We start from the raw sequence: 57,671 nt of genomic DNA, 5'->3' as shown, positions 1-57,671 counted from the left end.
CTGGTTGCCCGATGCCATACTCTATGTATCTTTTGGACTGTATAGGAATGCAGTGTAGCCCACCCGCCAAGCGCTTAAGCGAATTAGTTAATCCCTAGATTCTATATGGCACAGCAGTCAGCCAGAAAGACGTCTTCAGCGGCTGCCGGAGTTTGAGCCAGTTTCTTGATGGCCTGCAAGTTAGAGTTCAAGACGCTCAGCATAAACAGTTGCAATTTTAGGAAGTTGCTTTTCAGAAACGAAATCCAGCTAGAGCAGATCCGGGCAGGAGGTGATAGGCGTCTAGAGCGCTGTATCGTCATGCATCCCAGTGTATAGCTAGTAGTTTTCGAATAATAATCAGCACATAGGTTATGTGGGCCCGCAATATGAACTTGCACCCGGCAGTCTGTTAGCATCGGCTGTGATGTGGGGATGGAAAATAGTAATTAGTAACAGACTCAGTCTTAGGCAGAGGCAGGACAATAATGATCAAGGCGACAGACAGAAAGTTGGTAGTAGGACTAGAGATCGGCACGGCCAAGGTGGCCTCGCTAGTAGGGGAGGTGCTGCCAGATGGTATGGTGAATATCCTCGGTGTCGGCAGTTGCCCTGCACACGGCATGGGAAAAGGTGAGGTTAATGATTTGTCAGCGGTAGTCAAATGTGTGCAGCGCGCTATTGATCAGGCGGAGTTGATGGCGGAATGCCAGATCTCGTCAGTATATCTTGCCCTGTCTGGAAAACACATTAGCTGCCAGAACGAAGTCGGGATGGTGCTCATTGCTAAAGAAGAGGTAACACAGGCAGACGTAGAGAATGTTGTTCGCACGGCCAAGTCGGTAAAGGTGCATAATGAGCATCGGATTCTACACGTACTTCCTCAGGAATATGCGATTGATTATCAAAAAGAAATAAAAAACCCCATTGGGCTCTCCGGCGTGCGAATGCAGGCCAAAGTTCATTTGATTACTTGTCATAATGACATGGCAAAGAACATTGTTAAAGTGGTTGAATGTTGCGGATTAAAAGTTGATCAACTAATTTTTGCTGGCCTAGCATCAAGCTATGCGGTATTGACAGAAGATGAACGTCATCTAGGCGTGTGTGTCGTAGATATCGGCGATGGCACTATGGACATGGCGGTCTATACTGGGGGGGCGCTGCGGCACACTAAGGTCATTCCCTATGCTGGCAACGTAGTAACTAACGACATTGCCTATGCTTTTGGTACGGCGCCTGCCAACGCCGAAGAGCTCAAGGTTTACCATGGTTGCACCCTGGGATCAGTAGTTAGCAAGGAGGAGAGCGTAGAAGTGCCAAGCGTTGGGGGTAGGCGGCCACGCAGTTTCCAGCGCAAAACCTTAGCGCAGGTAATAGAGCTGCGTTATACCGAACTGCTTAATTTAGTCAACGATGAAATCTTGCAGCTTCAGGCACAGCTGAAGGCGCAGGGGGTCAAGCACTATTTAGCCGCCGGTGTTGTGCTTACCGGCGGCGCGGCGAAAATCGACGGTTTAGCAGCCTGCGCAAAGCGGGTTTTCCATACTCAGGTGCGCATTGGCCGGCCTCGTAATATCACCGGTCTAACGGATGATGCGCAGGAGCCTTATTATTCAACTGCTGCTGGGTTGCTGGTATACGGTGGTCAACAGTCACATTTAAGTAGCGCAGTAGATTTAGAAAGACGAATGGCTATCAGTGTATGGTTTAAACGGTTCAGAGTCTGGCTACGAAAAGAATTTTAATTATTTGTAAGACGCAATTTGTCCCTGCAAGAGACCAATGCGGAAGCAACAGGTAAAAAACGGAGAGAAATTATGTTTGAACCCATAGAATTAACCAACGATGCGGTTATTAAAGTCATTGGCATCGGCGGCGGTGGTGGGAACGCAGTTGAACATATGGTACACGAGCGAATCGAAGGCGTAGACTTCTTCGCGGTGAATACCGATGCGCAGGCATTGCGGAAGACGACGGTAGGCCAAACTATCCAGATCGGTGGCGGTATTACCAAAGGTCTGGGAGCTGGCGCCAATCCGGAAGTAGGTCGCCATGCCGCTGAGGAGGATCGTGATGCGCTCCGAGCTGCGCTTGAGGGCGCTGATATGGTGTTTGTCGCCGCAGGGATGGGGGGGGGGACTGGGACGGGCTCTGCGCCGGTTGTCGCGGAAGTCGCCAGGGATCTTGGTATCTTAACTGTCGCCGTAGTTACCAAGCCATTCAACTTTGAAGGAAAAAAACGCATGGCATTTGCTGAACAAGGTATTGCTGAGCTCTCTAAATATGTCGACTCGCTGATCACTATTCCCAATGATAAGCTACTAAAAGTCTTAGGCCGAGGCATTTCTCTTCTGGATGCATTCAGCGCCGCCAATGACATACTGAAAGGCGCGGTACAGGGTATCGCTGAGCTGATCACCCGTCCTGGCCTGATGAACGTCGATTTTGCTGACGTGCGCACGGTGATGTCGGAGATGGGTGACGCCATGATGGGTTCCGGTATTGCATACGGCGAGGCTCGCGCAAAAGAAGCAGCAGAAATGGCGATTTCTAGCCCGCTGCTGGAAGATATCGATCTGTCTGGCGCACGAGGGGTGCTGGTCAATATTACTGCCGGCTTCGACCTACGTTTGGATGAATTTGAAACCGTAGGTAACAGCATCCGAGCTTTCGCCTCTGATGACGCCACTGTAGTCATTGGTACCTCCCTGGATCCTGAGATGAACGATGAGCTACGCGTTACTGTGGTGGCGACCGGGATCGGAATAAATCATCACCCCGAGAGTAATGTGATCACTAGAAAGCAAAATAGCCAGGTGCTTATTAATAGCCGCTATCGAGATCACTCCGAAGGCCTTTTTTCGCTCACTGGGGAGCAGAACACAGCAGTCAAGGTAGCTAATGAGCAAAACGCTCAGGGGCGACAGGAACCAGATTATTTGGATATTCCGGCTTTTTTACGGAAGCAATCGGATTAAACAGTGCCTCTTTGGGGAATACTACTCTTTGTGCTAGAGTAACCCGTCAACGATACTCTAATACTGCGCATAGCAAGCGGCATAGTTAAACATTGCGAGAGAAACAGATGTTCAAACAGCGGACATTAAAACGTATCGTGCAGGCCAATGGTGTAGGGTTACATACTGGGGAAAAGGTCGCGATGACACTACGCCCTGCGCCGGAAAACACCGGGATCATCTATCGTCGAATTGATTTAAATCCGCCAGTAGATTTTCCTGCCGACGCCTGTTCTGTGCTCGACACTGTGCTATGTACTTGTTTAGTAAACGAGCATGATATACAGATTTCTACTGTCGAGCACCTGAACGCCGCGATGGCGGGGTTGGGTATCGACAATATTTTCGTGGAAGTAGATGCGCCTGAAATCCCAATCATGGACGGTAGCGCTAGCCCATTTGTTTACCTACTGTTAGATGCGGGCATTGAGGAGTTGAATAGCGCTAAAAAATTTTTGCGTCTCAAACATATGGTGCGCGTTGAGGCTGGGGATAAATGGGCCGAACTAGCTCCGTATAACGGATTTACGCTTGATTTTACCATCGACTTCAAACATCCTGCAATTTCTACCAGCTCACAACGTTATTTTCTGAACTTCTCTGCTGAGTCGTTTGTGCGACAGATAAGCCGCGCGCGCACTTTTGGGTTCATGCGCGATATCGAGTACCTTCAATCTCACGGGCTTGCCCTAGGTGGCAGCTTCGATTGCGCTATCGTGGTCGATGACTACCGGGTGCTAAACGAAGACGGCCTGCGTTTTGAGGATGAGTTTGTTCGTCACAAAATGCTTGATGCTATCGGTGACCTCTTCATGTGCGGCCATAACATTATAGGTGCCTTTACCGCTTTCAAATCTGGGCATGCGATGAACAATAAATTATTGCAGACGGTGCTAGCGCGTCAGGAGGCTTGGGAGTTTGTGACTTTTGAGGACGATGCGGAACTACCTCTTACGTTCAAGGCGCCCTCCTGCTCTTGATGGCATGAGAGCGTTCGGCGGCAGGTCACAGCGCCCCTAACATGCAGCCGGACCGCTGACTGATGCTAAGAAGGTATATCTGTTATTACTTTGATAAATTCCGTCCGAGTCTTTATTGAATAAGGCGCAATTCCAGGTAAGCATTGGCACAGACTCCCTGCATTAATGTCAAAATAATTTCTTTTATAAAAAATATCCTCAAGTGATTAGCGTGCTCATTGAGCATAAGACTGTAAAATAAGAAAATAATCTCAAAAAATCAATATGTGCTTCTGCTGGTTATTTAGATGAGAAAAACATGTACCACCGTGCTGCTTGAAGAATCACTGACAAATTCAGATAAATCGACCATCAGTGTGCAGATAAGTAAATCAGCAGGAAGCCTTCAAGTCGCTTCAATAAACCGTTGAGTTATTCATAGTATCCGCTGAACAGTGTTTAGTGAAAGAGCCAGGAAACGCAGGCAGCATGATGTTCAAAAGCGCAGCATAGCGCGTCAGCGCTATCTAGAAACGAACAGCGCGAGGTATGACATGTGGCTTTTTACATGCAGCATCGTCTTGAGTTACCAGTGCAACACAAACTTGATAAAATATGCTGATCGGAAAAATCAGGTAAGCGTTCGCTGAAGCTGAAAACTCTTAGTCACCTTTCTATTTTATGCAAGTAACCGTGTGTATGGAGGCGCTCTTTTTGTTGAAAATCAGGCATTGCGAAGCAGTAAGCATACCTAGAAATAGCCACAGTATGACCAGTCTTACTCACTGGCGGTAAGAGGCCTCTTTTATCTTAAGAGCACCGCTAAATCAAATGATAGAGGGTGATATGGCAATAGGGGCAATTTCGCCGCTAATAGTTCAATAGCTTCACCAAATGACGCGCTGAAAAATGTTGAACGCTGTCCCTGCCCCGTAAAACAGCCCCCCTGGGAGATAACGACTCCAGATGTTAGGTGACGTAAGAAGATCGATTAATCCGCAGAATAAATATGTCACACTCTTTTCTGATCAATGATATTGATGTCATAAGTCTGGTGAGGCCTCGATTTTCGGAGATGGCATATGTTCAGGACTATCCTCAGCCAGTTTTGCCAAACGTTCTAGTACGTTCTTTAATTTCCCTTCGCTTTGGGCCGCCACATGACGAATCGATGCAGCACTTCGCAAACTCAGATGTCGGGACTGTCCTCCGAGCAGACAGAGACAGTGCCGGTCACTATCGTCGTCTTGCGTATGCAATGCCTGTTTTTTTGCTAAAACAGGGTTAATCCTGATGTCGATAGACGATAATGATGGTAGAATCTGGATCCTGACAGTAGATAATAACTTCGCTTCTTCATATCGCAACCGCATTTGCCAGCTGGCATTAGCGGTTTCTAGCACCATCAGTCCCTGGCGAAAGTTGGCAACACGGCACCAGGGTCGCAGTATTTCTGGAAGTAGCATATTGACTGCGTGATTCAGTTGCACCAGTGCGATGGCTTGGTGCTGAATTTTTGAGAGAGACTCTTGACTCGTTTCGATAGGGTTGCTAAATAGGCTATCGATAAGATGTGGGCGACTATCGCGCATACCAATACTCCGGCGGAAAACATTATTAGGGAATGGGCATTTTAAATAGTTGGCGGAAATTTGGGAGATGTTATTGCTTTCTTCACCCACTATTTAGTGCTCTCCCCACTAACTGGTTCCAGTCTTTATTTTCGGGCGACGCTCATAAGATGCAAAGAAAGGTTAGCGTCTACGCGTGGCGCAGACGAAACATCCGTTTCCAGGCCGGTGTCAGGCAACTACTAGCAAAGCTAAAGGATCTCTTGCATCGTTTTTTTGAAGCTGTTGAAACTTATCACCAACGCGCCATAGGCACGGTCGCGCTCACTCTTTCCGGTCAAAAAAGGATCGCAGGTGAGTGCCTTCTTGCCCTGAAGTGTCCAGGTTTGTTCTTTTCCTTTAGGCTATTCTCTTCTGATGAAGCAAGGCAACTAATTCTAGTGCTGAGATTACGTCAAACCTCTAGTGGCCGCGCTTTTTTTCAACTACTGACACGGAATACATCTGGCGTCATGACAGCAGGTATGAGGCCCACTTCCATTCCGCATCTGCACACCCCCTACAAGCCCTCACTATCCCAAGCACTAGCTTTGGACATCCGATGGACTAAGCCGTGATGAAATTTGACTGCCTATGCTAGCTAAATTACTTACCAAAATTTTTGGCAACCGTAATGATCGTACTCTGCGCCGTATGATCAGGGAGGTAGACGTTATCAATAAGTTAGAGCAGGTAATGGAGTTATTGAGCAACGAGCAGCTCGCGGGGAAAACCGTCGAATTCCGGGCACGTATTGCGCAAGGGGAGAGCATCAATAGCCTGCTACCGGAAGCGTTTGCTGTGGTGCGGGAGGCCAGTAAGCGTGTTTTTGGTATGCGCCATTTTGATGTGCAGTTAATCGGGGGTATTGTGCTTAACGATCGCTGCATCGCTGAGATGCGAACCGGTGAAGGGAAAACCCTCACCGCCACGCTTCCAGCGTACCTGAACGCGTTAAGTAGCAGAGGCGTGCATGTGGTGACGGTGAACGATTATTTAGCGCAGCGCGATGCGGAAAATAATCGTCCACTATTTGAGTTTCTGGGATTGAGTGTAGGCATAAACCTCACCGGGATGCCCGCGCCGGCCAAGCGTGCTGCTTACGCCGCTGATATAACTTACGGAACTAACAACGAGTACGGTTTTGACTATTTACGCGACAATATGACATTTATCCCGACAGAGCGAGTGCAGCGAACGTTGCATTACGCTCTAGTAGATGAGGTGGACTCTATACTGATTGATGAAGCCCGCACTCCTCTCATTATTTCCGGGCAGGCTGAAGACAGCTCTGATCTTTATCGCCGCGTAGATACACTCATACCACATTTAATGCAGCAGGATAAAGAAGACTCTGAGAGCTTCAAGGGCGAAGGCCACTTCTCGGTGGATGAGAAGTCACGTCAGGTTAACCTGACCGAACGAGGGCTTGTGCTGCTTGAAGAGCTACTGGTGCAAGCCAAGATTCTGAAACAAGGAGAATCACTTTACTCGCCGACTAATATTATGCTCATACATCATTTGACCGCAGCTCTACGCGCTCACGTGCTATTTATCCGTGATGTGGACTATATCGTTAAAGATGGTGAAGTCATTATTGTCGACGAACATACAGGTCGCACCATGCCTGCTCGCCGCTGGTCTGATGGATTGCACCAGGCGGTGGAGGCCAAGGAAAACGTGACAATCCAGAATGAAAACCAGACGCTGGGTTCCATAACTTTTCAGAACTATTTTCGTTTATATCAGAAGCTAGCCGGTATGACTGGTACTGCTGATACAGAAGCATTTGAGTTCAGCACGATCTATGAACTCGAGACTGTCGTGATACCTCCTAACCGTCCAATGATCCGTAATGATTTTGCCGATCTTATCTATATGACGGAAAAAGAAAAAATCAATGCTATTATTGAGGATATTAAATCCTGCAAAAAACGCAGCCAGCCGGTTTTAGTAGGCACAATCTCTATTGAAAAATCAGAGCTCGTCTCTAACGAGCTAGAAAAAGCTGGTATTACCCATAAAGTACTTAATGCTAAATTTCACGCCATGGAGGCAGAGATTGTCGCGCAGGCGGGCCAACCCGGGGCAGTGACCATCGCCACCAACATGGCTGGACGAGGTACCGACATCGTGTTAGGCGGCAGTTGGCAGGCTGAAATCGTATCGCTTGGAGCAGCAGCGGATGAGAGGAAGAAGGCCGCCATTAAGAATGCCTGGAAATTGCGCCATGAGCTAGTGTTAGCGGCTGGCGGCTTGCATATTATTGGCACCGAGCGTCATGAATCACGTCGTATCGACAATCAGCTTCGCGGTCGCTCCGGTCGTCAGGGCGACGCCGGTTCATCCCGGTTCTACCTATCTATGGAAGATGCTTTGATGCGCATTTTCGCGTCAGAGCGCATTTCTGGTATGATGCGTAAACTGGGTATGAAGCCAGGTGAAGCTATCGAGCACCCTTGGGTCACAAAGGCGATTGCTAATGCCCAGCGTAAGGTGGAAAACCGCAACTTTGATATTCGTAAGCAGCTGTTGGAATACGACGACGTCGCCAATGATCAGCGATGCGCGATTTATATACAGCGCAACGAGCTACTCGATCTTGAGGATATTAGTGAGATTATAAAGCGGATCCGCGCAGATGTACTGAAGACGATCTTTGATAGGCATATTCCACCTGAATCACTAGAAGATCTTTGGGATTTACCGGGGCTAGAGAAGCGCTTGCAGGATGTCTTTGATCTACATACATCTCTTGCGCAATTTTTAGATGACGATCCAAGCCTGCAGGAAGAGACACTGCGTGATAGCTTACTGGAGCAGATACTGCTGCAATATGAGCGGAAGGAAGAGATGATCGGTAGCGATATGATGCGTAAAGTCGAGAAAAGTGTTATGCTGCAAACACTAGATTCCCTGTGGAAAGAGCATTTGTCGGCGATGGATTATTTGCGTCAGGGGATCCATTTGCGTGGCTATGCGCAAAAAGATCCTAAGCAGGAATACAAGCGCGAGTCCTTCATGATGTTTGCAATCATGCTGGACTCGCTAAAATATGAAGTGATAAGCACGCTCAGTAAGATGCAGAAGCGCATATTGGGAGACTTAGAGGCCATCGACCCGAAAAACCGTGAAGAGCTCGTACTTCTAGGTAGACAGTATCTCGAGCATCATCGGAAGAGGGAAGTAAACTCTCCCAAAGAGAGCGCCTCTGCGGTACAAGTCAGCCGTAAAGTTAAGCGAAACGATCCCTGCCCATGCGGTTTTGGGAAAAAATTTAAGCACTGCCATGGAAAATTACAGTAAGCTTAATGCCAAGCTTCCGGGGTGTATTGGGTATTTTATTTCTTTCTTTTGGAAAGAAGAAGCACCCTCTTCCGCTCTTAGTAGGAGCTATATGCTCATACATTTCAGCCAGCTACTGCAGCTATTATATCTCAAAAGACGCCCTATAAATACACCGTGCGCAATTCATCAGCAGGTAGCAAGCCAAGCCAAATGCTAGGCGGTTATGCGCTTTACGTACACGCTCTGCCATCAAAGGGAGGCGAAGTTATATTTTACTGTACGCATTCGTCTGCTTGGAAGATGAAGATTAATCGTTGGCTGTTTGATGGAAATAGAACACTACTAGAATAGTACTTGCGTGCAGCCTTTAGCCCTAAGATATGCTGCCTATGAAAGTGAAAAGATGCCAAGCATGAGGATGCTGACTACTTTTCATGATGCATGTTATTATTGTAAATACTGCTAGCGGTTATTGCGGTAGTGAGTCATCATTACTGATGATAAGAGACGACCTTAAGAGCACGCTATAGTAAAGATTACACTATCTTTGCTTGGTCTGTGGTGCTAGCGTTATCCGATCTAAACGCACATGAGATCAAATGTATTTAACGTTACAGCTATATCCTGTGAGTGAAGCTTCTTTAGCTTTTATTCGCGCTATCAAGCTTTTTTGCTGTCAATCATGACTTAAATTTGATCATGGTGATCTATGGCCATATGTATCATTAACTAAACATTGTATGTTTCAGCGGCTAGCGGATTTTACACATCCTGCGCAAGAGCGGATATTAGTTAGTGCACACCTAAATAGATCGCGATGGTGGTTGTGTAGTTGCATTTGCCGGAGAATTCATGACAAAAAGGGCTGGTTATGTCATGCTGATTGATAAAAAATGTTCTACAGTACTTTTATCGAAAAAGTCCTTCTACCGTTTTTATAGGCTCCGCTAAATGATCATTTTTCTCTATAGAGAATGCTGCGCACTATCTTCCTTATCTTCTAGGTAAGTCGGAAGGGGATCAAAAAAATTGATATTAAGACTATTGCCACTATTCGAATCCTGAAATACCGTACTGCCGATGTTTTTCAGATTCGGAACCACTATGGATTCAAAGTCAGGAGGTCATCATATCTGCGCTACATTGTTTTAGGGAACAACAAACTGCGTATGATTAAATACCAGACAGGTTATTGATGTGCTCATGTCTAAAAAGTGATCGAGAACACTGTTAAAGATTCAGGTCTGCGATTTTATCGAACAAGAGGGCACGTGACACGTGAACCGTTAGTAGCGTTATTGTAAACGCGCAATGCAAATAATATTTAGTAAAACCAGTAGTTAAGCGATTTAGTGCTTAACATTGCCTTTCCTCCCTGCAGCGTTATGAACATGTAAATTAAGATGACTCATTGGGGTATGTTGAACTAGAAAATGACTTTTTTAGCTAGTTATGAAAGAGGAGGTTTTTACGTGAATTTGACTGTTGATTAAATGCGCATTTATACCAGCATGGTTGCATGCATGGTACGATAGGGTCAAAACTGTGCCTCTTGCGTCTGTGGAATGAGAGGGGCGTTCATTTTTTTCTTAAAATTGATGAGCATAGAGACTCGCATGTATCGTGCCCTACGCGACAAAATGGCTCTTGCTCCATACTCTGAGTTTTTGACCCTCCCTTGAAGGGCTTCATATGCTACTGCAATGAAAACTGCAATCCTGCTGCTATCAATAAGACAATACTTGGTTTTACGGCGTGCTCTGAAATGTGTATGCTGATATTATCTATTAAAATTTTTCAAAAGTGAAGCTCTAATGTTGTAGAAAAAGAGATTCGTGATAATACGTTTATGCACACACCCTTGTAGGTAGGGCATCGACGCTGATAAACCTGTGAAAGAACACAGCCAGCTAGCAGGTCAGGATTGTTAATCGAAAAACAATACAACAACAGGTAAGTAAATATTACCGCGTAGTGCGTGGTAGCTGAAAGGCACAGAAGAAAGATTCCCCTGAAAGTATATTATCTGCACACCGAGTCGATAGCGTCCGCTGTCGGAGGGCTGCGGATGGCTAAACACAAGGTTCTCTTGTTCAGAAAGTCGAATAAAAGTGTTTCGTTTTGCCAACTCCCTTAAGTGGGTCTCCTCAAGATAGGTATAGGTAGCACGAAGACTGCCGAGAAGATCGTCCATCTAGCATAGACTACCAGCCAATTCAGGGGTAGTCTTCGGGCTCCTCCCCCTTCGTGCGCTAATCGGTCCCCTCCACCGCTGCCGAGAATGCTTTCGTTAAATCTCCTGATAACAATGTAACCACCCGGACCGCGTGCTTTGTCAGCATATTCCATGAATGCTGATACTTGAGGACAGTCGACGCCGGTTTTGACCCGCATAGCGCAGACCGAACTAGGAGGAATACCAACTTTAACTATATTGTTGCCTAAGGAGAGAATTCGCGCCCCTAGCATCTGTCCTGTGACTATATTCTCAGCGCAAATGACCTTATTCTGACAGGATTTCAAGCTGTTTCAATACAGGTCAAAAAATGCCCTGAACAGCCGTTAGCTCTATATCAATGCAGATAAAATTCAGCTATAGCGAGAAAGTCGGTATTTTCTTCATTTTCTCGGAGTTGGAAACAGAAGTTCCGGAATATATCATCAGATGACCTAGGGCCGATGCCGGGACTTTAGCTACAAAATTACGCCACTAATCGACCTGATAATGTTTGTGTACTTGCAGTTAGGATATCGAAGTAGACGCGTTCCTCGGGTATGTTAAGCGTGCCTACTATATCCATGTTTACAGAGATTGCCGGCACGCCGGACCAGCAAATATCAGGATGCTTGAAGGTAAGATGGCGTTGAAGTGCAAAAGCAGAGCGGTTTTTCAGCTCGGAGCGTTTTGGCTGGATCGGGGTATTTTTGAAGCCTAACTTAACATATTTTCTATACGTATAGGATTTCCTGGTACAAGACAACGAGTCACTCATCAATATCGGATACAACGTGCTTATTTTAGTATTGCTATCATACGCGCGATTAAAGTTAGAGCAAGACTCTGAACGCTGTTCATTGTACGATACAACGGTACTAAATGTGCTTGTGCAAGAGGAGTTTTGCAGGGTGAGGCAGTGAACGTGACGAAATATATTGTTGCTCTGACCGGCGGTATTGGCAGTGGTAAAACTACGGTGGCCAATGCTTTTTCCGCCCTCGGTGTGCCCCTGGTAGATGCTGATGTGATCGCACGAGAAGTGGTTGAACCGGATAGCTCAGCTTTGCGTTTTATCCAGAAACGTTTTGGTCCAGCGATGCTGAATGGGGATGGATCCCTTGACCGTTCAGCACTCAGAGCGCGTATTTTTAGCAATCAGAAAGATAAAGCTTGGCTTAACAATTTGCTCCATCCGCTGATTAAACAGCAAACTGAAGAGCAGTTATGCTTCGTGCCTGCGCCTTATGTGTTATGGGTAGTTCCTTTGCTTGTTGATCATAAACTGTACACGCGGGCTAATCGCGTCCTGGTGGTGGATGTGGACCGCGAGGTCCAGATCCGGCGTACGATCACCCGGGACGGCGTTAGCCGCGATCAGGTGGAAAACATTGTGGACGCGCAGGTCCCGCACCAGCGGCGTTTAGCCTATGCGGACGATATTATTGATAATGGTGGGCGCCCGGATGAGCTAACGGAGCAGGTTGCTACTTTTCATCGACGCTATCTTGTGCTTGCGGCATTAGCAAGACAACAGGACATATCACTATGACTGACGTTTGCTCGACAACGGTATTGTTTGAACATCCATTAAACGAAAATATGCGGACTTGGTTGCGGTTAGAGTTCCTTCTGCAGCAGCTCTATCAGCATCTGACATTAAGCGAAATTGCTAACGCGCAGACGTTTTTTCGTACTTTAGCCGATCTGTTAGAAGTTCTCGAGCGCGGAGCCATTCGCGGTGAAATGTTCAAGGAATTAGATCGACAGCAGCAAAAATTGCTGAAATGGGAAGGCATGCCCGGTGTCGACAGCGACCGAGTTAGTGCCCTGCGTAGCGATTTTAAGCGCCGTGCCACTATGCTGATGGCAGCCCCGCGCTTAGGTCAAGCATTGCGTGAGGACCGACTGATTGGCGCAGTACGCCAGCGTCTCTCTATACCTGGCGGTTGCTGTAGTTTTGACTTGCCTGCCCTTCATATTTGGCTACATCTCCCGCAGCGTGACGCACATGTAGATGGTTGGTTACAAACACTATATCCGCTTAAGGCAGCTCTAAGCTGCATCCTTGATATCGTTCGCCATTCAGGACCTTTTAAACATCAAATTAGTTTAAATGGCTTCTTCCAGAATAACACCGAAGAGGGGGATTTGCTCCGGGTACGCATCCCTGTTGAGTATCAACTCTACCCGCAAGTGTCCGGACATAAAACCCGTTACTCTATTCATTTTTTATCCCTAGATAGTGAGCGCGGTTTAGTTCCGAACCGCTTGCCGTTTGAACTAGCCTGTTGTTAAAAGCTCTTTATCATTAGCGATGTATATCCTTAACGGCATTTATCCCTAGCTGTGAAAGCAGGTAGCTAGCTACTAGCATTAGGCGTATTTTAAATAGATTAAAGTGTAGAGGACTATCATCCTAGAATACTATATTCATTTTAAAAGCCAGTATTTATGCCAAAGACATAGTTGCATACCACCAAGCAGTCTACTCATGAAAGTTCTTCAATCAGCGAGATTTTTTGAAAGTAAAGATGTGTTATTGAATAAACGAGAGTCTTTTGTATAGGAAGCTAAAGCGATTATATCTTACTCAAGATGAACGGTATGTCGTATCTTTAACATCATCATCTGTTTTTCATCATTTTGACCATCGCCATCACCTCGCCTACCCATGCATCATAACCATGCAGACTTCAATGACCCACAAGAAGTGTTTTTAATCGGAATATACTTGATTCAGATAGTAATCTGCTGGTGGAGATAAGCCTTTCGTATTTTTTAAATGTTATAAAAAACTAAAGTGCTGCTTTTAAAATCTATTTTTTTATATTTTATGGCCTATTCTACATAACAGGAAGTGTCCTTGATGACGATTAATGTTTATCTTTATTTTCTATCTTAAAAGCGCATTCTGCAACGTAGGTATCGTGTTCAGGGGTTGCAGCCGAGATACTCCGAATGAGATGACAGAGTAGCGTTACTTTCTTACATCTAGCAGTGTCAGCGCGTTCGTAGTGCTGTTGTGAGCACATTGACAGAAATGGATTTTATGTATCGTGTTAGTTACAACTAGTTGGGGGCTTGCGTAAACTCTTCGTTTTGCCATCTTACCGGATCCCTGCGACTCCCTCCTGTACTAAAAACTTTCAGTCTAGTGCTACTATGAACGTTATATAGAATATTACCGCATTGTGATGTTTGAGGCGATATTCATAAGAACTATCGTTACATTATTACTGTGGTTAATGTCTCTTTGAGTTGAAACCGGGCACACCGTTTAAAATCAGTAATATACTTAGATAAACATCACTGATGCATGGATTGATACTGCGAGCGCATGGAGCCACGTAAAAAACGCATGACTAGCGAGCGACAGCGTAATTTTAAGCCTGATGCTTTCATTAAAGATTATTTGTTGAAATGAATATTTCAAGCTGAGCTAGCTGCCGCTTCAACTGTTCTTTTCTTTAAGATCATATTGATTCAGAAACTCTCACGCGGTGTGGAACTGCTAATGATATGCAGAATTATCAACTTCGGCTCTCATAAGAGGTCGACGGAGAAACGACTTGCATCAAACGCAGACACGCTGGCGTATAGCTGAAGCGAATTATTTCCAGAAGTCGTCAAAGACCGTTACCGGAAGATGACGCTTGTGCTTGGTGCGATGATACCAGTTTTCAATCACGTGCGCTGCGGCGGTATCGATGATTTTTCCCTCCAAGTAATCATCGATCATGTCGTAGCTGATCCCGAGCGCAGCTTCATCAGTTACTGCTGGGAGATCTTCTTCCAGACCGGCGATGGGCTCTTTAAGATACAGATGCGCCGGGCAGACGAGGTGCTGCAATATTGCGCGTCCTTGTCGTTTATTTAAACGGGAAAGGGGATTGATATCGGTACCACCGTCGCCGTATTTAGTGAAAAAACCAGTGACCGCCTCCGCTGCATGATCCGTTCCCACCACCAGTCCGGCTGTCATAGCGGCGATACTGTACTGGACCTGCATACGTTCGCGTGCTTTTTCATTTCCTTTAGCGTAATCGCTCAACATGATACCAGCCCTACGCAAGGTTGTCTCTCTCGCCTGAATTGAGGCTTTAATATTGATAGTAACCACTTGGTCAGGCTGGATAAATGCGATTGCATCCTGGCAATCTGCTTCATCTTTCTGCTCCCCGTAGGGAAGGCGGATGGCAATAAATCGGTAGCCAACTTCCCCGGTTTCCTGGCGAATCTCACGGATGGTTCTCTGGCACATTTTTCCGGTCAGTGATGAATCCTGTCCCCCGCTAATGCCGAGAACGAGTGTGCGTAAGAAGATATGTTTTTTCAGATAAGCTTTGAGAAATTCTACACTAATTCGAAATTCGGCCACCGGGTTAATTGTCGGCTTTACGCCTAGCGCCGCTATAATGTCTTGCTGTAGTGACATCTATTTTTCCTGAAATATAAATATTTTATAATCACAAATGTAATAATAAAAGTAAGCAAAAAAGTATAAGTCTAACTCTTAGCCGAGTTGGGACGATGCGACTCAAATTCAATCATCGTACTTGATATCCATATTTCCAATGTATCGAATCACTCTTATGATGCCTTGATGATTGATTCATTACATTATATTTGTTTTAATGCATACTATCTGCTTTGAAATGATATGTTTTATACTATTAGTATAGTGTACTGATTAATTGCTATTAAAGTAATATTATGAAGTTCGATTTCATCAACAATATAGTGAATCCAAGGTGACAAGCGTTTTGTACTAAAACTTTACAGAAGCACAAGATGATTCGCGATCATGCTAAAACCGGTTGCTAGGGTTTGTTGAAGATACTAGAGCCAAGGATGCTGTAGCCTATTAGGATAGTTATTGTTGTATGATTCAGAAAGCTTTGGGAGGCCGCTCATAGCATTATGCAGTCAAGCGATTGTATTACTGGTCGTTTAGTGCTACTTGCTTATGACGGTCACGTAAATTTCGAAGAGCAGATCAACATCTGTTAAGTAGAGCATGGCAATTGTAGTTATTGTGAGAATCGCAGATCAACCCACTTTGCCCTCGTCATGATTACAGCCGCTTCATTGAGCGCCATGCCGTTACGATATTAGTACGGCTAGCAAATATTATACCCGGTGATGCATTGGCAGAAGCGGCTGTATTGTCTGCCTCAATAGCAATAGTATAACGGTAATCTATAATTTTTAGCCTGTGCTATGCGGATCTTGTAGCACCTTACTTTATCAACTCTGTTAGAGCGGGAGCGTTAACAGCGCCACTGTATGCGATAAATCGGCAAAGAGATCATTGCATGGCATGTATTACACTCCTCCCCGCTGCAAGATGAGGCGTACGCTACAGTGTATGCTTGTAGAGCCGATACTACCAACGTTTATATAGTCCTCAGTAAAAGCTTAGACTCGATTACTGTTAATGACTCAATGGGTAAGTTGACTACATATGGGCGTTTTGATACTGATAGCAAAGGTCTTTGTGGACTCGCTGAGAAAAGTATAGTCGAGGTATTGTCACAGAAGATTGATAAGTTTGAACATTAGGTTAATACAGGTTAAGAACGCTTTGATTGAAAGTATAAACACCCAGCGCATCCGCTGTAGGTGTAGTAGCGGGTTACTATCTGAGTAGACAGGTTAAATATAAAGCTTAGGTAATCGCTGCTTGAGCGCATTACATGCATGCACATGCGTAGTGTCGCTGGCAAAGAAAGAGTATAAAATTACCTGCTGTTTATTTACGACAATGCCGTTAAGTACCATTATTCTTTGACGGTATGGTTGGATTAGTTAGCGATTGCTGAATGGAACGGAGAAAACTGTTTTTAGAGCTCGCCGTCTACTACTTTTTATTCGAATAGGCTAGATGACCACGCTGGCACCCAATGCAGGGGCGTTGAGATTCTGGTTAAGTAGTATCATTAATGCTAAGATTATACTTATAGCATTACCGCCAAAATAGTGCGATTAGGCTTTTCTGAACCAGAAAAAACAATTATTTTCATGAATAACAACACCAAGATACCATGCAATGACTCATTGAGTTGTGTATAGCAATAAATTGATCATTTTTGATGAATGAGAATGAGCCGTGCGTCAGGCACATCTATTGAGAAATCTACAGCATAGCATTAACAGACAGTAGTGTTGGGCAGCGAGAGGTGCGAAATTATCTTTTTCAGCTTATTTCGGAGCAGCACTAATGATTCAGTGGCTCTGCTAACTTTAATACAGAACATAACTAGAAAATCTAGAAGTATTAGCTAACGGTGATTAACGATACACGTTATTGTTACCTCGTGCTCGCGCTTGATGGAGCAGAGCAAGCGGTTTACCCTACTACTCTAGAGCACGTAATATTAGTTAGATCATCTTATGAGCATAATCATATACTTAATAATTAGCATCTAAGCGTCGGAAATAATAGCAGTAACGAGAAAGCAGAGTCTTTTGCCGGAATTGATTTTCTGAAATACTCATATTTTTATTTAAGGCAATACTTGTCGATCACTGAAGTCGGTATGACTTTAATCTCTCGTAAGTCTATGATGCCATGGCGATGGTTAGAACACGTAACTGCATTATATATTTAGTTAGAACCGCTTAAGAGTGTTTTTTACGTTTACAACAGGATCGCTCGGGTTTTAGACCTTACAAACTTTTATGTGTATAATAAGAAACGTCTTGCCTAAAATCTTATCGCAATCTTGTTGATAGCGTTATAGGAGGTATGCTAAGCGGCGGTAATGCTAAATAGTGCTATTTACTAGCGCGTGAGCAAGACGATCAATTGAGGGCACCTCCATAGATCAATTGCAAGGCTCAGGCCTCTGTTGTTACCGTACGGCATCTGATGCTCAGGCTTTGCAAAGATGGCGGAGAAGAGGATGCATGTCTTTTTCCTTATAGACGCTGACGGAGGCAGCTAGACTAAAAATACTTTCAAAATTTTTCTGCCTACCGGCAGGCTTACGGCAAAATGCCACTCTTGTGGGACTTCACTGACATGCTTACTAGCCAATATTTGCTATCCACCCTAAAGGAGAACCAAGCTGATGCGGAAGCAGCGAGTCATCAGCTGATGCTACGTGCTGGAATGGTTCGTCAGCTAGCATCCGGTTTGTATGTCTGGCTGCCCACCGGTTTGCGCGTGCTGCGAAAAGTAGAAAATATTGTTCGAGAAGAAATGAACAAGGTTGGTGCAATTGAGATAATCATGCCGATAGTACAGCCGGCGAATCTTTGGCAGGAAAGCGGACGATGGGAGCAGTACGGGTCTGAACTGCTTCGGTTTACCGATCGCAGCGCTCGCCCATTCGTACTAGGCCCCACGCATGAAGAGGTGATCACCGATCTTATGCGTAACGAGGTTAGCTCATACAAGCAGCTACCGTTAAAATTTTATCAAATTCAAACCAAATTTCGTGACGAAACGCGCCCGCGCTTTGGTATCATGCGTTCTAGAGAGTTTGTAATGAAAGACGCTTATTCCTTCCACACTAGCCAGGAATCGCTCCAGGTTACTTATGAAGCCATGCATCAAGCCTATAGCGCAATTTTTATCCGTCTGGGACTAGATGTGCGTGTGGTTCAGGCTGATGCCGGCGCTATCGGAGGTAGCGTATCCCACGAATTTCAGGCGCTAACCGACAGCGGTGAGGACGAGATTGTATTCTCAACCGTATCAGACTATGCTGCCAATATTGCCTTAGCGGAGGCGGTTGTCCCTATCGCTCAGCGCGCTATCCCAAGTGAAACAATGCGGCTTGTGGACACGACCGACACCCTCAGCATTGCTAAACTGGTGTCGAAATACTCTCTTCCGGTCGAAAAAACCGTTCAAATGCTCTTGGTCCGCGCTTGCGAAGACACTGGTCATTCGTTCGTGGCGTTAATGATACGCGGCGATCATGAGCTGAACGATACCAAGGCCACACAATTGCTACAGGTTGCCATCCCGCTGAAGTTCGCCAGCGACGAAGAAATCCGTTTGGTGGCTGGCGCGCATCCTCTCTCACTTGGTCCGGTCAATTTACCGCTACCGCTGATCATCGACCGCAGCGTGGCGGTTATGAGTGACTTCGTCGCTGGCGCCAATGCCGAGGGAAAGTACTTCTTCGGCATTAACTGGGAACGGGATTTGCCGTTGCCTGAGGTGGCTGACCTACGCAAGGTCATTGACGGAGACCGCAGTCCAGACGGCAAAGGCTTGTTGAAAATCAAGCGCGGAATCGAAGTCGGGCATATTTTTCAGCTAGGCAATAAATATTCAGAGGCGATGAACGCTTCTATTCAGAATAAATGCGGTCGTAACCAAGCGCTAAAAATGGGCTGCTATGGTATCGGCATCAGCCGGGTGGTGGCAGCCGCTATTGAGCAAAACCACGACAAATGCGGTATTGTATGGCCGGAAGCCTTAGCGCCTTTTAATGTTGCAATTTTGCCAATAAACATGCATACATGCAACCGGGTGCAAGAGGTAGCGGTAGAGCTTTACCAGCAACTGCAAGCGAGGGGTATTGACGTCCTGCTCGATGACCGAAAAGAGCGTCCGGGCGTCATGTTTGCCGATATAGAACTGATTGGTGTACCGCACCAATTTATCATAGGTAATCGTAATCTAGATAAAAAAGAAATAGAATACAAAAATAGACGAAGCGGCGAGAGAAGGATGATAAAACTTAGCACGATTTTTGATTTTTTAGTTAATGTCAGCACCTTTGAAAAATAATGCGCTCCGCGCTACTCTTGAATATAAAAATTTACGTTCGTTTCATTGTGCAGTTTTTGGCCCTATACTTTCTGCATGATTAACCTGCATATACAGAAAACCGTAGTATGTTCGATATAACTATTACCTCATTAAGACAATAGAGGCAGGTTTATTAAATAAAGCCTGTGATCCTAAGACTAGACTATAGAAAAGATTGCTGTGATATTGTCAATCAAGATTTGTTGAGCCAACCTAAACTTTCAGTAATTATTATCTCCTCTAAATAATAGAAAGCTCACTTAACCCCGGCGTTTTCTGACCGCATAGATAGAGCGGCCCCTGCTTCTTTAAATGGCTACAGAGAATATTTTGCTTAGAAAGCGCCCTCCTTGATAAGAATATCACGCTGATAGCGCCCCCAAACCCAAGACGAGTCTTTGCTCAGCGCGATAAAAAATTCATGTCAGGATAAAAACGTCAACACACGGTACAATTACCTATTAAATTACTCGTATAGAAAATCATGACGATTTATAGCAAAAGGGCGCGCACAGTGGCTCATCATGGCATCGATAAAAGCATAGTATGGCGTAATCACCCGATGGCAGAGGGCATCGCTATACATTACATTAGCCGTGCTGTGTGATGTATCGCAAAACAGTAACACTTAACGCAGGGAGCTTCTCTTGAATGTAATCATGAAAACCTACCAAAAAATACGAGAATCGTTTTCAGGCCATGCATGTTCGCATGAGTTACTATGATGCTTTTCGATTGAGAAGATCATAAAACTGCTTAACCGTGCCGTAGATGCTTGCGACATATTAGCCAGTAAATGCCATGAGCGTAATGAGACGATTGAAAAGCGTGATCTAATCGGCCATAAATGAACCGGAGAAGATAAAAGACTTCTAAATTTCATGTGCTTGCTGCATGATTTATGATTCACAGATAGACCAGGTTATGAGTATGGTCAAAGTACTGCAAAAAATTATGCTGTTAGCAATGCCGCGCAGCATCCGCATCGCGTAAGAATAAATAGCTTACCCTAGCAACTCACTCGCTTCCAACCTTCGTTTACTCAATAAAAGCCGTGCCCAGAGAAACACATGAGTACATGCTGCTCCTGCCCACCGGGCGGTACAGTGGGGATAGCAGATTCAAGTGCAATTAGTAGGTATTCACACAAAAGCTCACTAAATTCTTGATGTTCATTTCAATACAAGTAATTTCCGAATAAGACTTTGTGATGACGTGACAAATATTGGAATAACCTCAGCGTTCACTAAATCTAGAAAAGCATTAACCAAAAAACAGCATGCGGCGTAAGTTGAAAGCAGAGGGATTAAGTGAGCTGCTTAGGCCTAAGAGTATGGTGAGTTAAAATTAGATAAAAGTATGCGCTTTCTTATATTAGCACGCAATGATAGGTGCTAGCGCTGAGCAGCGCACAGCATTATCGTCAACAGAGAGATCTTCTCTTTTTAACATCTTTGATGTTATTCCCAACTGTTTTTCAGAAGAGCTCAATGTCTCGCGCATGTGCCAATTTTCCGGCATTCCGTTACAGCTAATAATTAACCGCATTCAGGAGCAAAAATGTCCGGTATTTATCCGATTTTACGCCCACGCCGTTTACGCCGCACACCAGCTTTACGCACTTTATTCCAGGAAACCGAGGTGCAGTTGAGCTCTCTAGTGCTGCCGATATTCGTCGAGGAGGGGGTAAGCGAATATATGCCCTTGTCCGCCATGCCGGGCGTGCTCAGAATACCAGAAGCACGGCTAGCCTTTGAAGCCGATCGCTATGCTAGAGCTGGCATTCAATCAGTCATCACCTTTGGTATCTCTCATCATCTAGACGAGGTGGGCAGCGACACGTGGCTTGAGAATGGTTTAGTCGCACGAATGGTGCGTATTTGTAAAGAGACGGTACCGGAGATGATCGTAATGTCTGACACTTGCTTTTGCGAATACACTACCCACGGTCATTGCGGCGTTGTGCGCGATAACTGGGTTGATAACGATGCAACCTTGGTGAATTTAGGACGTCAGGCCGTGGTAGCCGCGCGCGCCGGGGCGGATATTATCGCCCCCTCAGCAGCGATGGACGGGCAGGTCCAGGCGATACGTGCCGCCCTTGACAGCGCTGGCTTTACCGACACAGCAATCATGGCGTATTCTACCAAATTTGCCTCAGCATTTTACGGTCCGTTTCGTGAGGCCGGCGGCACCACCCTAAAGGGAAACCGTAAAAGCTATCAAATGAATTCGATGAATCGCCGAGAAGCAATTCGTGAGTCGTTGCTAGATGAGCAGGAAGGGGCCGATGCCCTCATGGTAAAACCGGCGGGGGCTTTTTTAGATACTATCCGCGATATACGTGAAGCAACCTATTTGCCGATAGCAGCGTATCAAGTAAGTGGCGAATATGCGATGATAAAATTTGCAGCTGCTGCTGGCGCCATTGATGAACGTCAAATCGTGCGCGAAACTCTAGGTTCTATCAAGAGGGCAGGGGCAGATATAATTCTCAGTTATTTCGCTATGGATATTGCTGAGCAGGGGTTTTGATTGGCGTAGTCAGGTGCTGACTTTTTCCTCTGCGATTGTGATGCACACTTATCAACGTCATGTTATTGCGGATGCAAAAAATAGAAGTCACAAGCTATAATGAGAAGAGCTTGATCTGAGACCCACTATCTGGATCTTGAATCATCTTTTATCATCTTCTCGTATACCCATACATCATCTAAGAATTTAATGATTGCATCATGGCTCTTTTGAAGAGCTTTTTTGAATACATCAGAACGTGCGATGAGTGGGCTAAAGCCAGGGCTATGTTGACTTGACGTGGATGATGTAGGGGGGGGATGTTTTGTAGTGTAATCCGCTACTGCTGTAACCATGATTATCATTTTTCTTAACGTCCCATCATGCGTTACGAAGATTCAGACAATCGGTTAGCCGTTTGTTTTTAAACTAACACATGCCTATTTAAGTTATTGAATAGAAATTGTCTGTACTTGCTTCCTGCAGTAAAGAGTAGTGCGGGCCTGAGCAGTGACTTCATAAGTTGCGCACTACAAGGTAATGGTTTCCTATAAAACCCTCCGGTAAAGACCAAATAGACCGTGCAGTATCAGCACTCTAGTTCTGAGTGTGTTATCTACCCGGCTTGGGTAGACCAGCTGTCTCCCTGGCATCCATAAGAGGTTTTCTCTCTTTATTTAGTGCTTCACGACTGATCCATCATAACGTATATCCTGAAAGAGCGGAGGTATGAGGCCCTGATTGGCAGTAGGCTAATTTATAATTGCAAATTATAAAGATGCAATAACAACGTGTTGTCATGAACCTGGTGCAGTTATCAATAATTACCGAACATGTTTATTACCTTAAAAGAGATGCTCGATTATGAATAGCGATCTACATGTTAAGGTAGCATATTTGAGCAACTTTTTCTTCCCTCATCCATTCATAATTGGCTATAATAAGATTCATTTTGGCAAGTATACGCACTATTTGATCTCTCGTATCGAAGAGATCAGGCGAGCATGGCTGTGTTCCTCGTTGCCCAGCGCTCTCTTTTTACTGTTTGCCCTTGCTTTTTTTAAAGATTAAGGTATTATTAAGATAATTATATTTTAGATGTTATGACGAACAGTTAACTCTTTAGTCGAGTTATTGCTTTCCGCAAAAAACGGTAAGCTAGCTGACAACATCCCCAAAAGGGGGTAACACTGAGCCATTACACTCCCCCACCAGCATAAAAAATAGATGAGGGGAATAGTTTTTTACGTTTATAAACAGCTTGGAGCTCTGGTCTCATGCAGAACCAAAGAATCCGTATCCGTTTGAAAGCGTTTGATCATCGTCTAATCGATCAATCAACCGCAGAAATTGTCGAGACTGCCAAGCGTACCGGCGCCCAGGTACGCGGCCCGATACCCCTGCCGACCCGAAAAGAGCGCTTCACCGTTCTGATCTCTCCACACGTCAACAAAGATGCGCGTGATCAGTATGAAATACGTACGCATAAGCGCCTGGTTGACATAGTGGAGCCAACTGAAACAACCGTTGATGCGCTTATGCGTCTGGACCTGGCTGCCGGTGTAGACGTACAAATCAGCTTGGGTTGATCAAGTCGTTGAGCGATTGCGAGGTTGCAAGCATGAAGGGTTTAATCGGACGTAAAGTCGGGATGACTCGCATCTTCACCGAAGATGGAATTTCTATCCCGGTTACTGTTATTGAAATCGAAGCAAATCGAGTGACCCAGGTAAAAGATCTGGAAAACGATGGATACCGAGCAATCCAGGTTACTGCCGGCACGAAAAAAACAAACCGCATCACTAAACCAGAAGCCAGTCATTTTGCGAAAGCCGGTGTTGCGGCCGGACGTGGTTTGTGGGAATGGCGTATCGCAGATGGCGAAGAGGCCATCCTTGGCCAAAGTATCACTGTAGAACTATTTTTGGATGTTAAAAAGGTCGATGTTACTGGCACCTCCAAAGGCAAAGGATTCACCGGCACTGTCAAGCGTTGGAACTTCCGAACCCAAGATACCACCCACGGGAACTCCTTATCGCACCGCGTCCCGGGCTCTATCGGACAGAACCAGACTCCGGGTAAAGTATTTAAGGGTAAGAAAATGGCGGGTCAGCTGGGTAACGAACGCATTACTGTTCAGAGCCTGGATGTCGTATCTATTGACATAGCGCGCAATCTGCTACTGGTTAAAGGGGCCGTTCCAGGCGCAACCGGGAGTGATCTCATTGTTAAACCGGCTGTCAAGGCAGTAACGTCAAGGAGATAGAAATGGAATTGCTATTGAAAGACGCGCAAAGCACGCTCACTGTTTCTGAAACTACCTTCGGTCGTTGCTTTAATGAAGCGCTGGTTCACCAAGTTGTTGTGGCGTACGCAGCCAGCGCCCGTCAAGGGACTCGGGGTCAGAAGACTCGGGCTGAAGTGACTGGTTCTGGTAAAAAACCATGGCGTCAGAAGGGCACCGGCCGCGCGCGCGCCGGCAGCGTTAAGAGTCCGATCTGGCGTTCTGGCGGTGTAACGTTTGCCGCCAAACCTCAAGATCATAGCCAGAAAGTGAATAAGAAAATGTACCGCGGAGCGTTGAAAAGTATTCTGTCTGAACTTGTACGTCAAGATCGTTTGATTGTTCTTCAACATTTTTCTATTCACGCGCCGAAAACCAAGCTGCTTGCTCAGAAACTGAGAGAGATAGCGTTAGAAAATGTGCTAATCATTACTAGGGAGCTAGACAAAAACCTATTCTTGGCAGCCCGTAATCTATATAAAGTAGACGTACGTGATACAAAAGGTATCGACCCGGTTAGCTTGATGACCTTCGAAAAAGTCGTGATGACGATTGGCGCCATTAAGCACGTTGAGGAGATGCTGGCATGATTCGTGAAGAACGTCTACTCAAAGTACTGCGCGCGCCGCATGTGTCTGAAAAAGCATCCAGTACGATGAAAAAACAGAACACCATCGTTCTTAAAGTAGCGAAAGATGCAACAAAAGTAGAAATCAAAGCAGCTGTATATAAACTCTTTTCAGTCGAAGTCAATAACGTTCGCACCTTGGTTGTCAAAGGTAAAACGAAACGTCATAAACAGCATATTGGTAGTCATAGCAACTGGAAGAAAGCGTATGTCACCCTGAAAGCAGGCCAGAACCTGGACTTCATCCACGGTGATGAGTAACTCGGAGAAGTAAGAACAATGGCAATTGTTAAATGTAAACCGACATCTCCGGGTCGTCGCCACGTTGTTAAGGTGGTCAATCCTGAGCTATACAAAGGCAAGCCCTATTCCCCATTACTGGAACCTCTTCATAAATCCGGCGGCCGTAACAACAATGGGCGTATTACGATGCGCCATATTGGGGGAGGCCATAAGCAACATTATCGTTTGATTGACTTTAAACGCAATAAAGACGGCATCCCAGCAGTGGTAGAACGTTTGGAGTACGATCCTAATCGTTCTGCTAACATAGCACTGCTATTGTATAAAGATGGTGAGCGTCGTTATATCTTAGCACCAAAAGGTCTAAAAACCGGTGAGCAGATTCAATCTGGTGTCGATGTGGCTATCAAGGCCGGTAATGCCTTGCCGATGCGTAATATTCCGCTTGGTTCCACGGTCCATAACGTAGAAATGAAGCCGGGAAAGGGAGGCCAGCTGGCTCGTTCTGCCGGTGCTTATGTTCAGATCGTTGCTCGTGATGGCACGTATGTCACGCTTCGTCTTCGTTCTGGTGAAATGCGCAAAATTCATTTCGAATGCCGCGCCACTTTAGGCGAAGTAGGTAATACGGAACATATGTTGCGTGTGCTGGGTAAAGCCGGAGCCAGCCGCTGGCGTGGTATCCGTCCAACGGTTCGTGGTACGGCGATGAATCCGGTGGACCACCCGCACGGTGGTGGTGAAGGGCGTAACTTTGGCAAACACCCTGTTTCGCCTTGGGGAATTCAGACTAAAGGTAAGAAGACTCGTAGTAATAAGCGTACTGATCAATTTATTGTGCGTCGCCGTAGAAAATAATATTAGAGGATAAATCATGCCACGTTCTCTCAAGAAAGGTCCATTTATTGACCTGCACTTGCTGAAGAAGGTAGAGAAAGCGCTGGAAAGCCGTGACAAGAAGCCTATTCGCACTTGGTCTCGTCGCTCAACGATCTTTCCAAGAATGATCGGTCTAACGATCGCTATCCATAATGGTCGACAGCACGTGCCTATTTTTGTTGCTGATGACATGGTCGGTCATAAACTAGGTGAATTTGCGCCGACGCGTACTTATCGCGGCCATACAGCAGATAAAAAAACCAAGAAGCGCTAAGGGAAGAGATGGAAACTATCGCTCAACATCGTCATGCTCGTTCTTCTGCTCAAAAGGTTCGTCTTGTAGTTGACCTGATTCGAGGCAAGAAAGTATCGAAAGCTCTGCAAGTTCTCAGTTATACCAACAAGAAAGCGGCTGTTTTGGTGAAAAAAGTACTGGAGTCTGCTATTGCTAACGCTGAGCACAACGACGGTGCAGAAATTGATGATTTAAAAGTCGCTAAGACGTTCGTCGACGTTGGTCCGAGCATGAAGCGTATTATGCCGCGTGCTAAAGGTCGTGCAGATCGTATGCTGAAGCGTACCAGCCACATTACTGTGATTGTGTCTGATCGCTGAGACACTGGAGAGTAGCAATGGGTCAGAAAGTACATCCGAATGGTATTCGATTGGGTATTGTAAAGCCCTGGAATTCTACCTGGTATGCGAATACTAAAGAATTCGCCGACAACCTGAACAGTGATTTTAAAGTTCGTCAATTCTTGACAAAGGAATTATCGAAAGCATCGGTTGCTCGTGTGGTTATCGAGCGGCCGGCTAAGAGCATTCGTGTAACTATTCACACCGCTCGTCCGGGAATCGTGATCGGAAAGAAAGGCGAAGACGTTGAAAAACTACGTCATATCGTAGCAGATATTGCTGATGTCCCAGCGCAGATTAATATAGCTGAAGTCCGTAAGCCAGAGCTCGAAGCCAAACTGGTTGCTTGCAGCATTGCTGCGCAGCTCGAACGTCGCGTTATGTTCCGCCGCGCCATGAAACGTGCTGTACAGAATGCCATGCGTCTTGGTGCCAAGGGGATCAAGGTTGAAGTCAGCGGCCGTTTGGGCGGGGCTGAAATAGCGCGTACCGAATGGTACCGTGAAGGCCGCGTCCCGCTGCATACTTTGCGTGCAGATATCGACTACAGTACCTCCGAGGCGCACACCACCTATGGCGTCATTGGCGTCAAAGTCTGGATCTTTAAAGGTGAGATTTTGGGGGGTATGGCTGCAGTTGAGCAGCCGGAACCAGGCGCTCAACCTAAAAAGCAACAGCGTAAAGGCACCAAGTAAGGAGAGTCGCTGATGTTACAACCAAAGCGTACAAAATTCCGTAAGATGCAAAAAGGCCGAAATCGTGGCTTAGCATCAGGTACGGATGTTAGCTTCGGCACTTTTGGTCTAAAAGCTGTGGGCCGTGGTCGTTTAACTGCTCGTCAAATAGAAGCAGCACGTCGCACAATGACACGCGCAGTAAAGCGTCAAGGCAAGATCTGGATCCGTATTTTCCCAGACAAACCAATCACCAAAAAACCCCTTGAAGTACGGATGGGTAAAGGTAAAGGTAACGTAGAATACTGGGTCGCCTTGATCCAGCCGGGCAAAGTCTTGTACGAAATAGATGGAGTGTCGGAAGATCTGGCCCGTGTAGCCTGCACCTTGGCAGCAGCAAAGCTTCCGGTTAAAACCACCTTTGTAATTAAGACGGTGATGCAATGAAAGTAAGGAACATGAGTGAAAAAAGTATTGAAGAACTAAACACCGAACTGCTGAACCTGCTGCGCGAGCAATTCAGCCTACGTATGCAGATTGCCAGACGCCAGCTGGAACAGACCCACCTATTAAAGCAGGTGCGCCGCAACATTGCCCGCGTGAAGACGCTGTTGACTCAGAAGGGGCAGAGAGAGGAGCTTAATGCGTAATCAAATTCGTACCCTTCAAGGGCGTGTGATTAGTGAAAAAATGGAGAAATCTATCGTTGTGGCTATTGAGCGTTTTGTGAAACACCCCATTTACGGCAAGTTCATTAAACGCACGACCATGCTCCATGTACATGACGAGAAAAATGATAGTAATGTTGATGATATCGTTGAAATTCGCGAATGCCGTCCAATTTCTAAGACTAAGTCTTGGAAATTAGTTCGGGTTGTAGAAAAAACGATCATGTAACACGCTCACAAATTTCTAAGCAGATAAATCGTTCCTCTTTTAAGTTGAGTATTTTATATGCTTATGTATTAGGACCTGTGTTATAGTTATTATCCTTTTATTATTAGGATTTTTATTGTGACCTATTCAGGTCATTAAGTGTAAGGTAGTAGTTGAAATTAGCGGAGCACTAATATGATCCAAGAACAGACTATGTTGACCATCGCCGATAATTCCGGCGCACGTCGCGTAATGTGTATCAAGGTTCTAGGTGGCTCGCACCGCCGCTACGCAGGCATCGGGGACATTATCAAAATTACAATCAAGGAAGCAATTCCTCGTGGTAAAGTCAGAAAAGGTGATGTCTTAAAGGCGGTAGTGGTGCGCACCAAGAAGGGTGTGCGTCGCCCTGATGGTTCTGTCGTTCGGTTCGATGGCAATGCTTGTGTTTTGTTGAATAACAGCAGTGAGCAAATGATCGGTACGCGTATTTTTGGGCCTGTGACTCGTGAACTGCGTACTGAAAAGTTTATGAAGATCATTTCCCTTGCACCTGAAGTACTCTAAGGAGCGAATCATGGCCGCGAAAATACGTCGTGACGATGATGTTATTATTTTAACCGGTAAAGATAAAGGCAAGCGTGGTAAAGTAAGGCATATTTTCTCTACGGGAAAAGCCATTGTTTCAGGTATAAATCTGGTTAAAAGGCATCAAAAACCCATGCCAGCTATGAACCAACCTGGCGGAATACTTGAAAAAGAAGCGGCAATCAATCTTTCTAATCTTGCAATTTTTAATATAGCCACCAAAAAGGCAGATCGTGTGGGTTTTAAGATCGCTGACGGGAAGAAAGTACGTATTTTTAAATCTAACGGCGAAACTATTAAGTAATTTGGAGTAGTACGATGGCGAAACTGCATGATTACTATAAAGACGAAGTGGTATCGCAACTGATGAAGCGGTTCGGTTATCATTCTGTCATGCAAGTCCCTCGGGTCGAGAAGATCACCTTGAATATGGGCGTGGGTGAAGCAATCGTCGATAAAAAGCTATTAGCTAATGCTTCAGCCGATTTAACCTCGCTTTCAGGTCAAAAGCCTCTGATCACTACAGCGCGTAAATCTGTTGCTGGCTTCAAAATCCGTCAGGGCTATCCGATCGGTTGTAAAGTCACCTTACGTGGTGAACGTATGTGGGAGTTTTTTGAGCGATTGCTTTTGATTGCTATACCACGTATCCGTGATTTCCGTGGATTGTCTACCAAGTCATTCGATGGCTGTGGCAACTACAGCATGGGTGTCCGAGAGCAGATTATATTTCCAGAAATCGACTATGATAAAGTTGATCGCGTTCGTGGCTTAGATATTAGCATCACCACTACTGCGAAATCCGATGACGAAGGCCGTGCGCTATTGACTGCCTTTAACTTCCCATTTCGCAAGTTAAAGCAGGGTTACTAATGGCGACACAATCTATGAAAGCACGCGAAGTAAAACGCGTGAAATTGGCTCATATATTTTTTAAAAAACGTTCTAAACTTAAAACTACAATCTCCGATGTCCAGGCTTCGGCTGAAGCACGTTGGGACGCTGTTCTCAAACTGCAGACTTTTCCGCGTGACTCCAGCCCGTCTCGTCAACGTAACCGATGCCGACAAACTGGTCGTCCACACGCTTTCCTGCGGAAATTTGGGTTGAGCCGTATTAAGGTGCGGGAAGCCGCTATGCGCGGTGAGATCCCCGGCCTGAGAAAGGCAAGCTGGTAAATTGTCACCAATTGTTGCATTACGGGAGTTAAAGACAGAATGAGCATGCAAGATCCAATCGCGGATATGCTGACCCGTATCCGTAACGGTCAAACAGCTAAAAAAACTGTGGTTTCAATGCCTTCCTCTAAGCTGAAAATAGCTATTGCTGACCTTCTAAAGGCGGAAGGATTTATTGATGCTTTCAAGGTTGAAGGCGACACCAAGCCTACACTAGTATTGGTATTAAAGTACTTCCAAGGGAAGCCTGTGGTAGAAAACATTCAGCGCATTAGCCGTCCCGGTCTGCGTGTCTATAAGAAAAAAGATGCGCTGCCAAAAGTTATGTCAGGTATGGGGATCTCAGTTGTTTCTACCTCCAAAGGCGTTCTTACTGATCGTGCAGCTCGCCAGGCTGGCCTTGGTGGTGAGATTGTCTGCTACGTAGCGTAATTAGGAGGGAAGAATGTCTCGTGTTGCTAAAGCCCCTGTTGTTATCCCGGGTGACGTAGAGGTCAAGCTCAATGTTCAAAATATTGCGATCAAGGGCAAAAATGGGGCACTAACTCGTACTATCAACGCAGCTGTTGAGGTTCAATGTCTCGACAACCAGCTGACCTTTGCCCCGCGCCCAGGTTATGCAAACGGTTGGGCGCTTGCAGGAACGACTCGCGCACTGCTGAACGGTATGGTGATTGGTGTGACTGAGGGCTTTACTAAAAAGCTACAGTTGGTAGGAATAGGTTACCGTGCTACAGTGAAAAAAAATGTAGTGAATTTATCCCTGGGGTTTTCTCACCCTATCGACTATCAACTCCCGGCAGGCATTACAGCAGAATGTCCAAGCCAAACTGAAATCGTTCTGAAAAGTGCTGATAAGCAAATGATCGGCCAAGTTGCAGCCGATCTTCGCGCTTATCGTTGTCCTGAGCCTTACAAAGGCAAGGGTGTTCGTTACGCCGAGGAAGTCGTGCGTACTAAAGAGGCTAAAAAGAAGTAAGGTAACACACTGTGGATAAGAAAGCAGCTCGTATCCGTCGCGCGACCCGTGCACGACGAAAACTCCAGGCATTGGGTGCAACTCGCCTGGTGGTACACCGGACCTCTCGTCATATTTACGCACAGGTTATTTCACCACACAGTTCTGCCGTCCTGGCCGCCGCTTCTACTGTAGAAAAAGCTATCTCTGGACAATTAACGTGTACCGGCAATAAAGCCGCCGCTATAGTAGTAGGTCAAATCATAGCTGAGCGTGCTCTGGGAAAAGGCGTGAAAAATGTGTCTTTTGATCGCTCCGGGTTCCGATATCATGGTCGAGTCCAGTCACTGGCAGATGCTGCCCGTGGGGCAGGCCTTCAGTTCTAAGGTAAGAGGCATAAGATGGCGCACATCGAAAAAAAAACTGGCGAACTGCAGGAAAAGTTGATAGCTGTAAATCGCGTATCTAAAACCGTAAAAGGTGGCCGTATTTTTAGCTTCACTGCACTAACGGTTGTTGGTGATGGTAATGGTCGTGTTGGGTTTGGCTACGGGAAAGCACGTGAAGTACCGGCAGCAATCCAGAAATCGACCGAAAAAGCCCGCCGTAACATGCTCAACGTTGCCCTGAACAGTGACACTCTCCAGCATTCAATTAAAGGAGCGCATACCGGTTCTCGCGTCTTCATGCAGCCGGCAGCCGAAGGTACCGGTATTATCGCAGGTGGTGCCATGCGGGCCGTGCTAGAAGTTGCAGGGGTTCACAACGTATTAGCAAAAGCCTATGGATCTACCAATCCGATCAACGTAGTTCGTGCAACTATTGACGCTCTTGGCAACATGAAGTCTCCTGCAATGGTCGCGGCTAAGCGCGGTAAAGTTGTTGAAGACATTCTGAGATAATTGACCATGAAAAATACTCTTAAAATTACTCAGATTCGTAGTGCCATCGGACGTTTACCAAAACACAAGGCAACTCTTTCTGGTTTAGGCCTGAGGCGTATTGGTCATACTGTAGAGCGTGAAGATACCCTCGCAGTACGAGGTATGGTCTATTTAGTTTCCTATATGGTTAAAATTGAGGAGTAAGAGATGCGATTAAATACTCTGTCTCCCGCTAGAGGCTCTAAACACGCATCCAAGCGTCTAGGCCGAGGCATTGGTTCTGGCTTAGGAAAAACTGGCGGACGCGGTCACAAAGGACAGAAGTCCCGTTCTGGCGGCGGCGTACGCCTCGGCTTTGAAGGTGGCCAGATCCCTCTTTATCGTCGTCTGCCAAAATTTGGATTTACATCGCGTAAGTGTATGATCACCGAGGAAGTCCGTCTGTCAGACTTAGCACACGTAGAAGGGACGATCGTGGATCTAAGCGCGCTAAAAGTCGCTAATATCGTTGGCATTCAAACTCAATTCGCTAAAATCATACTATCTGGCGCAGTCAATCGCGCCGTAACTGTGCGTAGCTTGCGTGTCAGCAAAGGAGCGAGTGCCGCAATAGAAGCTGCTGGTGGTAAAATTGAGGAATAAGTAACAGATGGCTAAACGACCGGGGTTAGATTTTCAAAGTGCCAAAAGCGGACTAGGTGAACTAAAACGTAGACTTCTATTTGTTATAGGGGCACTGGTCGTCTTTCGCATAGGCTCTTTTATTCCAATCCCTGGCATTGATGGCACTGTACTTGCAACATTACTTGAGCGGCAGCGAGGTACTATCATTGAAATGTTTAACATGTTTTCTGGCGGTGCGCTCAGTCGAGCTTCTATCTTTGCATTAGGTATCATGCCGTATATTTCAGCATCGATTATTATTCAGCTTCTGACGGTCATTCACCCGGTGCTAGCGGAGATCAAAAAAGAAGGTGAGTCTGGAAGACGTAAAATAGGTCAGTATACGCGCTATGGCGCGTTAATATTGGCAATATTTCAAGCAATCGGTATTGCAACCGGGTTGCCTAATATGCCTGGAATGCAAGGTTTGGTAATTAACCCAGATTGTACTTTTTATTTTACTGCGGTAGTCAGCCTAGTCTGCGGAACAATGTTTTTAATGTGGCTAGGCGAGCAAATTACTGAACGCGGCATCGGTAACGGTATCTCTATGATTATCTTTGCAGGGATTGTTGCGGGTTTACCGCCCGCCATTGCTCACACTATAGAGCAAGCTCGACAAGGAGACATGCATTTTTTTGCTTTGCTATTGATTACAGCTTTAGTATTCTCAGTAACGTTTTTCGTGGTGTTTGTCGAACGCGGTCAACGTCGTATAGTCGTTAATTACGCGAAGAGTCAGCAAGGACGTCGTGTGTATGCAGCCCAGAGTACGCATTTGCCGCTAAAAGTAAATATGGCGGGGGTGATCCCTGCCATATTTGCTTCTAGTATCATACTATTTCCAGCCACCATTGCTTCATGGTTTGGAGGAGGTACGGGGTGGGGTTGGCTTTCTGCGATTGCGATTTATTTACAGCCAGGCCAGCCACTTTATGTGTTACTATATTCAGCGGCAATTATCTTCTTCTGTTTCTTCTATACGGCCTTGTTATTCAATCCGCGCGAGACCGCAGATAACCTAAAGAAGTCTGGTGCATTTTTACCAGGCATACGCCCGGGGGAGCAAACAGCGAGGTATATTGATAAAGTAATGACTCGTCTAACATTAATCGGCGCTATATACATTACTTTTATTTGCCTAATTCCGGAGTTCATGCGTGATGCAATGAAAGTTCCCTTCTATTTCGGGGGGACGTCTTTATTGATTGTTGTAGTAGTCATTATGGATTTTATGGCTCAAGTGCAGACTCTGATGATGTCGAGTCAATACGAGTCCGCATTGAAGAAAGCAAACCTGAAAGGCCATAACCGTTAATGTGGGATGCTTGAAAAATTACGGAGAGTCGAAATGAAAGTTCGTGCTGCCGTCAAGACATTGTGTCGTAACTGCAAAATCGTTAAGCGTAACGGTGTTGTTCGTGTAATTTGTAGTGCTGAACCTAAGCATAAGCAACGTCAAGGCTAATGTTCCGTCATTTTATTCTTGCAAAGTTGCGTTGAGCTGGCTAAATTGACCAGTCAATATTTCTATGTCACTGACAGATTGTGTTAGCATCTCTAAAAAGAGACTTTTCAGAATTATGTTACCGTTAAAATTTTTAGGAGTGCATAGTGGCTCGTATAGCAGGTATTAACATTCCTGATCACAAACATACCGTTATTGCGCTAACGTCAATTTACGGTATAGGCAAAACCCGCTCACAACATATCTGTGCAGCTACGGTTATTGATGAACATGTTAAGATCAGTGAACTGTCTGAAAGCCAGCTTGATACGTTGCGTGACGCAGTGGCAAAGTTTGCCGTCGAAGGTGATCTGCGCCGTGAAGTAACCTTAAGTATTAAGCGTTTAATGGACCTCGGCACCTATAGAGGTTTACGTCATCGTCGCGGTCTTCCGGTCCGCGGTCAGCGTACTAAAACCAATGCCCGGACCCGAAAAGGTCCGAGAAAACCGATCAAGAAATAATCGGGGTGAATAACTAATGGCGAAGGCACCTATTCGTACACGTAAGCGTATTAAAAAACAAGTTTCAGATGGTGTGGCCCATATCCATGCATCTTTCAATAATACCATTGTAACGATCACTGATCGCCAGGGTAATGCGTTAGGTTGGGCGACCTCTGGTGGTTCAGGTTTCCGTGGTTCTCGTAAGTCAACTCCTTTCGCTGCACAGGTTGCAGCAGAACGTTGCGCTGACGCAGTGAAAGAACATGGTATTAAGAGTTTAGAGGTAATGGTTAAAGGCCCAGGTCCTGGCCGTGAGTCTACCGTCCGTGCGTTAAACGCTGTTGGTTTTCGAATCACGAACATTACTGATGTGACGCCTATACCTCATAACGGTTGTCGTCCGCCTAAAAAGCGCCGCGTATAACGCCGCAGATCGGTTGGTCGGAGAAATATAATATGGCAAGATATTTGGGTCCTAAGCTTAAGCTAAGCCGTCGTGAAGGTACAGACCTGTTCCTGAAGTCTGGTTTTCGAACGATTGATGCCAAGTGTAAAATTGAGCAACCGCCTGGTCAGCATGGCGCACGTAAACCGCGTTTGTCTGATTACGGTATACAGTTACGAGAAAAACAAAAAGTTCGTCGCCTTTACGGCGTTCTAGAACGTCAATTTCGAAACTACTATAAACAAGCAGCACGCCTGAAAGGCAATACCGGTGAGAATCTGTTGAAGCTGCTGGAGAGTCGACTCGACAATGTCGTATATCGCATGGGATTTGGGGCTACCCGCGCTGAATCACGGCAATTAGTCAGCCATAAGGCAGTCATGGTGAATGGCCATGTTGTCAACATTGCTTCTCATCAGGTTTCCCCGCATCAGGTTGTCAGCATTTGTGAAAAAGCAAAAAATCAATCCCGTGTTCGTGCCTCGCTGGAACTCATTGAACAACGTGAAAAGCCGCCCTGGATGGAGGTCGACTCTGCTAAGACGTCGGGGGTTTTCAAACGTATTCCAGAACGTACCGATCTGTCTGCGGACATTAATGAACACCTGATCGTCGAACTTTACTCTAAGTAAAGTTTAGTACCAAAGAGAGGACACAATGCAGGGTTCTGTGACAGAGTTTCTAAAACCGCGACTAGTAGATATTGAGCAAGTCACTTTAACACATGCCAAGGTGACGCTTGAGCCCTTAGAGCGTGGCTTTGGCCATACGCTGGGTAATGCACTGCGCCGTATTTTGCTGTCATCTATGCCAGGATGTGCGGTGACTGAGGTTGAGATTGATGGTGTACTGCACGAGTACAGCACGAAAGAAGGTGTACAGGAAGACATCCTAGAGATTCTTCTCAACCTGAAAGGGCTAGCAGTAAGAGTTCAAGGTAAAGACCAGGCTGTTCTGACTCTGAATAAATCCGGCATTAGCCCTGTAACTGCATCTGACATCATACATCAAGGGAATGTTGAAATCGTCAATCCTCAGCATATCTTGTGCCACCTGACCGATGAAAAAGCATCTATTAATATGCGACTCAAGGTTGAGCGTGGACGCGGTTATGTTCCAGCTTCTGCCCGAATGCATTCGGAAGAAGATGAACGCCCAATTGGTCGTCTGCTGTTAGATGCATGTTATAGCCCCGTGGAGCGTATAACTTATAATGTAGAAGCGGCGAGAGTAGAGCAGCGCACTGACCTAGATAAGTTGGTTATCGAACTAGAAACCAATGGCACAATTGATCCTGAAGAGGCGATTCGCCGAGCTGCTACTATTCTTTCTGAACAACTAGAAGCTTTTGTTGACTTACGTGACGTGCGTCAACCGGAAGTCAAAGAATCGAAACCAGAATTTGATCCTATCCTGCTTCGCCCCGTTGATGATCTAGAACTGACTGTCCGTTCTGCTAATTGTCTCAAGGCAGAAGCTATTCATTATATTGGTGATCTAGTACAACGCACTGAGGTTGAGCTGCTAAAAACGCCTAATCTTGGTAAAAAATCTCTTACCGAAATCAAGGATGTGTTAGCTTCTCGTGGGCTATCTCTAGGAATTCGTCTTGAGAACTGGCCTCCGGCAAGTATCGCGGATGAATAACTCGATCATAGGTTAAAGTTTTTCTGAGAAGGATAAGGTTATGCGCCATCGTAAGAGTGGTCGTCTATTAAACCGTAACAACAGCCATCGCCGGGCTATGTTTCGTAACATGGCCGTTTCTTTGGTTCGTCATGAAATCATTAAGACGACTCTGCCAAAAGCAAAAGAACTACGTCGCGTTGTTGAACCATTAATCAGTCTTGCCAAGACCGATAGTCTTGCAAGTCGGCGTCTGGCATTCGCCCGAACTCGTGATAATGAGGTCGTAGCGAAACTGTTTAACGAGCTTGGCGAGCGTTTTTCAAACCGTGCTGGCGGTTATACTCGTGTTTTAAAATGTGGATTCCGTGTAGGCGACAACGCTCCGATGGCATACATAGAACTCGTTGATCATACTGTAACACTCGCCGCAAAAGCAGAAGCAATCGTAGAGTAATGTTTGCACAAGCCCCTCATTAAAAACCGGGTTACCCCCGGTTGATTTATCAGATATCGCGTTTTCTATCCAGAAAACTGTGAGTTATTGGCCTGGTTGGTGATATCATTCGGCAATAAATTTTTATTTTTAGTATTTCATGCATAGTGAGCATACCGCTGCAAGACTTAGCCCCTGCTTTATTTGGAAAAAAGGTAGTGCAGGCGCTAGAGCATGAGCAGTATCATACCTATCCTCATGGTTCAAATCAGAATCTAACTGTCCGTCATGAGCTGCGACAAAAAGGTAATTAATCATCAGTGGTTAATAAGCGTTAGGTCCGCTAACGACCTACTCGTCAAAAAAGGGTATTATGACATAATGAGATGCCGTAAGACGAGCGCTGACTAAGAGGAACTTTTCCCTACAGATGCTTATACGCAATGTATGACTTATATCGGGTCCATAAATTCTTTTCTAACACCACCCTGCTCTTTTTAGGTCTGCGCTTTATCTATTGACAAACCTACATGTTGATTTACTTGTTTAGCAAAAGTAAAGCCCTACTGTAAAGCAGTGCTCTACACTTTAATAGCTGTAAATTTCATCAGGCTTTTACATTAGCGATCACTGAGAGTTATCGCTAATCGCGTATTATGAAACATATAGAGGAGCATATTATGCTTAGATAAAGCATTAGTAGAAGAGATTTTACGTATCTTAGGTGTGCTATTTGCCTCATGAGGTTTGACTGCATGATGGTAAGGTGTTGTAAGAAAGGCATCGCATACTCTCTCGATTCATTAAACCGCTTAAACTCTACAACGTACAATCATGACATGAAACTTCATGAGGCAAATAGCACACCTAAGATGATACATGTCTTTTATGAACATTTGAAAGTAATATAGCATATTTCTTTATTATTCAAGAATTTTAATTCTTTCTGGCTAGAGCGCGAACGAGTCGTTGACTGAATGACAGAACACTTTTTAAAAACACACTAGCAATACTAGTGCCCGATCGTACTGATCATAAAAGTTTGGGTTACGCCTTAGATTGACGTGACTGATAAGGGAGAAGTTCTGATGGTTACTCACCCCCGTTCCGGGCAGCCTGCCCGACAGAGTGATTTAATTAATGTAGCACAATTAACGTCGCAATATTATGTACTCCAGCCTGAACAAGGCAACATTGCCCAGGCGGTAAAGTTTGGCACCTCAGGACATCGAGGCAGCGCAGGACGCTATAGTTTTAACGAAGCCCACATTCTGGCCCTCAGTCAGGCTATTGCTGAGGAGCGTGTTAAGCAGGGTATTCGTGGGCCATGTTATGTTGGCAAAGATACCCATGCCCTCTCCGAACCGGCGTTTATTTCGGTGTTGGAGGTGCTGACCGCCAACCATGTAGATGTTATTGTCCAAACAGATAATGGCTATACGCCGACGCCAGCAATTTCTAATGCTATTTTGATACGTAATCGCTCTGGTAGAGGCGCTCAAGCCGACGGCATTGTTATTACACCCTCTCATAATCCACCAGAAGATGGAGGCATTAAGTATAACTCACCTAAAGGTGGTCCGGCTAATACTAACATCACCCGCGTTATTGAAGCGCGTGCTAATGAGCTTTTAGCAGATAATCTACGTGGTGTACAACGCCTAACGCTAGAAAAAGCCTGGAAAAGCGGTTATGTTCACGTTACGGATTTCGTGCAGCCATGTGTTGAAGGGCTGGCTAGCGTGGTCGATATGCTAGCTATTGAACGCTCTGGGCTAAAATTAGGCGTTGATCCGCTAGGCGGATCCGGAATTGCTTATTGGCAGCGCATTGCTGAGTATTACCGGATAGACTTGACAATAGTAAATGAAGGAATCGATCAGACATTCCGATTTATGCATCTTGACGATGATGGCATGATCCGCATGGACTGTTCATCGGCATCTGCAATGGCGGGGCTACTTATGCTACGTGATAAATTTGACTTGACGTTCGCAAATGATCCGGACCATGATCGGCACGGCATTGTGACAATGTCAGGTTTAATGAACCCAAATCATTATTTGGCAGCTGCGATTCACTATCTCTTTGAACACAGGCCTCAATGGGACGATACAATAGGCGTCGGTAAGACAGTGGTATCCAGCATCATGATTGATCGGGTAGTAGGCAGTCTTAAGCGCCGGCTGATAGAAGTCCCGGTAGGCTTTAAATGGTTTGTAGATGGTCTTTTTAACGGCACCCTTGGTTTCGGTGGCGAGGAAAGCGCTGGCGCGTCATTCCTGAGATTTAACCGTCAGCCTTGGTCCACTGACAAAGACGGGATAATAATGTGTCTGTTGGCGGCGGAAATTACCGCTGTGACTGGCAAAAACCCGCAGCAGCATTATCATGAACTCGAGCGGCGATTTGGCGCGCCTAGTTACAGCCGAATTCAGTCGATGGCTACGCATGAACAGAAAGACATTTTATATAATTTATCTCCTGAAAATATCCGCTCTAGTACGCTGGCGGGCGAACGCATCACTGCCTCATTGACAGCAGCGTCAGGAAATGGCGCCGCTATTGGCGGATTGAAGGTGATGACGCACAACGGCTGGTTTGCAGTCCGACCTTCTGGCACGGAAGATACCTATAAGATCTATTGCGAAAGTTTACTCGGCGAAGAGCACCGCAAGAAGATCGAGAAAGAGGCAGCAGATATCGTGAGCAACATACTTTCAGGAGCAAAATAACTTTTTAAGTGAAATAGAGTAGGTCCGATAAAAAATACAAAGGAGCATGGGAGGTATGTTATTTTTTTTTGGCGAGCCTAAGCCTTAGAGGTTCTTGTGTAAACTATGTCGATGGTCTTAGGCATACCCAGACGCGTAATCTAGTAAAGATCTGTGATCAGACTCATCGAATCTGTGGTCATTATTTAGATTGATGACTGATGTGCATAAGCTATAAGGATGCACTATGAAAAAAATGTTGTTATCTGCTTGCGTTCTAGTCGTAATGCGGATTGAATGCTATGAAATGAACATAAGATATTAGCTGCGTGATATTAAATTTATCAGCTGTAGTTAGAAGTGTTTTATTTCTATTTTCCTATCGAGGATCTCAATTAGATATGAAAAACACTATTATCCATATAATGATATTATCATTTTTAATAAACTGATACTGAAATGCGTATTCAGCATGAACTTGCGGACTGTTTTCATGACTTTAAAAATTATGCAAAGCATGTTAAAGGTGACGTAGCGTCTAGCGCTGTAATTGTTATTTTTGCTGACGTGCAGTAATAATGCAATCTAGTTTTTATATAAAAATATATTACTTCTTTATTAAAGCTCTATTAGACTCAGTCACTCATGGAGTCAGAAATCTCTTTGAAAACATCGAATATTAGATAAATTTTAGAGCATCGTGGTATAGTTATTGTCATAAGTCGTCTTTTATAGAAAAGACAAAGTTGTAATGGTTCACAAACATATTTACAACATAATCCTTACGCATGTTAATGTTTTAAAAGTATAAATAGATCAGTCAGACATTGCTGAGTATATAAACAGAACATGTCTTTTAGATGGCATGGGAGCCCACTATTTTTCTCAGACTCTGTTAGTACACGACGGTTCTAACAATAAAGTAGGCGCCCCTTTTCTGCGGATTCTCTAGGTGTTCGTTGACTCAATGTTTAAACTCATGATACCGCTGATTAAGATAATCAGACTGTTATTTCTTAGAAATCGAATAAAGACCTTTCATCTCAGTAAAAATATCAACGCTTTATAACATTACCCCTTGATGCATTCATGGGATAGTCCTTAAGGTTTTTTCTGTAGGAGGATAAATCACCCCTGAGATACAGTGTTGAGCAACGTAGAAGATGAAGTAAGCGCGATCTTTCACTGAAGAGCGCGATAGATGAAAGTATCGATGATCATTGATCATTGCCCAGTAAAATTTCTGGCTGATTTTTTTAAAGATAACTCTATCGTAAAATTATCAAGCCCTAGGTTGACGGCAACTATGATAGGCGTTATCGTGACATGTAAAACGTAAAATTATAAAGTTAGACCGGATATGTAAAAAGTAGACTCGAAGTGACGCATATTTTTAACAACGCATAATGATATATTATCACGCTTTATTTTTTATAAAAAGTCATGCGAGTGCGCTTGATTACGAGGCATAGATCAGTAACATGCGTAATAATACTTGCATCATCTATGCACTAGGTTATCTTAACTGCAGTTGTCAAAGTTTCTTCTTAATTCAGCAATAAATTCTTAACTGATCGCCTCATATTATAGAGTCGTTACATTCGTCCCTATGGGGTTGTGCTAAAATAAGTAAAAACACATCAATCTTTATTACTAGAGTGTTTTTAAAATCGTAGAAAAGTGGCAATAATGCTGAGTTGTAACCCAAAAGAGTTTCACCGAATCTTTTGTTGAGGCCTATAGATGTTTGAACATAAGTAACAGCCATCTTTGAATTGAAAAAATTATTTTTCACATCAAGAATTTACATACTTACGAAGTAGAATAGATATGTCAAATCCTTGCTTTTATTAAATAAAATTACTCATTTCTATGTCCTGGGTGTATCATTCAGCTTATTAGACTGAGCATCTTTATTTTATTAAAGAGGTGATACAGCTTACTAACTAACGGTATACCCTCTTTTGGTTTTATCAAACCTCTAACTGACTTTGCGTCAGAGGTTTGATTGTAATGATGATGAAATATTTCTGCGCGGTATTCTGAACAGAATCTGCATGCATTTAACAATGCGACTTGTCCAGCGCGAAGTCTTCATGAATCCTACTGTATTCAACAAATCTTACTATTTATTGATTGTGAAAATATGAAAAAATTTTCGTCTACTATACAATAATTTATTGATATAAATAGCGAGAGGTTACAAAAGTAAAAAAGGATTTTTTGATCTATGTTTATAATGAAGGCATTAGTTTTGACGTGGCCTTAAATAATTTATGTTATTAAAGAATGATGGCGGTATTCTTCGATGGAGGTGATATCTTTTCCCTATAACAATAGCCGAACCTGCGATCAAGGGGATATTGAAGAAAGAATAATACTCTTTAATATAGTTCGGGTCTGGTATTAGCTTGTAACATCATGAGGTCACCCTTATGCAAGTAGACAAGAAGGTTGAGCGGTTCTCCCTTGAAGAGTATGTCTGGCGCGGCCTGACGCTAACAGATGCCGCTGCCCGTCAGATCCGGCGCCTCGTGGAAAATAACCCATCCATGCTAGGATTGCGGCTTAACGTGAAACACTCTGGCTGTGCCGGTTTCGTCTATGTTTTGGAGCATGCGAGCCAGGATGCGGGCAGCGATCGGCTATATGAGCATAAAGGGGCCAGATTGTATGTGGCACTAAAAGCGATGCCTTTCATCGACGGCACGGAACTAGATTACGTGCATGAGGGCCTGAATCATGTATTTAAATTTAACAACCCCAAAGCTCAGTTTGCCTGCGGATGCGGCGAAAGCTTTGGTCTTAGAGCGATGAATGATTATGGCACGCAGTAGCAATACTGATACACTTCAAAAGCTTAAAGGTACTCAACCCTGGGTGAAAAGGGAGAGATATAAGCAGGGATTCTTTACCCAACTGGCGACCGAAGAGCTTGCATTCGGCATCAGCGAAGATGTGGTCCGTGCCATCTCGGCGAAACGCCAAGAGCCGAGATGGATGCTAGAGTTTCGTCTTGATGCCTATCAGGCTTGGATGAAAATGAATGAGCCACACTGGCTGAAAGCCCACTACAAACCGCTTGAATATAACGATTATAGCTACTATTCAGCTCCGCTTTGCGGAGCTGGAGATGATACTTGCGGGACCCATTGCGACCCTACGCACCATTCTGAGGGGATAGAAGCGAAAAATTATCTGACTGATGAAGTAGAACGGGCGTTTAACCAGCTCGGCGTGCCAGTCCATGAAGGTAGCAACGTCGCGGTAGATGCAATTTTCGATTCAGTATCGGTTTCAACTACTTATCGCGATAAACTAGCAGAGCAGGGTATTATCTTCTGTTCTTTTAGCGATGCGATTCATAACCATCCGGAACTGGTACGTCAATATCTAGGTAGCGTGGTACCGGCTCACGATAACTTTTTTGCGGCGCTCAACTCAGCAGTTGCCTCCGACGGTACGTTTGTTTATTTACCAAAAGGTGTGCGATGTCCAATGGAGCTGTCAACTTATTTTCGCATTAACGCTGCTAAAACTGGTCAGTTTGAACGCACAATCCTTATTGCCGATGAAGGTAGTTATGTCAGCTATATAGAGGGCTGCTCAGCACCTGCGCGTGAAAACTATCAACTGCATGCAGCTACGGTAGAAGTGATTGTGCTGAAAGATGCGGAAGTGAAGTATTCTACCGTACAAAACTGGTTTGCGGGCTGCGAGACTGAGGGCGGCATTCTTAACTTCGTTACCAAGCGCGCACTGTGTGCGGGTGAGAACGCCAAAATGTCCTGGACTCAATCCGAGACAGGCTCAGCAATCACCTGGAAGTACCCGAGCGTAATTCTGCGCGGCGACAACTCAGTTGGGGAGTTTTTTTCGGTAGCGTTGACGAACGGCCACCAACAGGCAGATACCGGCACTAAGATGATTCATATCGGCAAGAATACCCGCTCTACGATCATCTCCAAGGGGATTGCGGCCGGCAAGAGCGACAATACCTATCGCGGGTTGGTCAAGATTATGCCGACGGCTACTAACGCGCGTAACTTTACCCAGTGTGACTCCATGCTAATCGGCAGTGAATGTGGTGCACATACTTTTCCTTATATGGAAGTGCGCAATAACACCGCTCAGCTAGAGCATGAGGCCACTACTTCGCGCATCGGCGAAGATCAGTTATTTTACTGCCGCCAGCGTGGTATCGGCGAAGATGATGCGATTTCGATGATTGTTAATGGATTTTGCAAAGACGTTTTCTCGGAATTACCTCTGGAGTTTTCAGTAGAAGCGCAAAAATTACTGGCTATCAGCCTTGAACATAGCGTGGGTTGAAGAGCGCGCTACCGAGGTTGCTGCTCGATCGCGAGGATACACCGGATCAAGGGAAAGTGACACATGTTATCGATTAAAGATCTGAACGTTAGCGTTGCGGGCAATGCTATTCTCAAGGGAATTAGCTTAGCAGTGAAACCCGGTGAGGTTGATGCCATAATGGGGCCAAATGGTTCCGGGAAGAGTACCCTGTCAGGGACACTTGCCGGGCGAGAAGACTATGAAGTCATATCGGGGGAGGTTTTGTTTAAAGGCTGCAATTTACTCGCGCTGGAACCGGAACAGCGCGCCGGGGAAGGAGTCTTCATGGCGTTTCAATATCCGGTTGAAATCCCGGGTGTTAGTAACCATTTTTTCCTGCAAACAGCCGTGAATGCCGTACGTACATACCGCGAGCAGCCAGTACTAGACCGCTTTGATTTTGCTGATTTCATTGAATCTAAGATTGCACTGCTAAAAATGCCTACTGACCTGTTGACTCGGGCAGTTAACGTCGGCTTTTCCGGCGGTGAGAAAAAACGTAATGATATTTTACAAATGGCAGCGCTAGAGCCGGATTTATGCATTCTAGATGAAACTGACTCCGGTTTAGATATTGATGCTTTGAAAATTGTTGCTCATGGCGTGAATACTCTGCGCGATGGTAAACGTTCTTTTATTATCATCACGCACTATCAGCGTATTCTGGACTACATTCAACCTGACCACATTCATGTGTTATATCAGGGCAGAATTGTGAAATCCGGTGATTTCTCCTTGGCTAAACAGCTTGAGGAGAAAGGATATGGCTGGCTGACCTCATAACAGTAATGTCTACGTGCTGAGACAGTGTCATAAATTATCTGTCGGTGGTGATAGCGCTCTAGGCTTCGCTCAAGTAGCAGTTCAGCACTCTAGGTGGCTTACTAAAAATAAGAGCTATGTAAAGATCCTAGATTAATGAGACGTTAGTGTAGGTTTTGAGCACAGATACACGCCCCGGTGGCTATGCTTCCGCTGATTGCGATACACGAATCCTGACGCTAGACGCCTACGGTTTAGTGTATACTAGCGACTGTTTGCGCGACTGCTTTACAGAAGATAAAGGTAGTAGAGAAAATTATTCTAGCCATGCTGTCGCATTCCTGTCTTGATGAACCTGGTGGTCTAAAAGACTTCTTCTGCGCATATTAAGCTACAGACGGTAGCTCGATACTCGTGCCGAAGCAAAGAGATGAATCCTTTTTAATCAAACATTACGTCGATATAGGCATCCCAGGACATCTGGCAGGGCACCCTGTAATCTGTGTGCGCCTCCCATGACAGAATAGAGCGATAATCCATAAAAATCAGGTTTGGCAAGTCGTGCTCTAGCAATTAGTAAGCTTATTACGATATCGCTGTGCGCCCACTAGATGCAGCGCTAAATAGCAGTGCATTGATCCTGGCTCAAGCTTAACTGAGCATCAAAGCAGCATACGACTTCACAGTCCAGAGTGCAATCTTGAGATCAATTCTCCTCTGCTGCTTTCGGTGCAGAATATCACGCATGCCTTCAGTGCTTCTCGAATACAAGACAGCCTATTACCATTTGCCAGATCTGGTGATAGATTGCAATTGCGGTACGTATTGATTCAATATCCCTTACTAACATAACGAAATATGTGATTAAGACTGGGGGTCAGGTGATGAAAAGTAACAGGCTGCATGCTCAACCGATGGTGGTCGATAGAAAATTCCAGCTAGAAATAATGTACATTAATAATGCGAAATGTGACTACGAAGAGACTGCTGCCCTGATCGAACAGAAAGAGGTATTCTACCTACGCTCGAACGGCATCGCCCAAGATAACGCCCAGAAGATGATAATGCATTCTTTCTCGATCACAAGAATGGAAGCGATTAATTACGATGCAGTGCATAATACGGTTCTGGTTGGTGCGTATCTTCAATGATTTACAGAGGAGGAGGAAGAATGACCTATCCAATTATTCGCATCCGGTCTGATTTTCCTATTCTAGCACGGCGAGTGAATGGTCGGCCGCTAACTTATCTCGATAGTGCAGCAAGCGCGCAAAAGCCTAACGTCGTTATTGATTCTCAAAGCGAGTATTATCGACAGGGATATGCCGCAGTTCACCGTGGTATTCATACCTTAAGCAATGAAGCCACGATTCGCATGGAAAGCGTACGAGCACAGGTGGCGTGCTTTATTCATGCTGCGTTACCGGATGAAATTATTTTCGTCAAAAGCGCGACTGAAGGAATCAATTTAGTAGTCAATAGCTGGGGGCGCCACAATCTACAGTCCGGTGATAATATTATCATCACCGAAATGGAGCATCACGCGAATATTGTGCCCTGGCAAATGCTGGTCAAGGAAAAGCAACTATCGCTACGATACATTCCTTTGCTTCCCAATGGAATGCTCGACATTGCTCGATTGCCAGCTTTGATCGATGCGCGTACTCGCTTGCTCGCTATCACTCAGGTATCCAATGTTCTCGGTATCTGTAATCCACTACAAGAGCTGATTGCCTCGGTGCGTGCTGAAAGCGAAGTGGTTGTATTGGTCGATGGCGCGCAGGGCATCATGCATCAGACAGTAGATGTACAGGCGCTGGACTGCGATTTTTATGTGTTCTCTGGACATAAGCTGTATGGTCCTTCAGGCATTGGTGTTCTCTACGCTAAAAAAGCGCTACTGGACGCGATGCCGCCATGGGAAGGAGGTGGATCGATGATCCGTACTGTTAGTTTGACCAAAGACACGATCTTTAACGATCCGCCCTGGCGTTTTGAGGCGGGTTCGCCTAATACAGCCGGCATGATCGGGCTATGCGCTGCCATCAACTATGTTGAGCAGATTGGGCTTAATAACATTCAGTCTTACGAGAATGAGCTGATGCGCTATGCGCTTGAAGCACTGCATCAGGTTCCAAGCTTAACCCTGTATGGGCCCGATGCTCGTATCGGCGTAATCGCTTTTAATTTGGGGCAGCATCATGCCTATGATGTAGGCAGCTTTCTTGATCAGTATGGCATAGCTATTCGTACTGGCCACCATTGCGCCATGCCGTTGATGACCCATTTTCGGGTGCCCAGCATGTGCCGTGCCTCTCTAGCAATGTACACTAACCGCGAAGATATTGACCGGTTAGTATCCGGTCTATTACGAGTGCAGAGTTTGCTAGACTGATTGATACTCAAGCAGGGAGTAAGCATAAGATGGCGAATCTATCTAATGAAAGATAAGTTGTTACGTAATTTTTCTCGATGTGGTAATTGGGAAGAGAAGTACCTATATATCATTGAGCTAGGGAGCCATTTACCGTCATTGCCGACTGGCATGCGGACACCGGAGCATCTTATACCCGGCTGTCAAAGCCGGGTATGGATTGTCATAGTAATAGATGACCACGGCAGTGTTCAGCTGTACGGTGACAGCGATTCTGCCATAGTAAAAGGGCTTATCACTATGGTTTTTATGCTCTATCAGGGCATGATGCCGGCGGAAATCGTTACCTATGACGTTCGTCCTTTTTTCGACATGCTGGCGCTCACTCAGCATTTAACGCCATCTCGGCTTCAGGGGCTTGAGGCTATGGTGCGGGGTATTCGTACTCAGGCTGCAGCGCAGCTATAGCCTTTTCATTGTATCTGTCGGGGGTATACGATTGTATTAGTCTTTTGGCGTCTTACCACTGCGCTCCTGTCTTGTGTTTCATAAAAGAAAAGAGCGGCGTCCTGCAGTTTAGCATGTTTCTCTGAGGAATTCATTTTCTTACCTGTGCTTATTAACGCGTCTCTTTTTTCTGAAGGCTATGTCTTTCACCCGCGTTTATGCATGCCTGTTCTTTTTTAGGCATCTTACTCGGTATTCTTATAAAAAATCAGCGAGATTCCGTACTTAGCTAAAGTCTATTTTTTGCATGTCAGGCATTGCATCCCTTGTTTTTTCAATGCTAAATAGTGTTTTTTCGACTTTTGTCGGCTCACGCTGGTCAGATGAATTTTGTTATTCTATGTCGCTGTCTGAAGGGAGAGAAAAGCGCCCACTTGACCTTCAGGCTAAACGGGAAGGCTATCGATAGTGCCAGAAAAAGAGAACCAGAGCCTTGAAAATGCACTATCGCCTCTACCTAAGGATACCTGGGTAGCACGATCTACTCTTTTTAGTCTAAGGCGCTTGAAGCGTTACGCCCAGTGACGCTTCAGATAGCTACGTGCATCATGCTTGTTGAGGCCCTGCTATCTATTTTTTCCTGATTATGTAAAGTGTCGTAACAGTCGCACCGTTCTGCTGCTAATGCTTGAGTAGTAGGTGATATCCTCTACGTTCACCGAGGCCTTCTTTTTTTTATAACCTTCGAGAGTTTAATGCAGTCAAGGAACATCCTTTCTGATAAATCATAGGTTCCTATGGCAAAGTGAAATCGTACTCTCTGGCAGTTCGTAAACAAATGCTGCATCTATCTCTTTCAACTCAACATGAGGATTATACGTACTAGATAGTAATTTTTAATATATTGCACTAATAATCATCTTCATACACAAGATGCGACGTTTGTAAAGCAAACAACATGAGCCATGATCTGCTGGTAACAGCATAACCTGAAAATAGATTAATTGAATCAGTCAACATTTTCAGTAATCATGGCGTCATCTCATAACATGCATCGCAATACATAGGTTCTATTCCACAGGTGCAGTTTAAAATTTCTCATTGGCTTACGCACAACACAGCCCTCAAGTCGATTCTCTCTCTAAGAGTACGGAGTAGTGAGGTTGGCGTATTGTGCTGCATAAATGAAATAGCAACCGGCTCTTGAATGCCATGGCGAGAACTTGTCTGTCCGCATAAGGGAAAACCATCACTACAGTGCTCATGATGCAGGGGTAGCCCTCTCGCGGAGGGCTTTATAATGCTTAATTGATTCGATTGTTATACTGATAAAGCTGCCGCCAAGATACCAGGACTATGCTTTGCTCAGAGCGCGAGAAAATATACAGCACGCATAAGCATTAGAAGGTCAAGACGCGGTGATATCAGTGATTTCATCCTTGTTATAGTGATGGTCTAAGAAATTTTTTCTTAAGGCGCATAACAGATCCGATCATATGATATCGAAAAACATAGAGTATGGCATGAACGCTGTTTAGCAGCGTATGGTGAGATACATGAAATTATCTTTTCTCCTTTATCGCATGGCGCTATCAAGAATTCACTCGTCTTTGATAAAGTAAAATCAACTGAAAAGCAGGTAGGCATCTACTGACAACGCTTATGCTACACATTACTGCCATAGTGCTCTTTTGAAGAAGATAATGCAGTTGCTAATCTCATCGCTACGGGGTGAGCAAAATATTAGCTGCAGCCATAATATGATCAGAGCATCGCATGGCTAAAAATTAGCGTCGGAAGAGTGTCAATCATGCTTTAAAATACAGAACAGGTTATTGCTGTATCTTGCGGGCTGACGTGCCCATGGTAAGGTGAAGAGATTCTAGGTATTTTTTAAGTCTGCGCGGGTACGATACGCAGCCAGGCTCAGGTGCGTCGATGCAACAAGTCATGCCGTTTAATGCTCTATTACGCTATAAGAAAATGTTAAATAGCGTTTACATTGCGTAAATATAGTCTTTTGAGCAGATAATTTGTTACAAATTCTATTTGATTCTATCATTCCACATGTAAAGAGGTCCCAGTGCTAGACAAGATTCAAATTACTTTACAATACTTAATGCCTCAGTTTTGGCTGACGGCGTTGGCGGGGTGGGGCGCGGAACGCCGCGGGGCCTGGCTGACTCGTTGGGTTATAAAGCTGTTCGTGCGATATTATAAGGTCGATATGCAGGAAGCGGAGCAACCGGACATAGCAGCCTACCCGACTTTTAATACATTCTTTATCCGTTCACTGCGCGAAGACGTGCGACCCATTGATGCTGACCCCTCGGTGATAGTCTTCCCGGCGGATGGGATGATCTCACAGCTTGGCCCCATCCAAAGAGGGCAACTATTTCAGGCGAAGGGGCATTATTATAGTCTAGAGGCGCTGTTAGTCGGCCATGAGTCCATGATCACTTATTTTTACAATGGCAGTTTCGTGACGACCTATCTGGCGCCGCGTGATTATCATCGCGTTCATATGCCTTGCAACGGTTTACTGTGCGAAATGCTTTACGTACCAGGCAAGTTATTTTCAGTGAACCTACTGACTGCGGCTAATATTCCTAACCTGTTTACCCGTAATGAGCGAGTCATCTGCCTATTCCAGACTAATTTTGGCCCCATGGCCCAAATTCTGATAGGTGCAACTATTGTTGGTAGTATCGAGACCATCTGGGCAGGTACTGTCACGCCACCACGAAAAAGCATTATCAAACTTTGGCGTTATCCGACATCCGACACTTCTGAGGCGTTAGTGATGCTAAAAGGACGTGAAATGGGGCGTTTTAAGATGGGCTCGACTATTATTAATCTATTCAACAGAAACACTGTACGGCTAGGCGAACATATATCTACCAGATATGTGACGCGCGTTGGTCAGCGGCTGGCTCACGGTATCGCGCAAACCGATAGCACGCTTTCCTGAACATATACGGTTAACAAGAGAGTCCTCACATTGCGCCTGATTATGCTTTTTCTATTGGGGGGTTTCTTAGCCTCCGGGGCCTTCGCCGAACTGCTACCAGAAGAGGGCCAGCTCAAAAAGGATCTTCAGCAGGCGCTAGATGATAAAATGGCGCCGAACCAGGCGCCGATTGTTGAGGCGCTTCAATCAGCACTAAATGCCCTCGCCGAAGCCAAAGCATCTAGCGCTAAAATACAGGAGTATCAAAAGGCTATCGATGATTTTCCGTCTCTTCCCCGACAGATGTGGGATACAAAAAACCGCACACTGAATGAACCCAGCAGCCTTTTCCCTAAGCTTCCCAGCAGTGAACTGAATCAACAATTGCTAACCGCCAATAGTCAACTGATGGATTTAGCCGGACAATTACAGCAAGAGCAGGACCAGTCCCGTGCCATTAGCTACTCGCTGGGTCTGCTCCCTCAGCAGCAAACTGAAGCTCGCAGGGCGCTAAGCGATGTGGAACAACAGCTCCAGGCTCTTCCTACTCCCAGCACGCCTTTGGAAAAAGCGCAGGCTACCTCGCTACAGGCTGAGCAGGCTGCACGGCGACTTAAGGTAGCAGAACTGGATCTGGCACAGTTAAGCGCTAATAATCGCCAGGAGTTGTCACGCCTGCGCGCTGAGTTGCTCAAAAAACGCTATGATAGATTAGAACAAGTACTTCAGTCGCTGCGCAATCAAGTGAATAGTCTGCGTCAGCAAGAGGCAGAACAGGCTATTGAGCATACTGAAAGGCTAGCGGCGCAGCTCGGTGAGCTGCCCAAGTCGATTAATACACCGTTGCAGACTAATCGCGAACTGTCCAGCGCCCTGACCCAAAAGGCACAGCGCATGGATCTCATCGCCTCTCAACAACGCCAGGCTACTTTGCAAATACTGCAGGTACGCCAGGCGCTCACTACGCTGCGCGAGCAGGCGCAATGGCTAGATAAGTCCCCGGCACTGGGAGAAATCCTGCGCGCCCAGGTCTCCAGGCTGCCAAAGATGCCTAAACCACAGCAGCTCGACAGCTATATGGCCCATTTGCGCGTGCAGCGCCTGCATTTTGAAGACTTAATGAACAAGTTGCCTCAGCTTTCCCAGGGTGAACAGGATGACGGTTCTCCGCTGACGCCGGTGCAGAGCCGTATCCTGCATGCACAGCTTTCCACCCAACGTAACCTTCTTAATGCGCTGCTGACTGGATGTGATACCCAGATCCTAGAGCTTACCAAGCTAAAAGTAGCCAATAGCCAGCTTGAAGAAGCGATGAATGAGATCCAGGAGGCTGCCCATCGCTATCTATTCTGGGTGGCTGATGTGAGTCCTATTAGTTTCCTTTCCTACCCGCTGCAGGTCGGACAGGATCTGCGTCGGATAGTGACCCTGGATACCTTCAGCCAATTGACTCAGGCGCTTAGCCTGATTCTGACTAGTCAGGAAACGCTGATTGCACTTTTTGGGGCGCTGTTACTAGTTGGTTTCAGCCTCAGTTCACGAGGACATTATCACGCTTTTCTTGAGCGCTCCAGTAGACGCGTGGGAAAGGTCAATCAGGATCATTTTTATCTGACCTTGCGTAATGTTTTTTTGTCTGTTCTAGTTGCCCTTCCGCTACCAGTCCTATGGGCAGCGCTAGGATATGGCTTACGCCAGGCCTGGCCGTACCCGATAGCGGTCGCCATCGGCGACGGCTTCAGCGCTACGTGGCCAGTGCTATGGGTATTTATGGTATGCGCCCACTTTGCGCGTCCGAAGGGGTTATTTATTGTACATTTTAACTGGCCGCAAAAGCAGGTAAAGCGCGCGATGCGCTACTACACGCTCTCTATAGGCATGATCGTGCCGCTGATTATGGCGCTGATATCCTTTGATCATTATAGCGAGCGGGAGTTTGCCGGTACGCTAAGTCGATTATGCTGTCTCTTGTTGTGTGCCTGCCTGGCGCTTGTAACAAGCAGCCTGAAGCGAGCAGGGTTGCCGCTATATCTTGATGAACATGGCTCCGGAGATAATGTTGTCAACCGTTCCTTATGGAATGCAATGATCTGCGCGCCCATCTTTGCGGCCGCTGCTGTGTGCCTAGGGCATTTAGCGACTGCGCTGGCGCTGCTGGCACGATTGGAAACCTCGGTTGCGATCTGGTTCTTTTTGCTGATTATCTATCACATTATCCGTCGCTGGATGTTTATCCAGCGACGGCGTATTGCCTTTGAGCGAACAAAGCAGCGCCGGGCAGAGATGCTTGCCCAGCGGGCACGAAATGAAGAAGATCTATCGCAATCCCAGTTGAACGATGCTGCTGCTGAAGTCGATGAAAAAGTACTAGATCTTGATACCATCAGCGCGCAGTCGCTACAGCTGGTACGTTCAATCCTGACGCTTATTGCTCTATTGTCAGTAATTATATTGTGGTCGGAGTTGCATTCAGCGTTCGGCTTTTTAGAAAACATTACCCTCTGGGATGCCACATCGACTATTCAGGGAGTCGATAGCCTGCAACCTATTACACTCGGCGCTTTGCTGATCGCCGTACTAGTTTGCATTATCACCACTCAGATGGTACGTAACCTACCCGCACTACTAGAACTGGTATTGCTGCAGCATTTGGATTTGACCCCTGGAACGGGGTATGCAATTACTACATTGACCAAATATAGTTTAATGCTTCTGGGCGGGATTATAGGATTTTCTATGATCGGTATCGAATGGTCGAAACTGCAGTGGCTGGTGGCGGCATTAGGTGTAGGGCTGGGTTTTGGCCTACAGGAAATCTTCGCTAATTTTATTTCCGGTCTGATGATTCTGTTTGAAAAGCCGATTCGGATTGGCGATACAGTAACTATTCGCAATTTGACCGGGAATATTACGCGTATCAACACCCGTGCTACGACTATTACCGACTGGGATCGAAAAGAAATTATCGTGCCTAACAAGGCATTTATCACGGAACAGTTCGTTAATTGGTCGCTCTCAGATACTGTAACACGTGTCGTACTAAGCGTTCCCGCTCCTGCCGGCGCCAATATTGAACAAGTAACCTACATTATGGTGCAGGCGGCGCGAAGCTGCCCTCTGGTATTGGAATTACCGGCGCCAGAGGCTTTTTTGGTAGATTTACAGCAGGGATTGCCGTTATTTGAGCTACGGATGCACGCTGCGGAAATGGGACACCGGATGCCACTGCGCCATCAGGTACACTCACTGATCTTAGAAGGTTATCGAGAACATGGTATGGAATTACCTTTCCCCCCCTTTCAGCTGCGCAAGGATCAGATCAAGACTGGCATGCTTCCCGATCGGCCACTGTATCATGAGGGAAAGTAGGTTGCTCTAATGACTGAAGATCCTTCGGCTTCCTTATAAATAGTTCACATCAAGAGCGAAGGAACACGGGGAATCTGGTGTTACAATATGCAGAAATTAGTATGGTTTTATGTTCCGTTTTTTTGAATTTGAGGAGAGAGCTGTGGCGAAAGCGGGCGTGCAGCTAAGGAAGAACACCTGCACTTAGGATCGCTCAAGTGGAAAGGCGATTACATCACTTAAGCACTCGGCCTTCAGTGCCAGCATAACCAGTCGATCTACTCCTAACGCCACTCCAGCACATGCCGGCATGCCTTGATAAAGTGCTGCTAGTAAATTCTCATCGATAGGCTTTTCGGTTAACCCTTTTTCTACTAACTTGCGGTTATCTTTCTCAAACCGCTGGCGCTGTTCGGGCGCATCAGTTAATTCATGGAAACCATTGGCTAGCTCAATGCCATTGAAATAGACTTCAAACCGCTCGGCTACCCGATGATCTTGAGTACTGATTGCCGCCATCGCAGCCTGCGAAGCAGGAAAATGGTAAACAAATGCGATCTTATCTCGTCCGATCTTGGGTTCGACCATCATGCTAAAGAGCAATTGTAGCAGGGTGTCTCGATCCTCTTCCTTTGAGATAGCGTTACCTAGATCCCATTTAACTGCTGCTTCATAAAGCTTCCATTTATCCACCGATAAAGGATCAAGCCCTACATAGCGAGTGAATGCTTCTTGATAAGAAAACGTTTCCACACTGCTGCAAGAAAGGATTATCTTCAATAGATCGTCGACTTCATGCATTAGCTGATACATGTCATAATTGGGACGATACCACTCTAACATGGTAAATTCTGGATTATGATAACGACCGGATTCCTCATTACGAAAGCTTCGGCAAATCTGGAATATAGGACCGCTGCCGGCTGCTAACAGGCGCTTCATGTGATATTCAGGACTAGTTATTAAATACAGAGATAAGCCATCAGTGGCGCCGGGCTCAATAAAGCGAGTTTGAAACGACACAAGATGAACATCGGTTACCGTTGCGCGGCTCATGGCTGGTGTTTCTACTTCAAGAAATCCGCGATCACTGAAAAATTCCCGGATCTTCTGGATAATTTTATTTCGCTTTAATAAAGTGGACATGGATGCACTTGGTTGCCATTTAGCAGAATGGTTCATATCTTTCCTTTTTTTAACAGTAAAGAGCTTTTCTACCTATATATTTAAGCAAAAAAATGTCGCTTTTTTAATTTTGAATTGGTTGCATCAAGGAGAGCTTACGATACTTTAACGCTTAGCAGGGTTGTATATGATGTGATTCGTAAGGGTGTTCGGGTATGCCTCATAGCTTAATCGGGTTAAAGCTTTTAACCGTGTTGATTACTTTTCTGATTTTTTGTGCATAGTCATACAGATTTAGATCAGCATGCGAAAGCATTTAAGCCAAAATAAATATAGCCGCTTTAGATAAGGAGCGGGGGATGATGACTTTTCTGTCTTTTTTCAGGCATCGCTGTCTCTGATTAGAGGTTGGTTTTTAATCACGCCGTGGCGCTGATAGTATGGAGATTGGTAATATTATACATACTGCTGCAGTAGGATCAGGCGCTTTTTTATAGAAAGAGCATGATAACAGTAATGTATACTTTCATTCATGTCAGGTTGCGTTTTTAGAATTTCTTTACCTATACCTTGCTATATAATCCGGCATAATGTGAAAAATGGGAAAAGATAATTTCAGGGGTCGCACTATTCATGATAAGAGAGCACGTATACTTTACTGTGCATTTTCCCAAAATATGAGTCCTTTAACTTTTCTATTTTTCTTTACGACATACTTGTACTTCCACTGCTTCCAGTGACGCACTCGATAATGTTCCCGTGTATGTATGTTTCGATGCTGATATTCACTGTTTTTACAAGCGTACTAGAAACAGATTGGTTTTTTTTGGATGGAGCTTTATAGCTTAAAAAATGTAGTAAATAGCCCTGTAAAGCGCTCAGAAAAAGACTTAATGATTTTTATTCTTTCAGCTCTCATGATGGCCCTGATCTAAATAGAAATACCTTGAATATAATGTTTAGAAGGTGTTTTCTCTATCTATATCTAGAATTATCTGACCTCTCTATCTATTTTATCAGATATGTGTACTGATTGAGAATCTTTTTATAAATCAGTTAGTGGGCTACTGTAAAAGTTTTCTATGCTATGAAAGCTAATTCTTGGAAAGAACATACCGTCATTTGAGGTAGTGCAGATCGAAAATTTTGATTTTTTAACAAAGCCAATGCAGGTTAATGATAAAATAATAGAGCAGAAGGCTATTTTCTTTAATGTTTTATTAGAAGAAGATTTTCATGTGGGCATCACGACATTATGTTACGTTTAAAAAAAATACTTAGGTGAGTTTCTCTAGATATGCGACAACTCTTTTATTGCTTACAGTTGTTGCACGTACATTTTCAGATGAAATATTTTTTCTCGTAAAACGATCCTTAAAGTCGTCTGGCATTAGTAACCTGCATACTAAAACGCGATTAGCGGCTACTTAAGCCATTCTTCCCTATTCAGTGGGCAACTTATACTTTCAAAAAGAACACCTCCCTTCTTGATCACTGTATTGAATAAGAATATGCTTTCATTTATGTTATATAAATCGCTTGATATCGGTAATGTAACGTCATGTAATTTAAGCTGTAATATACAAGAACACACTTAAAACGTTCTATTCTACTTAAAATGTAGGGTGCGATAGAAGAGTTATAAATGAATCAAAAAATCCTCACGACAATTAGTGTAGGCGGCGAAATTTCTGGTGACTGCAGCATGCAGGGTGAGGCGATTTTATTTCTCCAGGACGGTTGTTAAACATCTATAGTCTCTTGATTGCACTAGAGAAAAACTAATTATTGCATCAGCGGATAATGACTTTGGGATCTCCATTATCGGGTTGAATTTCTCCGATCACCCAGGCGGTTTCGCCTAGACTAATTAATATACTGAGCGCCTGATCGGTACTAGCCGAGGGTACGACGATAACCATACCTACGCCGCAGTTAAAAGTACAGTACATCTCATGACGACTCACGTTACCAGTTTTCTGAAGCCAATGGAAAACCGGCGGCCATTTCCAGCTGTCTTCATTAATCACCGCTTGGCTACCAGTTGGAATAACACGTGGTATATTATCCCAGAAGCCACCGCCGGTCACATGTGCGATCGCATGCACTTTAGTCTGCTTGATAAGGGATAGCAGTGCTTTAACGTAAATCCGGGTCGGCATCAATAGTTGATCCGCTAGCAACTGTTCCCCCACCCGCGTCTTTTCGGGGTCGGTCTGACTAAAAAATAAGATTTGACGTACCAGTGAGTAACCGTTGGAGTGCAGGCCGCTTGAGGCCAGTGCCAGA

General features: G+C 45.2%; 51 protein-coding genes and 1 pseudogene (1 of these 52 running past the window's edge). 47 read left to right on the top strand and 5 right to left on the bottom strand.

What is annotated here, in order from left to right:
- The first annotated feature begins 467 nt into the window (after nucleotides 1-467).
- The 3 genes from ftsA to lpxC all read left to right on the top strand — a co-directional run bounded on the left by ftsA (nucleotide 468) and on the right by lpxC (nucleotide 3,979).
- Complete coding sequence (gene ftsA / locus A359_RS01460; RefSeq protein ID WP_014888046.1) at nucleotides 468-1,727, top strand: cell division protein FtsA; 1,260 nt, start codon at nucleotides 468-470, stop codon at nucleotides 1,725-1,727.
- A gap of 72 nt (nucleotides 1,728-1,799) precedes the next feature.
- Entirely contained in the window at nucleotides 1,800-2,960 is a 1,161-nt protein-coding gene (gene ftsZ, locus A359_RS01455; protein WP_014888045.1) for a cell division protein FtsZ, read from the top strand.
- 107 nt (nucleotides 2,961-3,067) lie between these two features.
- Nucleotides 3,068-3,979, top strand: coding sequence for a UDP-3-O-acyl-N-acetylglucosamine deacetylase (gene lpxC, locus A359_RS01450; RefSeq protein WP_014888044.1), 912 nt, complete (start codon nucleotides 3,068-3,070; stop codon nucleotides 3,977-3,979).
- Between the two features lie 1,022 nt (nucleotides 3,980-5,001).
- On the opposite strand, the gene A359_RS01445 is transcribed toward lpxC, so the two are convergent.
- On the bottom strand, nucleotides 5,002-5,550 hold the full coding sequence (locus tag A359_RS01445) for a DUF721 domain-containing protein (RefSeq protein WP_014888043.1): 549 nt from the start codon (nucleotides 5,548-5,550) through the stop codon (nucleotides 5,002-5,004).
- Nucleotides 5,551-5,699: 149 nt separating this feature from the next.
- Here A359_RS01445 and A359_RS01440 point away from each other — a divergent pair, with 149 nt between their 5' ends.
- Both A359_RS01440 and secA read left to right on the top strand, forming a co-directional pair.
- The gene (locus tag A359_RS01440; RefSeq protein WP_160142718.1) at nucleotides 5,700-6,146 is read left to right on the top strand and encodes a hypothetical protein; all 447 of its coding nucleotides are present in this window, start codon (nucleotides 5,700-5,702) and stop codon (nucleotides 6,144-6,146) included.
- A gap of 16 nt (nucleotides 6,147-6,162) precedes the next feature.
- Nucleotides 6,163-8,874, top strand: a complete 2,712-nt coding sequence (secA, locus tag A359_RS01435; protein WP_014888041.1) for a preprotein translocase subunit SecA — start codon at nucleotides 6,163-6,165, stop codon at nucleotides 8,872-8,874.
- A 2,047-nt stretch (nucleotides 8,875-10,921) separates the two neighbouring features.
- On the opposite strand, the pseudogene A359_RS04550 reads toward secA, so the two are convergent.
- A pseudogene (locus tag A359_RS04550) lies at nucleotides 10,922-11,849 on the bottom strand (IMP dehydrogenase); the annotation flags it as partial.
- Between the two features lie 147 nt (nucleotides 11,850-11,996).
- Here A359_RS04550 and coaE point away from each other — a divergent pair.
- A complete protein-coding gene (coaE, locus tag A359_RS01425) occupies nucleotides 11,997-12,623 on the top strand; it encodes a dephospho-CoA kinase (protein WP_014888037.1) in 627 nt (208 codons plus the stop codon).
- Entirely contained in the window at nucleotides 12,620-13,369 is a 750-nt protein-coding gene (gene zapD, locus A359_RS01420) for a cell division protein ZapD (RefSeq protein ID WP_014888036.1), read from the top strand. Before coaE ends, zapD begins: the two co-directional genes overlap by 4 nt.
- A gap of 1,315 nt (nucleotides 13,370-14,684) precedes the next feature.
- Here zapD and nadE read toward each other — a convergent pair.
- Nucleotides 14,685-15,509: an ammonia-dependent NAD(+) synthetase gene (gene nadE / locus A359_RS01415; protein ID WP_014888035.1), complete on the bottom strand. Its 825-nt coding sequence runs from the start codon at nucleotides 15,507-15,509 to the stop codon at nucleotides 14,685-14,687.
- 2,589 nt (nucleotides 15,510-18,098) lie between these two features.
- On the opposite strand from nadE, the gene proS reads away from it, so the two are divergent.
- The 40 genes from proS (at nucleotide 18,099) to mscM (ending at nucleotide 54,278) form a co-directional block, all read left to right on the top strand.
- Nucleotides 18,099-19,823, top strand: a complete 1,725-nt coding sequence (gene proS, locus A359_RS01405) for a proline--tRNA ligase (RefSeq protein ID WP_044104477.1) — start codon at nucleotides 18,099-18,101, stop codon at nucleotides 19,821-19,823.
- 1,581 nt (nucleotides 19,824-21,404) lie between these two features.
- Nucleotides 21,405-22,379: a porphobilinogen synthase gene (hemB, locus tag A359_RS01400; RefSeq protein WP_014888032.1), complete on the top strand. Its 975-nt coding sequence runs from the start codon at nucleotides 21,405-21,407 to the stop codon at nucleotides 22,377-22,379.
- A gap of 1,256 nt (nucleotides 22,380-23,635) precedes the next feature.
- Entirely contained in the window at nucleotides 23,636-23,947 is a 312-nt protein-coding gene (gene rpsJ, locus A359_RS01385) for a 30S ribosomal protein S10 (RefSeq protein WP_014888029.1), read from the top strand.
- A gap of 32 nt (nucleotides 23,948-23,979) precedes the next feature.
- A complete protein-coding gene (rplC, locus tag A359_RS01380; protein WP_014888028.1) occupies nucleotides 23,980-24,624 on the top strand; it encodes a 50S ribosomal protein L3 in 645 nt (214 codons plus the stop codon).
- A gap of 2 nt (nucleotides 24,625-24,626) precedes the next feature.
- On the top strand, nucleotides 24,627-25,232 hold the full coding sequence (gene rplD, locus A359_RS01375) for a 50S ribosomal protein L4 (RefSeq protein ID WP_014888027.1): 606 nt from the start codon (nucleotides 24,627-24,629) through the stop codon (nucleotides 25,230-25,232).
- Nucleotides 25,229-25,531 (top strand): 50S ribosomal protein L23, encoded by a 303-nt coding sequence (gene rplW / locus A359_RS01370; RefSeq protein ID WP_014888026.1) that lies wholly within the window; start codon nucleotides 25,229-25,231, stop codon nucleotides 25,529-25,531. The genes rplD and rplW overlap by 4 nt, the downstream gene beginning before the upstream one ends.
- 18 nt (nucleotides 25,532-25,549) lie before the next feature.
- The gene (gene rplB, locus A359_RS01365) at nucleotides 25,550-26,371 is read left to right on the top strand and encodes a 50S ribosomal protein L2 (RefSeq protein ID WP_014888025.1); all 822 of its coding nucleotides are present in this window, start codon (nucleotides 25,550-25,552) and stop codon (nucleotides 26,369-26,371) included.
- 16 nt (nucleotides 26,372-26,387) lie between these two features.
- The gene (rpsS, locus tag A359_RS01360; RefSeq protein WP_014888024.1) at nucleotides 26,388-26,666 is read left to right on the top strand and encodes a 30S ribosomal protein S19; all 279 of its coding nucleotides are present in this window, start codon (nucleotides 26,388-26,390) and stop codon (nucleotides 26,664-26,666) included.
- A gap of 8 nt (nucleotides 26,667-26,674) precedes the next feature.
- A complete protein-coding gene (gene rplV, locus A359_RS01355) occupies nucleotides 26,675-27,007 on the top strand; it encodes a 50S ribosomal protein L22 (protein WP_014888023.1) in 333 nt (110 codons plus the stop codon).
- A 17-nt stretch (nucleotides 27,008-27,024) separates the two neighbouring features.
- Entirely contained in the window at nucleotides 27,025-27,723 is a 699-nt protein-coding gene (gene rpsC, locus A359_RS01350) for a 30S ribosomal protein S3 (RefSeq protein WP_014888022.1), read from the top strand.
- Nucleotides 27,724-27,735: 12 nt separating this feature from the next.
- Nucleotides 27,736-28,149, top strand: coding sequence for a 50S ribosomal protein L16 (rplP, locus tag A359_RS01345; protein ID WP_014888021.1), 414 nt, complete (start codon nucleotides 27,736-27,738; stop codon nucleotides 28,147-28,149).
- On the top strand, nucleotides 28,146-28,352 hold the full coding sequence (gene rpmC, locus A359_RS01340; RefSeq protein ID WP_014888020.1) for a 50S ribosomal protein L29: 207 nt from the start codon (nucleotides 28,146-28,148) through the stop codon (nucleotides 28,350-28,352). The genes rplP and rpmC overlap by 4 nt, the downstream gene beginning before the upstream one ends.
- Complete coding sequence (gene rpsQ / locus A359_RS01335; protein WP_014888019.1) at nucleotides 28,345-28,599, top strand: 30S ribosomal protein S17; 255 nt, start codon at nucleotides 28,345-28,347, stop codon at nucleotides 28,597-28,599. Before rpmC ends, rpsQ begins: the two co-directional genes overlap by 8 nt.
- 174 nt (nucleotides 28,600-28,773) lie before the next feature.
- Nucleotides 28,774-29,145: a 50S ribosomal protein L14 gene (rplN, locus tag A359_RS01330; protein WP_014888018.1), complete on the top strand. Its 372-nt coding sequence runs from the start codon at nucleotides 28,774-28,776 to the stop codon at nucleotides 29,143-29,145.
- 10 nt (nucleotides 29,146-29,155) lie between these two features.
- Entirely contained in the window at nucleotides 29,156-29,470 is a 315-nt protein-coding gene (rplX, locus tag A359_RS01325; RefSeq protein WP_014888017.1) for a 50S ribosomal protein L24, read from the top strand.
- A gap of 14 nt (nucleotides 29,471-29,484) precedes the next feature.
- A complete protein-coding gene (gene rplE / locus A359_RS01320) occupies nucleotides 29,485-30,039 on the top strand; it encodes a 50S ribosomal protein L5 (RefSeq protein ID WP_014888016.1) in 555 nt (184 codons plus the stop codon).
- Complete coding sequence (gene rpsN / locus A359_RS01315; protein WP_014888015.1) at nucleotides 30,039-30,344, top strand: 30S ribosomal protein S14; 306 nt, start codon at nucleotides 30,039-30,041, stop codon at nucleotides 30,342-30,344. Before rplE ends, rpsN begins: the two co-directional genes overlap by 1 nt.
- Nucleotides 30,345-30,383: 39 nt before the next feature.
- Complete coding sequence (rpsH, locus tag A359_RS01310; protein ID WP_014888014.1) at nucleotides 30,384-30,776, top strand: 30S ribosomal protein S8; 393 nt, start codon at nucleotides 30,384-30,386, stop codon at nucleotides 30,774-30,776.
- A gap of 13 nt (nucleotides 30,777-30,789) precedes the next feature.
- Nucleotides 30,790-31,323 (top strand): 50S ribosomal protein L6, encoded by a 534-nt coding sequence (rplF, locus tag A359_RS01305; protein ID WP_014888013.1) that lies wholly within the window; start codon nucleotides 30,790-30,792, stop codon nucleotides 31,321-31,323.
- A gap of 11 nt (nucleotides 31,324-31,334) precedes the next feature.
- Nucleotides 31,335-31,688, top strand: coding sequence for a 50S ribosomal protein L18 (gene rplR, locus A359_RS01300; RefSeq protein WP_014888012.1), 354 nt, complete (start codon nucleotides 31,335-31,337; stop codon nucleotides 31,686-31,688).
- A 15-nt stretch (nucleotides 31,689-31,703) separates the two neighbouring features.
- On the top strand, nucleotides 31,704-32,204 hold the full coding sequence (gene rpsE, locus A359_RS01295) for a 30S ribosomal protein S5 (protein WP_014888011.1): 501 nt from the start codon (nucleotides 31,704-31,706) through the stop codon (nucleotides 32,202-32,204).
- Nucleotides 32,205-32,210: 6 nt separating this feature from the next.
- Nucleotides 32,211-32,390: a 50S ribosomal protein L30 gene (gene rpmD / locus A359_RS01290; RefSeq protein WP_014888010.1), complete on the top strand. Its 180-nt coding sequence runs from the start codon at nucleotides 32,211-32,213 to the stop codon at nucleotides 32,388-32,390.
- A gap of 3 nt (nucleotides 32,391-32,393) precedes the next feature.
- Entirely contained in the window at nucleotides 32,394-32,828 is a 435-nt protein-coding gene (gene rplO / locus A359_RS01285) for a 50S ribosomal protein L15 (protein WP_014888009.1), read from the top strand.
- Nucleotides 32,829-32,835: 7 nt separating this feature from the next.
- Nucleotides 32,836-34,167 carry a preprotein translocase subunit SecY gene (secY, locus tag A359_RS01280; RefSeq protein ID WP_014888008.1) on the top strand — a complete coding sequence of 444 codons (1,332 nt, stop codon included), beginning with the start codon at nucleotides 32,836-32,838 and terminating at the stop codon, nucleotides 34,165-34,167.
- A 33-nt stretch (nucleotides 34,168-34,200) separates the two neighbouring features.
- A complete protein-coding gene (gene rpmJ / locus A359_RS04225; RefSeq protein ID WP_014888007.1) occupies nucleotides 34,201-34,317 on the top strand; it encodes a 50S ribosomal protein L36 in 117 nt (38 codons plus the stop codon).
- A 146-nt stretch (nucleotides 34,318-34,463) separates the two neighbouring features.
- Entirely contained in the window at nucleotides 34,464-34,820 is a 357-nt protein-coding gene (gene rpsM / locus A359_RS01275; RefSeq protein WP_044104475.1) for a 30S ribosomal protein S13, read from the top strand.
- Between the two features lie 16 nt (nucleotides 34,821-34,836).
- Nucleotides 34,837-35,226: a 30S ribosomal protein S11 gene (rpsK, locus tag A359_RS01270; RefSeq protein WP_014888005.1), complete on the top strand. Its 390-nt coding sequence runs from the start codon at nucleotides 34,837-34,839 to the stop codon at nucleotides 35,224-35,226.
- 32 nt (nucleotides 35,227-35,258) lie between these two features.
- Nucleotides 35,259-35,879: a 30S ribosomal protein S4 gene (gene rpsD, locus A359_RS01265; RefSeq protein ID WP_014888004.1), complete on the top strand. Its 621-nt coding sequence runs from the start codon at nucleotides 35,259-35,261 to the stop codon at nucleotides 35,877-35,879.
- Nucleotides 35,880-35,904: 25 nt separating this feature from the next.
- Nucleotides 35,905-36,894, top strand: a complete 990-nt coding sequence (locus tag A359_RS01260) for a DNA-directed RNA polymerase subunit alpha (protein ID WP_014888003.1) — start codon at nucleotides 35,905-35,907, stop codon at nucleotides 36,892-36,894.
- A gap of 40 nt (nucleotides 36,895-36,934) precedes the next feature.
- Nucleotides 36,935-37,330, top strand: a complete 396-nt coding sequence (gene rplQ / locus A359_RS01255) for a 50S ribosomal protein L17 (protein WP_014888002.1) — start codon at nucleotides 36,935-36,937, stop codon at nucleotides 37,328-37,330.
- A 1,067-nt stretch (nucleotides 37,331-38,397) separates the two neighbouring features.
- The gene (gene pgm, locus A359_RS01250) at nucleotides 38,398-40,044 is read left to right on the top strand and encodes a phosphoglucomutase (alpha-D-glucose-1,6-bisphosphate-dependent) (protein WP_014888000.1); all 1,647 of its coding nucleotides are present in this window, start codon (nucleotides 38,398-38,400) and stop codon (nucleotides 40,042-40,044) included.
- Between the two features lie 2,414 nt (nucleotides 40,045-42,458).
- Entirely contained in the window at nucleotides 42,459-42,860 is a 402-nt protein-coding gene (sufA, locus tag A359_RS01245; protein WP_014887999.1) for a Fe-S cluster assembly scaffold SufA, read from the top strand.
- Nucleotides 42,847-44,355: a Fe-S cluster assembly protein SufB gene (gene sufB / locus A359_RS01240; protein ID WP_044104700.1), complete on the top strand. Its 1,509-nt coding sequence runs from the start codon at nucleotides 42,847-42,849 to the stop codon at nucleotides 44,353-44,355. Before sufA ends, sufB begins: the two co-directional genes overlap by 14 nt.
- A gap of 63 nt (nucleotides 44,356-44,418) precedes the next feature.
- Nucleotides 44,419-45,159: a Fe-S cluster assembly ATPase SufC gene (sufC, locus tag A359_RS01235; RefSeq protein ID WP_014887997.1), complete on the top strand. Its 741-nt coding sequence runs from the start codon at nucleotides 44,419-44,421 to the stop codon at nucleotides 45,157-45,159.
- A 155-nt stretch (nucleotides 45,160-45,314) separates the two neighbouring features.
- Nucleotides 45,315-45,488, top strand: a complete 174-nt coding sequence (locus A359_RS04385; RefSeq protein ID WP_160142715.1) for a hypothetical protein — start codon at nucleotides 45,315-45,317, stop codon at nucleotides 45,486-45,488.
- Between the two features lie 534 nt (nucleotides 45,489-46,022).
- Entirely contained in the window at nucleotides 46,023-46,289 is a 267-nt protein-coding gene (locus tag A359_RS01230) for a SufD family Fe-S cluster assembly protein (protein ID WP_044104474.1), read from the top strand.
- Between the two features lie 20 nt (nucleotides 46,290-46,309).
- Entirely contained in the window at nucleotides 46,310-47,533 is a 1,224-nt protein-coding gene (gene sufS, locus A359_RS01225) for a cysteine desulfurase SufS (protein ID WP_014887995.1), read from the top strand.
- A 45-nt stretch (nucleotides 47,534-47,578) separates the two neighbouring features.
- The gene (gene sufE, locus A359_RS01220) at nucleotides 47,579-47,980 is read left to right on the top strand and encodes a cysteine desulfuration protein SufE (protein ID WP_014887994.1); all 402 of its coding nucleotides are present in this window, start codon (nucleotides 47,579-47,581) and stop codon (nucleotides 47,978-47,980) included.
- A 2,062-nt stretch (nucleotides 47,981-50,042) separates the two neighbouring features.
- Entirely contained in the window at nucleotides 50,043-50,930 is an 888-nt protein-coding gene (asd, locus tag A359_RS01215; RefSeq protein ID WP_014887993.1) for an archaetidylserine decarboxylase, read from the top strand.
- A gap of 42 nt (nucleotides 50,931-50,972) precedes the next feature.
- Nucleotides 50,973-54,278, top strand: coding sequence for a miniconductance mechanosensitive channel MscM (gene mscM, locus A359_RS01210; RefSeq protein ID WP_014887992.1), 3,306 nt, complete (start codon nucleotides 50,973-50,975; stop codon nucleotides 54,276-54,278).
- A 183-nt stretch (nucleotides 54,279-54,461) separates the two neighbouring features.
- On the opposite strand, the gene epmA is transcribed toward mscM, so the two are convergent.
- Nucleotides 54,462-55,439 carry an elongation factor P--(R)-beta-lysine ligase gene (epmA, locus tag A359_RS01205; protein WP_014887991.1) on the bottom strand — a complete coding sequence of 326 codons (978 nt, stop codon included), beginning with the start codon at nucleotides 55,437-55,439 and terminating at the stop codon, nucleotides 54,462-54,464.
- A 1,736-nt stretch (nucleotides 55,440-57,175) separates the two neighbouring features.
- Nucleotides 57,176-57,671, bottom strand: the 3' end of a protein-coding gene (gene purM, locus A359_RS01200; RefSeq protein WP_014887990.1) for a phosphoribosylformylglycinamidine cyclo-ligase. The gene runs 542 nt beyond the window's last position; 496 of the gene's 1,038 nt are visible here — the last part of the coding sequence; the start codon falls outside the window, past its right edge; the stop codon is at nucleotides 57,176-57,178.

Source organism: secondary endosymbiont of Ctenarytaina eucalypti (assembly GCF_000287335.1).
Taxonomy (GTDB): Bacteria; Pseudomonadota; Gammaproteobacteria; order Enterobacterales; family Enterobacteriaceae.
This window is presented reverse-complemented; position numbering and strand designations above follow the sequence as displayed.

Coding starts and splice junctions, on each gene's coding strand:
- ftsA (WP_014888046.1), top strand. CDS start 468: ATGATCAAGGCGACAGACAGAAAGTTGGTAGTAGGACTAGAGATCGGC.
- ftsZ (WP_014888045.1), top strand. CDS start 1,800: ATGTTTGAACCCATAGAATTAACCAACGATGCGGTTATTAAAGTCATT.
- lpxC (WP_014888044.1), top strand. CDS start 3,068: ATGTTCAAACAGCGGACATTAAAACGTATCGTGCAGGCCAATGGTGTA.
- A359_RS01445 (WP_014888043.1), bottom strand. CDS start 5,550: ATGCGCGATAGTCGCCCACATCTTATCGATAGCCTATTTAGCAACCCT.
- A359_RS01440 (WP_160142718.1), top strand. CDS start 5,700: ATGCAAAGAAAGGTTAGCGTCTACGCGTGGCGCAGACGAAACATCCGT.
- secA (WP_014888041.1), top strand. CDS start 6,163: ATGCTAGCTAAATTACTTACCAAAATTTTTGGCAACCGTAATGATCGT.
- zapD (WP_014888036.1), top strand. CDS start 12,620: ATGACTGACGTTTGCTCGACAACGGTATTGTTTGAACATCCATTAAAC.
- nadE (WP_014888035.1), bottom strand. CDS start 15,509: ATGTCACTACAGCAAGACATTATAGCGGCGCTAGGCGTAAAGCCGACA.
- proS (WP_044104477.1), top strand. CDS start 18,099: ATGCTTACTAGCCAATATTTGCTATCCACCCTAAAGGAGAACCAAGCT.
- hemB (WP_014888032.1), top strand. CDS start 21,405: ATGTCCGGTATTTATCCGATTTTACGCCCACGCCGTTTACGCCGCACA.
- rpsJ (WP_014888029.1), top strand. CDS start 23,636: ATGCAGAACCAAAGAATCCGTATCCGTTTGAAAGCGTTTGATCATCGT.
- rplC (WP_014888028.1), top strand. CDS start 23,980: ATGAAGGGTTTAATCGGACGTAAAGTCGGGATGACTCGCATCTTCACC.
- rplD (WP_014888027.1), top strand. CDS start 24,627: ATGGAATTGCTATTGAAAGACGCGCAAAGCACGCTCACTGTTTCTGAA.
- rplW (WP_014888026.1), top strand. CDS start 25,229: ATGATTCGTGAAGAACGTCTACTCAAAGTACTGCGCGCGCCGCATGTG.
- rplB (WP_014888025.1), top strand. CDS start 25,550: ATGGCAATTGTTAAATGTAAACCGACATCTCCGGGTCGTCGCCACGTT.
- rpsS (WP_014888024.1), top strand. CDS start 26,388: ATGCCACGTTCTCTCAAGAAAGGTCCATTTATTGACCTGCACTTGCTG.
- rplV (WP_014888023.1), top strand. CDS start 26,675: ATGGAAACTATCGCTCAACATCGTCATGCTCGTTCTTCTGCTCAAAAG.
- rpsC (WP_014888022.1), top strand. CDS start 27,025: ATGGGTCAGAAAGTACATCCGAATGGTATTCGATTGGGTATTGTAAAG.
- rplP (WP_014888021.1), top strand. CDS start 27,736: ATGTTACAACCAAAGCGTACAAAATTCCGTAAGATGCAAAAAGGCCGA.
- rpmC (WP_014888020.1), top strand. CDS start 28,146: ATGAAAGTAAGGAACATGAGTGAAAAAAGTATTGAAGAACTAAACACC.
- rpsQ (WP_014888019.1), top strand. CDS start 28,345: ATGCGTAATCAAATTCGTACCCTTCAAGGGCGTGTGATTAGTGAAAAA.
- rplN (WP_014888018.1), top strand. CDS start 28,774: ATGATCCAAGAACAGACTATGTTGACCATCGCCGATAATTCCGGCGCA.
- rplX (WP_014888017.1), top strand. CDS start 29,156: ATGGCCGCGAAAATACGTCGTGACGATGATGTTATTATTTTAACCGGT.
- rplE (WP_014888016.1), top strand. CDS start 29,485: ATGGCGAAACTGCATGATTACTATAAAGACGAAGTGGTATCGCAACTG.
- rpsN (WP_014888015.1), top strand. CDS start 30,039: ATGGCGACACAATCTATGAAAGCACGCGAAGTAAAACGCGTGAAATTG.
- rpsH (WP_014888014.1), top strand. CDS start 30,384: ATGAGCATGCAAGATCCAATCGCGGATATGCTGACCCGTATCCGTAAC.
- rplF (WP_014888013.1), top strand. CDS start 30,790: ATGTCTCGTGTTGCTAAAGCCCCTGTTGTTATCCCGGGTGACGTAGAG.
- rpsE (WP_014888011.1), top strand. CDS start 31,704: ATGGCGCACATCGAAAAAAAAACTGGCGAACTGCAGGAAAAGTTGATA.
- rpmD (WP_014888010.1), top strand. CDS start 32,211: ATGAAAAATACTCTTAAAATTACTCAGATTCGTAGTGCCATCGGACGT.
- rplO (WP_014888009.1), top strand. CDS start 32,394: ATGCGATTAAATACTCTGTCTCCCGCTAGAGGCTCTAAACACGCATCC.
- secY (WP_014888008.1), top strand. CDS start 32,836: ATGGCTAAACGACCGGGGTTAGATTTTCAAAGTGCCAAAAGCGGACTA.
- rpmJ (WP_014888007.1), top strand. CDS start 34,201: ATGAAAGTTCGTGCTGCCGTCAAGACATTGTGTCGTAACTGCAAAATC.
- rpsK (WP_014888005.1), top strand. CDS start 34,837: ATGGCGAAGGCACCTATTCGTACACGTAAGCGTATTAAAAAACAAGTT.
- rpsD (WP_014888004.1), top strand. CDS start 35,259: ATGGCAAGATATTTGGGTCCTAAGCTTAAGCTAAGCCGTCGTGAAGGT.
- A359_RS01260 (WP_014888003.1), top strand. CDS start 35,905: ATGCAGGGTTCTGTGACAGAGTTTCTAAAACCGCGACTAGTAGATATT.
- rplQ (WP_014888002.1), top strand. CDS start 36,935: ATGCGCCATCGTAAGAGTGGTCGTCTATTAAACCGTAACAACAGCCAT.
- pgm (WP_014888000.1), top strand. CDS start 38,398: ATGGTTACTCACCCCCGTTCCGGGCAGCCTGCCCGACAGAGTGATTTA.
- sufA (WP_014887999.1), top strand. CDS start 42,459: ATGCAAGTAGACAAGAAGGTTGAGCGGTTCTCCCTTGAAGAGTATGTC.
- sufB (WP_044104700.1), top strand. CDS start 42,847: ATGGCACGCAGTAGCAATACTGATACACTTCAAAAGCTTAAAGGTACT.
- sufC (WP_014887997.1), top strand. CDS start 44,419: ATGTTATCGATTAAAGATCTGAACGTTAGCGTTGCGGGCAATGCTATT.
- A359_RS01230 (WP_044104474.1), top strand. CDS start 46,023: ATGAAAAGTAACAGGCTGCATGCTCAACCGATGGTGGTCGATAGAAAA.
- sufS (WP_014887995.1), top strand. CDS start 46,310: ATGACCTATCCAATTATTCGCATCCGGTCTGATTTTCCTATTCTAGCA.
- sufE (WP_014887994.1), top strand. CDS start 47,579: ATGAAAGATAAGTTGTTACGTAATTTTTCTCGATGTGGTAATTGGGAA.
- mscM (WP_014887992.1), top strand. CDS start 50,973: ATGCTTTTTCTATTGGGGGGTTTCTTAGCCTCCGGGGCCTTCGCCGAA.
- epmA (WP_014887991.1), bottom strand. CDS start 55,439: ATGAACCATTCTGCTAAATGGCAACCAAGTGCATCCATGTCCACTTTA.